This is a genomic window from Asanoa sp. NPDC049573 (assembly GCF_040676615.1).
Taxonomy (GTDB): domain Bacteria; phylum Actinomycetota; class Actinomycetes; order Mycobacteriales; family Micromonosporaceae; genus Asanoa.
On record NZ_JBFAPI010000012.1, the window covers coordinates 171,340 to 226,323 of the forward strand.

A 54,984-nucleotide genomic window follows, 5' to 3' on the forward strand; every position below is an offset into this window, starting at 1 on the left:
GTGACCGCCCACGAGCCGACCGGCAGCGTGCTCATGTAGACGAGCGTTCCCGGCGCCGACGACTGCACCAGCTTCGCCGGCGCCACCGCGGTGCCGTCGGCCTCGCGGGCGGTCAGGGTCGCGTCGACAGCGCCTTCCGCCGGGTGGCCGTCTTCGTAGGTCACGCTGACCCACACCGAGCCCCGACCGTCGGTGTTGACGGTTATCTTCGCGCCGCCGTGCGCGGCGGCCGGCGACGACCACAGCAGCGTGTTGACGAGGGCCAGGGCGGCGGCGAGCAGTAGGCCGGCGGGGCGGCGGAGCGTCGGCTTCACCGCGTCAGTATCGCCGCCCGTCGATCGTTGCGGAAGAGGCCCGGTCCCCGCCGCCCCCGGTGGGCCTGGTCAGGCCGCTGAGCGCGGACGCGGTCCGGCGAGAACCCCGCCGTCGCTGAATCGCAAGCGCTAATCGTGGTCGGAGCGGCGTTTCTGGCGGCGGCGAGCGACCGGCTCCCGCGCCAGCCGGCCGACCAGGCCGAAACGGCTCACCTGCTTCTCCGGTGCGTCGGGATCGCGCAGCAGCATGACCACGCTGGCGCCGCCCAGCTGGGCGCGGTCGATGCTGACCGAGCCGTGTGCGGTCAGGGTGACCCGCTTCGCGATGTCGAGGCCCAGGCCCGTCGAGCCGCGGTCGCTGGCCCCGCGCCGCAGCGCGCGTTCGGGGTTGGCGATGCCCGGGCCGGCGTCGTCGACGCGGACCGCGACGTAACCGTCGCGGCGGGAGATCGCCACCTCGAACGCCGTGCTCTGCGGGGTGTAGCGGAAGACGTTGCCGATCACCGCGTCGAGCGCCGCCGCCAGCTCGGCCCGAGGCACCGGGACCTGGATGCGGGTGTGTGCCCCGACCACGCGGTGTGGGCGGTTCTGGTCGTCGGCCAGCTGCGACCAGAAGACCATCCGCTCGCGGACCACCTCGCTCGCGTCGCAGCTGCCGGGGCCAGCGTCCTGCGAGATGGTTTTGCGGGTGGTCTTGATCAGGACGTCGATCTCGCCCTCCAGGGTCACGATCGCCTGGCGGATGCGGCGGATCGTGCGGCGGCGGTCGAGCTCGGCCTCGGTGAACGAGCCGATGCTGGTGTCGTCGGAGTCGAGGGCGTCGGCGTCCAACCGCAACACCGTCAACGGGGTACGCAAGCGGTGCGAAAGGTCGGCCACCAGCTCGAACTCGTCGGTGCGGGTGACGCTGAGCCGTTCGGCCATCCGGTTGAAGGCCAGGCCCGCCTCGGCCAGTTCCTGCGGGCCGCTGGGCCGGACGCGGGTGGTCAGGTCTCCGTCGCCGAGGCCGACCGCGGCCTTGGCCAACGTGCGGGCCGCGGTGACGGCCCGGCCGGCGATCCGGTCGACGACGATCACGGTGACGATGACCAGGGCCAGGGCGATGCCGAAGAGGATCAGCCAGGTGCGACCGGAACCGCCCCGCAGGGCCGCGTCGGAGACGAACACCTCGATCACGGCGATCCGGTCGCCGACCTTGACCGGTTCGAGGCGCAGCGCGCCGCCGTCGATGTCGACCACGATCGGTTCGTTGCCGGCCGAGGCGCGCTCGATGTCGACGCCGGCGGCGCGCGACTTGGTGCCCGCCTCGATGCCGTGCACGTGGATGTCGCCGCCGGCGGCCTTGATCGCCGCGCCGAGCCTGCTGGTGTCGGTGGTGACCGCGAGGGCGCCGGCCACGATGCCGCTGCTTCGGGCGGCGGCGGCCAGGGCGTCGTCGCGGTTGTCGCGCTGCACGGCGATGCCCAGGGGAATCAGGAACACCAGCGCGACGATCGTCGTCATGCCGGCCGCGAGCGCGGCCAGCGCGGGCCTCAGTCGGGGGCCACCAGCCGGAACCCGACCCCCCGCACGGTGCGCAGGTAGCGGGGTTTCGCCGCGGACTCGCCCAGCTTGCGGCGGAGCCAATAAAGATGAACGTCGATCGTCTGGTCCTCGCCGACTGACGGCTGGCGCCATACCTCCTCCAACAACTCCCGGCGGGAGACTACCCGGCCCGGGCGTGCCGCGAGGTAGGCCAACAGGTCGAACTCTTTGCGGGTCAGCGCGAGCGCCGCGCCGTCGAGGGCGGCGCTGCGCTCGCCCACGTCGACGCGCAGGCCGCCGACCTCGTGCACGGCCGGCGCGACGGTGCGGCTGGCCCGGCCGACCCGGCGCAGCACGGTGGTGATGCGGGCGTCGAGGTGTGCGCCGGTGAACGGCTTGACCATGTAGTCGTCGGCGCCGGCCCGCAGCAGCCGCACGATGCCCTGCTCGTCGTCGCGCGCGGTGGCGATGATGATGGGCACGTCGGTGATGCCGCGCAGCATCCGCAGCGCGTCGGCGCCGTCGAGGTCGGGCAGGCCGAGGTCGAGCACGACCAGGTCGGGCGTCTCGGCCGCGACCCGGCGCAGAGCGTCGAGAGCGGTGCCGACGGCGTGGACGGCGTGCCCGCGGTCGGCGAGGGACCGCAGCATCGCGCCACGCACGACGTGGTCGTCTTCGACCAGAAGGACGGTGGCCACGTGAAGAACCTACTGCCCTTGGCAAGTCGGCGAGCGGCCACACTGTCCGTCATCCGTGCGGCCGTGCCCGAAAAGCCGGACTTGCACCGTCTTATGAGGACATAGTGTTGCGTTGCTCGGGGGCGAACGGCCATTCCTCATATTCCCGACATCGCCCGTCAGGGGCGAACCGCATGACCCACAGGTCGCGGTACTCGTGCGGGCTCGGCTCCGCGTAATGGACCGATACCCGAACGACCGCGGTGTCGCCCTCGACCGCCACGATCGAACTGTTCATCGTGAACGGCTCCGCGGCGCCCTCCCGGGTCGCCTCCCACATCCGCCCGATGGCCGGCAGTCCGAGCACAGGCTCCACGAACGGACCCTGCGAGTAGCGGGCGTCGTCGGTGAAGATCGAAGCAAGAGCATCGGTCCCGGGCGTACGCCACGCCTGCTCATAGGCTTCCATCCAGTCGTCCACCGCGGCCCGGTCGATCCGCACGTCATCCATGTCGGGCACCTTTACCCAAACGGCGACGGGTCATGGGCGAAACCGCCCATGACCCGTCGCATCCCCCGAGAAACGCCTGTTACGCGGGTTCGATGATGACCTCCGGCTCGGGTCGCGGCGCCGGGCGGCGCACCGAGCGGAAGCTCAGCGCCACCACGACCAGCCCGAGCGCGATGATCACGGAGACCACGTTCGCCGCGTTCATGCCGTGCACGAAGCCGGCCGCGTCGGTCGTCCCGGCCGCACCGGCCGGGCCCACCGCCGCACCGAACACGGCGATCAGCACCGCGAGCCCCAGCGTCGCGCCGATCTGCTGCATGGTCTGCAGCACGCCACTGGCCGCACCCGCCTCGCGCGGCTGCACCGAACCCATGATCACCGGGGTCAGCGGCACGAAGGTCAGGCCACCGCCCAGGCCGAGCAGGATCATCGGGCCGAGCAGCGCACCCGCGTACCCGCTGGTGGTGGAAAGTTGGGTCAGCCAGGCCAGACCGGCGATCATCAGCGGCGCGCCGGTCAGGGCGAGTGGCCGTGGGCCGATCTTGGGCAGCAGCCGCGGGACGACCCGGGTCATCGCGAACATCGAACCGGCCATCGGCAGGAACGCCAGCCCCGTCGCCAGCGGCCCGAACCCGAGGACGATCTGGATGAACTGGGTCAGGAAGTAGAACGCCGACATCATCGCCGCCGGGCCCAGGAGGAATCCGACGTAACCCACCGCGCGGTTGCGGTCCTTGAAGAGCGACAGCGGCACCAGCGGCTGGGCGGAGCGCAGTTGGATGAGCAGGAACGAGACCAGCAGGACCACGCCGGCGCCCAGCGAGCCGAGCGTCTCCCCCGCGGTCCAGCCGTGCGTCGAGGCGTGGATGAACCCGTAGACGAGCGCGCCGATGCCGAGCGTGGCGGTCAGCGCGCCGGGCCACTCGAGCCGGCCGGGGTGCCGCTCCGGCTCCCGGACATGCCGGGGCGCGAGCAGCACGGCGGCGACGCCGAACGGCACGTTGATGAACAGCACCCAGCGCCAGGACAGGGCGTCGGTGAGGACGCCGCCGATGATCAGGCCGATCGCGAAGCCGGCGCTGGCCATGGCGGAGAGCAGGGCCAGCGCGCGGATCCGCTGGCGGGGCTCGGTGAAAGTGGTGGAGATCAGCGCGATCGTGTTGGGACCGGCCATCGCGGCGCCGACGCCCTGCGCGACGCGGGCGGCGAGCAGCCAGGTGGCCGAGGTGGCCAGGCCGCCGACCAGCGACGCGATCGTGAACAGCGCGATGCCGACCACGAACATCCGGCGCCGGCCGAGGATGTCACCGGCCCGGCCGCCGAGCAGCAACAGGCCACCGAAGGTCAGCGTGTACGCGTTGATCACCCAGGAGAGGCCGGCGGTGGAGAAGCCCAGGCCCTCCTGGATGTGCGGGAGCGCGACGTTCATGACCGTGCCGTCGACGATCAGCATCAGTTGGGCGCTCACGATGATGAGCAGCGCGAGCCGGCCCGGCGCGCGGGCCCCGGCGCTGGACCGCGTGACGGCCGGCGCGGCAGTTTGGGTGGACAAGGTTTCCCCCGAGAGGAGTGGACTAAGCGGAGATGCTCTCCGGTTCCTACTGAGCTAGCATATGGAGGACGTCTCCGATTTCGCAACACTATCCGGAGACAGTCTCCGTTAATAGTGTGTTGCCCCACAGTGACCCGGGAGGTGGGTGCTGGTGACGACCGAACGGCCGCTGCGCGCCGACGCGCGGCGCAACCGCGAGCGGGTCATGCTGGCCGCCCGCGACGCGTTCAGCGCGAACGGTGAGAAGGCGACGCTCGACGACATCGCCCGCCGCGCCGGGGTCGGCCCGGGCACTCTCTACCGGCACTTCCCCGATCGGGAGACACTGCTCGAGGCTGTCTACCGCGACGAGATCAGCGCGCTCTGCGCGCGCGGCGAGGCCCTGGCCGCGCGGGAAGACCCCAGCGAGGCATTGGCCGAGTGGCTGCGGATGCAGTTCGACTACATCAAGGCCCGGCGCGGAGTGGGTATCGCGGTCAAGCAGATGCTCGGCACCGACTCGCCCACGATGATCGACTGCAAGACCATGATGCGGGTCGCGGTCGGCGACCTGCTGCGGCGCGCCCAGGAGGCGGGCGCCATCCGCAAGGAGGTCGAGCCCGACGACGTGCTGCGCCTGGTGCACGGCGTGGTGATGTCCACCGAGCACTCCCCCGAGTCGGCCGATCGCCTCCTCGGGTTCGTGCTCGACGGCCTCCGTCCGCCGCGCTAGGGCCAATCAGGCCCTAAGCTGGCGTCCCCGGCATCTGCAGCACCCAGCGGTAGGCCTGCACCAGGCCCGTGTCGAATCCTGCCGCCGAGCCCCAGAGGAACAGCCGGAACCGGCGGTAGAGCGGCTCGCCCCAGCGGGCCACGATCTCGTCGCGCCGCTCGTCGAGCCGCTTGGCCCACTCGCGGCAGGTCAGGTAGTAGTTGTGCCGGTCGTCGGCGACGCTGATCAGCTCGAACGGCGACCGGGCCACGTGCCGCAGGTACTGGTGCAGCAGCAGCGGCGCCGAGTTGCCCGGGTAGATGTAGCGCTTCATGAACGTCGAGATGCCGTGCTTGCGACGCATCGCCAGCGCGTCGAGGTAGACCCGGCCGCCCGGCTTGAGCAGCTCGGCGTACTTCGCCAGCGTGGTCTTGTAGTCGGGCAGGTGTTCGGTGACGCCCATGTTGACGATCGCGTCGAACTTCTGGTCGCTGTGATAGGCGAAGATGTGCTGGCGGACCACGTTCACAGGGAGCTTCTCGCGGGCGAACAGGTCCTTGAGATAGCGCTCCGACTCGACGGCCAGCGTGGTGGTGGTGACGTCGATGCCGCGCCGGGCGGCGTGCTCGGAGAACGCGCCCCAGCCGCCGCCGACCTCGAGCACCCGGTCGCCGGGCTTGACCTCGATCGCCTCCAGCGCGAGGTCCATCTTCCGGGTCATCGCGTCTTCCAGCGGCTCGTCGTCGCTGGCGAACACGCCCTCGGTGTAGCAGCGATGCCGGGTGTCCAGGAAGCTCAGGAAGAACTCGCTGTCTTCGTCGTAGTGCGCCGAGATGTTCCGCCGGTCGTTCTCCTTGCGGCCCTGGACCAGGGCGGCCGGGGTGAACCGGGACAGGAACGCGATGGGGTGGAAGTCGTTGAAGAACCTGCGCATCCGCAGCGCCGCGGCGAGGTCGCCGTCGACGTCGAGCCAGCCGTGCAGGTAGGCGACGGCCACGCCGAACTGGTCGAGGCCGGCGAGGGCCTTGGCGCCACGCTGGTCCTTGACGGTGATCGTGAACACCGGTTCTCCGGTGCCGAACACATGCGCCTGCGCCCCCGCGGGGGCGACCGCGAACGGCACGGCAGGCTGGGTCGCGAAAAACGTCTGGTAGCGGCGCTGCAGCGCGGCGATCATGTCCGACGGGCTCACGAGCTGAATGTAACTCCCGGGTCCGGCTGGGCGCAGCGTTGCCAGGGGTGATGACTAGCATTTAACGAAACGTCCGACCGACCGAGGAGACCCGCGTGTCCGCATCCCGCACCCCCGCACTGGCCGACCCCGTCGTCGTCGCCGCGGGGACGACGGCGGCCGACGCGGTGGCCGCGGCCGGCCTGCCGATGAACGGCCCGAAGGCGGTCGTGGTCGTGCGCGACTCCGAGGGCCGGCTGCGCGACCTCGAGTGGGCGCCCGAGTCGGACGCCACGGTGACCCCGGTGGCCATCGACGAGCCTGACGGCCTGAACGTCCTGCGGCACTCCACCGCCCACGTGCTGGCGCAGGCCGTGCAAGACGTGTTTCCCGAGGCCAAGCTGGGCATCGGCCCGCCGATCGAGAACGGCTTCTACTACGACTTCGACGTGGCCAAGCCGTTCCAGCCCGACGACCTCGCCAAGCTCGAGAAGCGGATGCAGGAGATCGTCAAGGCCGGGCAGCGGTTCCGGCGGCGCCGCTTCGCGTCGGTCGACGAGGCCCGCGCCGAGCTGGCCGACGAGCCCTACAAGCTGCAACTGGTCGACATCAAGGGCACCGGCGAGCTCGACTCCGAGGAGACCGTCGAGGTCGGCGGCGGCGAGCTGACCATCTACGACAACGTCGACGCGGAGAGCGGCAAGACCTGCTGGAGCGACCTGTGCCGTGGGCCACACCTGCCCACCACCCGACTGATCGGCGCGTTCAAGCTGATGCGCTCGGCCGCCGCCTACTGGCGCGGTTCCGAGAAGAACCCCCAACTGCAGCGGGTGTACGGGACGGCGTGGCCGACCCGCGACGCCCTCAAGGCGTACCTGAAGCTGCTCGAAGAGGCGGCCAAGCGCGACCACCGCAAGCTCGGCACGGACCTCGACCTCTTCTCGTTCCCCGACGAGATCGGCTCGGGGCTCGTGGTGTTCCACCCCAAGGGCGGGATCATCCGCCGCGAGATGGAGAACTACTCGCGGCAGCAGCACGAGCTCTCCGGCTACGAGTTCGTCAACACCCCGCACATCACCAAGGGGCAGCTGTTCGAGACCTCGGGCCACCTGCCCTACTACAAGGACACGATGTTCCCGCCGATGCAGCTCGAGGGCGCGGAATACTTCCTCAAGCCGATGAACTGCCCGATGCACAACCTGATCTACAAGGCGCGCGGACGGTCCTACCGCGAGCTGCCACTGCGGATGTTCGAGTTCGGCTCGGTCTACCGCTACGAGAAGTCGGGTGTCGTGCACGGGCTGACCCGGGTGCGCGGGCTCACGATGGACGACGCCCACATCTACACCACCAAGGAGCAGATGCCGGGCGAGCTGCGCTTCCTGCTCGCGTTCGTGCTCGACCTGCTGCGCGACTACGGCCTCGAAGACTTCTACCTCGAGCTGTCCACCAAGGACGACTCGCCGAAGTTCATCGGTGACGACGCCGACTGGGCGGAGGCGACCGCCGAGCTCGAGTCGGCGGCCCGCGAGTCCGGCCTGGAGCTGGTGCCCGACCCGGGCGGCGCGGCGTTCTACGGCCCGAAGATCTCGGTGCAGGCCCGCGACGCGATCGGCCGCACCTGGCAGATGTCGACCATCCAGGTCGACTTCAACCAGCCCAAGCGGTTCGGCCTGGAATACCAGGCGGCCGACGGCACCCGGCAGCAGCCGGTCATGATCCACCGGGCGCTGTTCGGCTCGATCGAGCGGTTCTTCGGCATCCTGACCGAGCACTACGCCGGCGCGTTCCCGGCCTGGCTGTCGCCGGTGCAGGTGGTCGGCATCCCGATCCGCGACGACCACGGGCCCTACCTGCAGTCGTTCGTCGACGCGCTCAAGGCCGAGGGGATCCGGGCCGAGGTCGACGGCTCCGACGACCGGATGCAGAAGAAGATCCGCACGGCGCAGCAGCAGAAGATCCCCTTCATGGCGATCGCCGGCGACGACGACGTGTCCGGTTCGACGGTCTCGTTCCGCTACCGCGACGGGTCGCAGCGCAACGGGGTGCCGCTGGCCGAGGCCGTCGCGCACGTGGTCGAGGTGGTCCGCTCGCGCACCAACACCTCACCCTCGGCGGCTTGACCTCACATTCCGGGGAGCTACGTCGTCGGTTGAAGCGATCGGCCAACGACTGGCTCCACGGAAGGAACGTCTGTGTTCGTCGCTTATGTCACTGTCACCATCGTCGCCTCGGTCTTCACCGCCATCGCGGCGGTCACCTACCTGATCGGCCACGACTACCCCCGGGCCCAGCTCGACATGAAGCGGCTGCCGCACTCGTGGATGCCGCGGTTGGGCACCGTGCTGGCGGCGGGCTCGGTCGGGCTGCTGGCCGGGTTCGCGGTGCCGCTGCTGGGCACCCTGGCCAGCGTCGGCCTCGTGCTCTACTTCGCCGGCGCGCTGATCGCCCACCTGCGGGTCGGCTCGCGCAATCTCGTCGGATGGGCCGTGTTCGCGGTGACCGTGGTGGCCGAACTGGCGGTGAGTCTGGCCTACCACGGCGTCTGGTGACCGCCCGCGGGCTGTCTAGGATTTGGTGATGACCATGGGGAACCCGGGCGAGCCCGACGGGCTCGACCGGCTCTGGACGCCGCACCGGCTGGCCTATATCAAGGGCGAGACGAAGGCACCCGGCTGTCCCTTCGACCGGGCGCCGCACCTGCCCGACGACGAGAGCCTGGTGGTGGCCCGCGGCGAGGTGGTCTACGCGGTCCTCAACCTCTACCCCTACAACCCGGGGCACCTGCTGATCTGCCCCTACCGGCACGTCGCCGACTACACCGACCTCACCGACGAGGAGGTCGTCGAGGTGGCCGCGTTCACCCAGGAGGCGATGCGCACGGTCCGCCGGGTCAGCGGCGCCCACGGCTTCAACATCGGCCTCAACCAGGGCCACGTCGCCGGCGCCGGCATCGCCGAGCACCTGCACCAGCACGTGGTCCCCCGCTTCGGCGGCGACGGCAACTTCATGCCGATCGTCGGGCAGACCAAGGTGCTGCCGCAATTGCTCACGGACACCCGCGACCTGCTCTCGGACGCGTGGGCGGGGCACTGACGGCGAGCCTTCCTCTCGTACTCTCTCGCCATGAGGCGTACGAGGGTCGCGATTGTGCTGGTCACAGCGGGTGTGCTGGCCGCCGCGTGCGGCGCGGAGGAGGCGCAGCCGAGGTGGCGGAGCAGCACGCCGGCCGCGGCGCCCTCCTCGTCGGCCCCTCCGGTTCCTGCTGAGCCCGCCACGTTGACGCTGGCGTTCGCCGGCGACGTGCACTTCACGGGCCGCACGCTGGCCCTTTTGGACAAGCCGGACACTGCCTTCGGGTCGATCGCCAAGACGCTCGGCGACGCCGACCTCACGATCGTCAACCTGGAGACCGCGGTGACCGGGCGGGGCACGCCCGAGCCGAAGCGGTTCCACTTCCGGGCCCCGAAGACCGCGTTCACCGCACTGCGGGCGGCCGGCGTCGACGCGGCGTCGGTGGCCAACAACCACGCGCTCGACTACGGCCAGGTGGGCCTGCTCGACACCCTGACCGCGGCGGACGCGGCCGACTATCCGGTCTTCGGGGCCGGCCGCACCGCCGACGACGCCTACGCGCCATGGCTGACCGAGGTCAAGGGCGTGAAGATCGCCGTGCTCGGGATGTCACAGGTCGCCGAGCTGTCGGCGCAGTGGAAGCCGACCGACACCCGCCCCGGCATCGCGATGGCGTTCGACGCGGCCCGGGCATCCGCGGCGGTCAAGGCCGCCCGGGCCCGGGCCGACCTGGTCGTCGTGTTCATGCACTGGGGCGTCGAGGGCAGTTCGTGCCCGAGCGCACAGATGAAGACCTTCGCGCAGCGGATGGCCCGCGACGGCGCCGACATCGTGCTCGGCACCCACGCGCACACCCTGCTCACCGACGGCTGGATCGACGACACCTACGTCCACTTCGGGCTGGGCAACTTCCTCTGGTACGGCGACTCGCACAGCACCGACTCCGGCGTGCTGAAGCTGACCGTCCGCGACCGGTCGGTGATCCGCAACCAGTTCCTGCCCGCCACCGTCTCCGGCACCGGCCAGCCGGTCCTGGTCGCCGGCCCGGCCCAGAAGCGGATAGAGGACAAGCTCAAGGCGGCCAAGCGCTGCACGGGATTGGCGGCCGCACCGGCCTAGAGCCGGTCCAGGTGGAAGACCTCCTCTCGGACGATGGCGCCGTCGGTGACCGTGTAGAGGGAGAACTTGGTCGCGGTGTGCCGGGCGCCGGTCGGGCGGTGGGTCTGGTCGAAGGCGAACCGCACGCCGAAGCCTCCGGGCCCGGCGAACGGGCCGTCGACCGTCACGCCGTGGATCTCCAGGTCGTCGGTGAGCTGCCGGCTGTGGGCCATGATCTCGTCGAGGCCGTGCCGGTCGGCGCCCTCCAGGGGAGCGACGCGGACCAGGTCGGGTGCCGCGAGGCGCAGGGCCTGGTCCATCCGGCCCGCGCGGAACGCACCCACGTAGCGGTCGGCGACCTCGGCCGGCGGCAACGTGCGGAAGTCGTCGGCGTGGTCGGCGGCCCAGGTCCGGAAGTCGCGCGCCGGCCGGCCGAGGATCTCCCGCACCGCGTTGGTCACCGGCTCGGGCCGGTCGACCAGCGACTCCCAATAGTCGAGGGCATGGTCCACGAACGCCGCGTTCCCCCAGGTCAGCATCTCCGCGCGGGCCTCCGCGCGGTGCTGCTCGGCGAACTCCACCGGCCGTCCGAGAACCGCGCCGATGGCGGCGAGTTGGTCGGCCTGGCTCAGCGCCGCCGGTCCGGTGAGCACATAGGACCGGCCCGCATGATCGCCGGTCAGAGCGGCCGCGGCCACCTCGGCGAGGTCGGCCTCGTGCACGAGCGACCGCCGGGCCAGCGGTGACGGGAGGCGGACGGTCTCGCCGCGGCGGATGGCGGGCGCCCAGGTGAGCGTGTTGGTGGCGAAGCCGCCGCCGCGCAGGAACGTGTAGCCGAGGCCGGCATCGATGATCGCCTGCTCCACCTCGCCCCAGACGCCGGCCGTGCGGCGGTTGTCGTCGGTGACGTTGAGCGAGGAGACATAGACCACCAGGCGGACGCCGGCGTCGGCCATCGCCTTGGCGACGCCCTCGATCCCGTCGGAGGTCAGGAACGGCCAGAGTAGGAAGACCCGGTCGACGCCGGCGAGCGCGGTCACCAGGCCGCCGGGGTCGGTGAGGTCGCCGGAGACGACCTCGGTGCCCGGCGGCAGCAGCGCGGCGGCGCCGGGCCGGCGGGCCAGCACCCGGTGGTCGGCGCCCGCGGCGCGCAGGAGGTCGACGAGGTGGCGGCCGATGTTTCCGGTGCCGCCGGTGACGAGGATCGTGTCGGTCATGCGCCCAGCCTCGAACCTCAACAATAGTTGAGGTCAAGCTAGGCTGGCCGGGTGCCACCAGCCCAGGAGCTCACCATCGGCGACCTGTCCGCGCGCAGCGGTGTGCCCCCGTCGGCACTGCGCTTCTACGAGCGACAGGGGCTGATCTCCAGCCGCCGCACGAGCGGCAACCAGCGCCGCTACGACCGCACGACGTTGCGCCGGATCGCGTTCATCCGGGCCTCGCAGCGGGTCGGCATCCCGCTGGCCCAGGTCGGCGAGGTGCTCGGCTTCCTGCCCGAGGGCCAGCCGCCGACGAAGGAGTTCTGGATGCGGGCGTCGGAGTGCTGGCAGGAGGCCCTCGACGAGCGCATCGATCAACTGCAGCGGATGCGCGACCGGTTCACCAGTTGCATCGGCTGCGGCTGCCTGTCGTTCCAGGAATGCGCGCTGGTCAACCCCGACGACACGCTCGGCGAGCGCGGCCCGGGCGCCCACCTGCTCGACGCCCGGGGCCCACGAACGAACTAGGCCGCGTACGCGGTGATCTCGTCCCTGATCCGGGTCTTGTCCCCCGCCGGCAGGAACGAGGCGTCGACCGCGGCGACCGCGAGCCGGGCCACGCCGGCCTGGTCCAGGTCGAGCAGGTCGGCCGCGACGGCGTACTCCTGGTTGAGGTCGGTTCCGAACATCGGCGGGTCGTCGGAGTTGATCGTGACCGGCACGCCGGCCGCGACCAGCGCCGGCAGCGGATGCTCGGCGAGCGACGGGACCGCCCGGGTGCGCACGTTGGAGGTCGGGCAGACCTCCAACGGGATGCCCTCGGCCGCCAGGTAGGCCATCAGCGCCGGGTCCTGGGCCGCCGAGATGCCGTGGCCGATGCGCTCGGCCCCCAGGTCGCGGATCGCGTCCCAGATCGTCTCCGGGCCGGTCGTCTCGCCGGCGTGCGGCACCAGACGCAGGCCGGCCGCCCTGGCCTTCTCGAAGTAGGGCTTGAACTGGGGGCGCGGCACGCCCACCTCGGGGCCGCCCAGGCCGAACGAGACCAGGCCGTCGGGGCGCTCGTCGAGGGCGATCCGCAGCGTCTCCTCCGCCGCCGCGAGGCCGGCCTCGCCGGGGATGTCGAAGCACCAGCGCAGCACGATGCCGAGTTCCTTCTCGGCGGCGAGCCGGGCGTCTTCGATGGCCGCGCAGAACTCCGGCGCCGGCATGCCGCGGCGCACCGACGAGTAGGGCGTGACCGTCAGCTCGGCGTAGCGGACCTGCTGGCGAGCCAGCTCGCGGGCCACCTCGTAGGTCAGGATCCGGACGTCTTCCGGATCGCGGATCAGGTCGACGACCGACAGGTAGATCTCGATGAAGTGCGCGAAGTCGCGGAACTCGAAGTAGGACGCGAGCGCCTCGATGTCGGTCGGCACCGGGGTGCTGCCGGCGTGCCGGGCGGCCAGTTCGGCGACGATCCGGGGCGACGCCGACCCGACGTGGTGCACGTGCAGTTCCACCTTGGGCAGGCCGGCGATGAACTCGTTCAACAGTGGGACTCCTATGCGAGCGCGCCGGTCTGTGCGACCACGAAGATCCGGCGGAAGGGGAAGAACGCACGGTCGTGGCGGATCGGGTAGGCGTCCGCCAGCCGCTCACCCAGCTCGGCCCGGTAGCCGGCCCAGCCGGCCTCGTCGGTGCCGAACGCGGCCCGGATCGGTCGCAGCGCGGTGCCCTCGAGCCAGGCGAGCACGGGGTGGTCGGCGGTGTTGCCGGGGAGCAGGTGCACGTAGCTAGTTTCCCAGGCGTCGACGGCGCAGCCCGCGGCGGTCAGCGCGGTCGCGTATTCAGCGGCCGACGGCACCGCCATCCGGCGGGCGACCCCGGCCAGGGTCTCCTTCCAGCGCGGCGCCGCGGCGAGCTCGTAGACCGCGTCGTGCGCGGGCGAGGAGAAGTTGCCGGGCACCTGGAAGGCCAACCAGCCGCCGTCGGCCAGGGCGCCGACCCAGCGGGTCAGCAGGGCCTCGTGGCCGGGCACCCACTGCAGGGCGGCGTTGGAAACGATCACGTCGACGCCCGGCGACGGCACGAAGTCGCGGAGGTCGCCGAGGGCGAAGTCGACCGGCACGCCGAGCGCCCGGGCGGACTCGATCATCTCGGCCGACGAGTCGATGCCGCGGACCAGGGCGTCCGGCCATCGGGCGGCCAGGGTGCTGGTCAGCGTGCCGGGGCCGCAGCCGAGGTCGACGACCTGGCGGGGTCGTTCGGCCGGGATGCGGGCGACCAGCTCGAAGAACGGCCGGGACCGCTCGTCGCCGAACCGGCCGTAGACGGCGGGGTCCCACATGCGTCCTCACCCTTTCCAAACCGTACGTTCGTCTTGCTTAGATTAGGCCCGGCCCGGTACCGCCGACAAGGCCCTTTAAACGTTCCAGATAGGGTGCCTCCGTGGAGTACCGCCGGTTTGGCCGCATCGGCCGTGACGTGTCCGTCGTGGGCCTGGGTGCCTGGCAGCTCGGAGCCGACTGGGGCGAGGTGAGCACCGACGACGCGCTGGCGACCCTGGGCGCCGCCGTCGACGCCGGCGCCACCTTCATCGACACCGCCGACGTCTACGGCGACGGCCGCAGCGAGCAGGTGATCGGCGAGTTCCTGCGCAAGCAACCGGAACCGATCATGGTGGCCACCAAGATGGGCCGCCGGGTGCCGCAGGAGCACGCCAACTACACCGCCGCCAACTTCAAGGCGTGGACCGACCGGTCCCGGGCCAACCTGGGCGTCGACCGCCTCGACCTGGTGCAACTGCACTGCCCGCCGACCGCGGTGTTCCAGGACGACCAGATCTTCGACGCGCTCGACGCACTGGTCGACAACGGCGCCATCGCGGCGTACGGGGTCAGCGTGGAGACCGTCGAGCAGGCGCTGATCGCGATCGCCCGGCCGCACGTTGCCAGCGTCCAGATCATCTTCAACGCGTTCCGGCTCAAGCCCCTCGACCAGGTGCTGCCCGCGGCCCAGGCGGCCGGCGTCGGCATCATCGCGCGGGTGCCCCTGGCCAGCGGCCTGCTCTCCGGGCGCTACGACGCCAACACCACGTTCGGCGCCGACGACCACCGCAACTACAACCGGCACGGCGAGGCGTTCGACGTCGGCGAGACGTTCTCCGGCGTCGACTTCGCGACCGGGCTGCGGGCCGTGGAGCGACTCCGGGCGTACGTGCCGGCGGGCATGACGATGGCCCAGTTCGCGCTGCGCTGGGTGATCGACCAGCCGGGCGTCACCGTGGTGATCCCCGGTGCCCGCGGCCCGGAGCAGGCCCGCGGCAACCTGGCCACCGCCGAGTTGCCGGCGCTGCCACCGGAGGCGCTGGCCGGCGTGCGGGAGACCTACGACGAGCTCATCCGGCCGGCGGTCCACGACCGGTGGTGACCGCATGAGGGGCTGGTTCCGGCTGACGCTCGGCCTGCTGGCCGTCGTCGTCGGTTTGCTGTGGACCCTCCAGGGCCTCGGCACCCTGCGCGGCAGCGCGATGTCGGGCGACGACGCGTGGACGATCATCGGCCCGATCGTGGCCGGGATCGGCCTGGTCCTGCTGGTGCTCGGGCTGCGGGCCCGCAACCGGGCGAAACGAAGCTGAACAGCGTCGAGCCCCGCATACAGGGCAGGATGCGGGGCTCTCTACCGACCCGTGCGACCGGGTCACTCATTGGCCGGACGAGCCGGCCGCAACGTTTTGGTTCTGGAAACGTCAGATGGGGCGGACCTGCTCAGCCTGCGGGCCCTTCTGGCCCTGAGCGATCTCGAACTCCACCCGCTGGTTCTCCTCCAGCGTGCGGTAGCCGCTGGTCTGGATGGCCGAGAAGTGGACGAACACGTCAGCACCCCCGCCGTCGACGGTGATGAAGCCGAAGCCCTTGTCTGCGTTGAACCACTTCACGGTTCCCTGCGCCATGTGTATCTCCTTGTCGAAACTGGCGGCCGAACGCCGTGCGGCCGGTTGGCCGTTTTCGAGCAGCGGCGCCTGAGTCGGCCTCCATCGAGCGAAGGAGGTCTCTCTCAACCCCTCTGTCTCACAACAGCGGGGACCAGCAAACCACGTACCGAAAAACTCCGCATAGCCTACCCGACGAATTTCTCCGACATGTGATCTGCGGCGTCGAAGTTCGATACCGGAATGGCCACGGCGGGGCCTGGCGTATCGACGTGTCGCCGCTCCAAGGCGAGCGCTACGAGCGCTCCCAGCGCGCACAACACGGCCGTGGCCAGGAAGATCTCGCGGTACTCCTGGCGCAGTGCCGCGCTGACCGCGTCGCGGTAGGCGGCCTGCTGGGCCCGCGCGGTCGCAGCGTCCACACCGAACCCGAGCGGCGGCACGAGGTCGCGGGTGAGTTCCTGGAAACGGTGCAGGCCCCACCCGGTCAGGGCCGCCACTCCGATCAGCATGCCGACCGTGCGCGCGACCACGGCCGCCGCGGAGGCGATTCCATGTTGCGCACTGGGCACTGCCCGTAACACGGCTGACGAAAGGGGCGCGATGACCAATCCCAGGCCCAGCCCGGCAAGCGCGAGGTCGGTGTCCATTCGGGGCAGCGGGCCGAACCGGGCCGCCGCGAGGTCGGCCGGCCAGTTCGCGATCAGCAGGTAGGCGCCGGCCGCGAGCGCGAGACCGGCGACGGTCACCGGGCGCTCCCCCAGCCGCCGGGTCAGCAGCCCGCCGAGCACCGCGCCCACCGGCAGCGCGACGAGGAACCGGGTGAGCACCAGCGCTCCGTCGAGGCCGTCTCGGCCGAGCACGGTCTGTGCGAGCAGTTGCACGTCGACCAGCGTGACCATCAGCGCGGCGCCGGCGAACACATTGGCCAGCAGCGCCGCGCCGAACGGGCGCAGCCGGGCGCCGGCGGGGTCGAGCAGCCGGGTGCGGGCCTTCGCCTCCCACGCGACGAACGCGGCCGCGACGGCGACCGCACCGCCGAGCACGGGCAGGCCCCAACCGGGCAGCACCGCGCGGGCCGGGTCGGGGTTGTAGAGGGCGACCACCAGCAGCCCGAGCGCGACCGCGAGCAGCAGGCCGCCGACCACGTCGACGGGTTGCCGTTCGCGCTTCTCCTCGGATCGGCCGGGCAGGCCAAGCTGCACCGCCAGGGCGACCAGCGCGGCCAGCGGCAGGTTGATCCAGAAGACGCCGCGCCAGCCGGCCAGCGCGGCGATGCCCGCACCGTAGAGCGGGCCGAGCACGCTGCCCAACTCCTGGGCGGCGCCGACCAGGCCGAGGGCCAGCGGGCGCTGCCGGGCGACCAGGTCGGCGGCCAGCGCCATGGTGACCGGCAGCAGCGCCCCGCCGGCGAGGCCCTGCACGGCCCGGCCGGCGGCCAGCGTGTGCAGGCCGGGCGCCAGCGCGGCGACCAGCGAGCCGGCCGCGAAGCCGGCCAGGCAGACCTGGATCACCAGGCGGCGGCCGTAGCGGTCGGAGAGGCGGCCGAGCAGCGGCATGCCGGCGACGTAGCCGAGCAGGTAGCAGGTCACCACCGGGGTGATCCGCTCCAGCCGGTTCACCGGCACGGCCAGGTCTTTCATGATCTCCACGAGGATCGTGACGACCACGTACGCGTCCAGGGCCGCCAGCAGCACCGCCACCCCGCCCGCGGTGAGGGCGAGCCGGCTAGACCTTGGGGACGTCGACATTGACGGGCTTGTCGAAGTCGCCGAACTTGATCAAAACGGTGCCCTTGCCGTCGCCCGGCACCGTGAAGCGCAGCTGGTTGACCAAGGGAGTGTCGACCCCGATCCAGACCGTGCCGGTCACGTCGCCGGTGACGCCCGGGACCAGGCCCGACATCGCGGCGCCGTCGAAGGTGGCGTCGACGACGTAGTGGTCGGTGCCGTCGAGCTTCTCCTTGCGTTTCGTGGTGCCGGTGGCCGAGGCCAGCACGGCGCCGATGCCCTTGGCCGGGTCGAGGATCGCCGTCGGGTCGTAGACCGCCGCCGCCTGGGCCAGCGGCACCTTCTGCCAGCCGGCCGTCAGGCCCTTGACGTAGAGGTAGTCGTCCTTGGCCACGAAGGTGAGCTCGATCGGCATGCCGACCTGCTCCAGCGTCGCGGTGCCCTGTGCCGTGCCCTTGGCGTCGATCGCGCCCTTGGCCGACGTGATCGGCAGCGCGCCGGTGTCGCCGTCGGTGGTGATGTCGAAGGCGGCCGAGGTGACCTGGCGCATCCGCGCGGCCGCGGCCGGCAGCAGCGTCGACGCCGCCGGCAGGTTGGGATCGACCGCGGTGGCGTCGGTGCTGTCGCCGCCGCCACAGGCGCTGACCGAGGTCAGGGCCGCCAACAGGACGGCGATGATGAATGTATGGGGACGGCGCATACCGGGATGCTACTCACCCCGGAGCCCCCGACCCGCTTAGTCGTGGGGCCAATGACCGGTGAACTTTCGGACGCCGGCCGCGCCGGCACGGTCGATCGAGGCACGGATGACGGCGACGATGGCACCCTGCATGGCCGCGGCGAGCAGGATCTCGCCCCAGCCGCGGTCTTCGTCGATCGGGTGCGGCGCCACGTTGTGCGCGGTCATCGCCCACAGCCGCTGGAACACCATGCCGGAGAGCGTGCCGGCCGCGAGCCCGAGCACGATACCGACAGGCTTGTAGTTGGACTTGCTGATTCGCTTGGACACTTCGGTTCCCCCCGTTGAACCCCCGGCCCGCCGCATCTGTCAGCGGCGACGCCTACGCATCACCAGCAGGATGACGGCCACGGCGCTGGCCGCGACGCCGATCAGCGTGGCCACCGGCACCGGGTCGGCGCGCAGCGTGGCCTGGCCGCCGGACCGCCCGCCGTTGTGGTTGCTGTCCCGCATCCGGGCCGCGGTCGTGCTGGCCTTCGCCCGGAACCGGTCGCGGGCCTGGCTGGCCGAACTCTTCATCCGCGCCTTCACGTCGGCCTTGGCCGCCAGCAACTGGACCGTCTCGCCCAGCTCGGCCCGGGTGCGGCGGATCTCCGCACGCAGCACGGCCGGGTCGGACGGCGGGTTGCCGTTGCTCTTGTGGCCGTTGCCTGAAGCCGTCATCGCCCCGCACCCCCTGAGCTGGCCCCGCGGCCATTCTTGTGCCCATTGTTGCGGAAGCCGTCCTTGACGGTCTGCACGTCGGCCTTGAGGCCCTCGGTGACGTCAGGCGGCACCGCCGGCGTCGCGCGCTTGACCTCGAAGCGGCCGGCCAGCGCGAACATCCCGGCCAGGATCAGCAGGAACGCGCCGACGATCAGCGCCGACAGCCAGAGCGGCAGCGCGATGTCGATCGCGATGACGGCGGTCGCGATGAGCACGGAGATGCCGAAGAAGGCCAGGCCGCCGGCGCCGCCGAAGAGCCCGATGCCGATGCCGGCATGCTTGGCCTTGTGCGTCAGCTCGGCCTTGGCCAACGCCAGCTCGTCGCGGACCAACCGGGAAACCTGTTCGGTAGCGCGCTGCACCAGCTCCGCCGTCGTCGGATCGGCATCGGCACGGGGCGGTGCGGCGTTGCGGGCGTCGACCATCGGGCCTCCTCTCACGCTGCTTACGTATGCCCCGGGGCCGCTCCGGTCAATCCTCCTGTCCGGTGCGAGTCACGGTGCATGGCGGATACCTCCCGGAACGGACATACCGCATGATCAGTGTGTCAGACCTTGCGGTACTTCGACTGCAGGAAGCAGAACAGCGCGAAAGCCGCGAAACCGATGGCGACCAGGGTTAGCAGGACAGCCCCGTAGGCCTGACCGCGGAGCGTCTCCAGCGCGGCGTCCAGGCCCCGCGCCTTGGCCGGGTCGTAGCTGGCGGCGGCGACCACGAAGAGCACACCGGCGATGCCGTACGCGATCCCCTTGGCGCTGTAACCGGCCGCTCCGAGCCGCATCGCGACCTTGCGGGTGTGCGGCGGCATCGGCTTGAGGTGCTTGGCGAACGCCTTCTTCAGGCCGTACACGATGAGCCCGATGCCGAGACCGGCCAGCGCCAGGCCGGCGATGATCACCAGCGCCCGGCCACCGCCGCTGCCCAGCAGGTCTTCGGTCTTCTTCTGCTGGGTGTCGGCGGCCGACTGCGGCGCGCCGTTGAAGACCTTCCAGGCGGTGAAGGCGAAGTACGCGTAGACGACGGTGCGGAACGCGGACGCGATCCGTTCGAACACTCTGGACCGGCCCTGCTCGGACCGGTGCCCGACGAGCGCCTCCGAGAGCTGCCAGATCGCCATGGCCAGCAGGCCGACCGCGATCGCGACCACCAGGAACTTGCCCAGCGGCTGCTGCGCGAGCGTCATCAGCGCACCGGACTGGTCGCCTTCCGCGGCCGGCTTGTCGAACGCGATCTGCAGCGCCAACCAGGCGAACAGCAGGTGGACGATCCCGTAGCCGATGAACCCGGCCCGGGTGAGCGCCTCGAGGGCGGTGCTGTTCGCGGCCCGCGAGGCGGTGGACTCGGCACGGCTGACTGCTGACATGGCGGTCAATGTGACCGGCACGCGGGATTTCCAAACCCGCTAGCGGGAGATCTGCACCGACACCTGGTCGTCGGTGATCGACGAGAGGGAGACCTGGAGGCCGCCCACGTCGACCGCCTGGCCGCCGGTGGTGAGCGAGATCTGCTCGCCGGCCACCTCCAGCGTGACGGTGTTGGCGTCGGCCTGCACGAACTTGGCCTCGACGCCCAGGATGCTGGCGTTTCCCTGCACACCCCGGTCGAAGGTGACGGTGCACTGGTCGAGGCCGCAGTTGGTGGAGGCTCCTTCGGAGCTGCAGCCGGCGAGAAGGGCGCCGCCGAGGGCGAGCGCCGCGAGAAGGCTCACGGTCGTTCGTCGCGTATTCACCGGGCCAAGGGTACGGACCGCTGTCCACCCCGCAGGAGGTAGAACTGTAGGGGTGGAACCCGTGGTAATCGACAACCCTGACAAGAACCGGTTCGAGCTCACCGTCGACGGTGCGCTGGCCGGCTTCTCCGCATACCGCCGGCGCGAGGGCGGCATCGTGTTCACGCACACCGAGATCGACCCGAGCTTCGAGGGCAAGGGTCTGGGCAGCCGGCTGGCCCGCGCGGTGCTCGACGAGGCCCGCGCGCGCGGCCTGCGGGTCTACGCGCAGTGCCCGTTCATCGCCGGCTACATCGACAAGCATCCGGAATACCAGGACCTCCTGGCCACCAGCTGACCATGCGGGCGATCCGGGGCGCGCGGCTCTTCGACGGCATCAGCACCACCGGCAACAACCCCATCGTGTACGTCGAAGGCGGCACCGTGGTCGGCGTGGCACACGGCGACCCGCCACCGGACGTCCTCGACCTCGGTGACGTCACGCTGCTCCCCGGGCTGGTCGACGCGCACACCCACCTGGTGTTCGACGCCGGCGCCGACCCGGTCGGCCGGCTGCGGTCGGTCGACGACGACGAACTGCTCCGCGGCGCGCACGAGGCGGCGACCCGGGCGCTGCACGCCGGCATCACGACGGTCCGCGACCTCGGCGACCGCGGCTACGTCGCGCTGCGGTTGCGGGCGGCGTTCGCGGCCGAGCCGCACACCGGGCCGCACGTGCTGGCCGCCGGGCCGCCGCTGACCAGCCCGGGCGGACATTGCTGGTGGCTGGGCGGTGAGGTGTCCGGCGTGACCGGCATCCGGGCGGCGGTCGCCGAGCACGCCGCTTCGGGTGTCGACGTGATCAAGGTGCTGGCCACCGGCGGCGAGATCACCCCGGGCACCCGGCCCTACCTGCCGCAGTTCAGCCCGGCCGAGTTGGCCGCCGCGGCCGACGAGGCGCACCGGCACGGGCTGCCGGCCGCCGCGCACGCGCACAGCGCGGGGGCCATCGCGGCCGCCGCCGACGCGGGTTTCGACACCGTCGAGCACGGCTCGTTCCTGACCGCCGACGGCGCGGCCGCGGATGCCGCCGTGATCGAGAAGCTGGCCGCGAGCGGCACGGTCGTCTCGGCGACGCTGGGCTATCTACCCGGCCAGCCGGTCAACCCGCGCACCGCGGCGCTGTCGGCCACGCTGACCGCGATCTTCCAGGAGCAGCGCCGGGCCGGCGTCCGGATGATCGTCACCAGCGACGCCGGGATCGATCCGTCGAAGCCGCACGACGTGCTCCCGTACGCGGCGGAGATGTTCCTGCTCTTCGGCGACCCGCCGGAAGCGGCGCTGCGGGCGGTGACCGCCGACGCGGCCGCCGCCTGCGGGCTCGGCGCGACGAAGGGCCGGGTGGCGGCCGGCTACGACGCCGACCTGCTCGCGGTGGCCGGTGACCCGACCACCGACATCACCGCCCTACGCGACGTGCGGGCGGTCTTCCGCGCCGGCCGGCGGGTCCGCTAGCGCCGCGCCGCCGTCCGCCTCGGCCTGCGGTTCCGCCAGCACGGCGCCGTAGAGGAGCACGTCGACCAGGTCTTCGACCGGAACGGCGCGCGGGCCGCTGCCGCCACCGACCCGGGCCGGGAAGAGCAGGCCCAGGAAGGCGTTGGCCAGGGTGGCGACCGGCAGGCGCAGGCGCTCCTGGTCAGGCTCGATCAGGTCGGCGACCGCGGTGAACGTGGCGCTGACCGACCGGTCCCGGTCGCCGGGCCCCGGCGCTCGGCGCGGGCCCGTGTGCCCGGTGGCGTGCAGCGACCCGAGCACCGAGCCGATCCGGGCGAAATGGGCGTCGAGCGCGTCGGCCGCGTCGACCAGGCGCACGGCCAGGGGCTGGTCGAGGGCGATGGAGTTGAGTTCCTGCACCACGACCGTCGGGTCGAGTGCGGCCGCCACGCAGGCGTCGAGCACGGCCTGCTTGTCGTCGAACACCCGGAAGATCGTCGCCTCGCCGATGCCGGCGGCGCGGGCGATCTGCGCCGTCGTCACCGCGGCACCGTGCTCGGCGACCAGCGGCAGCGCGGCCCGGACGACGGCCTCGCGGCGCTGCTCCGGGCTCATTCCCGGCGCGCGGCGCCGGGCCTCGGTCTCGGTCATGACCGGAACCATAGCGGAGTGAGTGCTTACTCCGCTAGCCGTTCGGGAGATCCACCCCCGCGAGCACCTCGGCCACCGCGAGCCCGCTCGACCGGGTGGCGCCGTGGGTGGCCAGGTGGGTCGCGCCGACCACCGCGGCCGGCACACCGAGCTCGACCACCACGGCGTCGGGGCGCAGCCGCAGCGCGGCCCGCACGAAGCTCGACATCCAGGCGTGCCGGTGCAGGTCGCGCACCACCAGCACCAGCGGGCGGCCGGCGGCCCCGGCGACCACGGCGGACGCCTCGGCGCCGTCGTCCTCGGTCAGCCGCACCGCGGTCGTGCCGGGCAGCACGGCGGCCAGCGGCGCGGCGACGCCCCACGGCGTGTCGGTGCCGACCGCGATGTTGGCCGGCGGCGACAGCTCGACCACGTGCGGCGGCCCGGCGAGCGGCAGGGCCGGCGCCGTCCCGCCGACCTTGACCGCGCGCCGGGCCGCGGCCAGACCCACCGGCGAACCCCCGACGCCGTGCCAGCGGCCGCCGGCACCGCGCGCGAGGCCCGCGCCGCCGGCACCGTTCGAGACGGCCGCGCCGCCGGCACCGTGCGCGAGGCCCGCGCCGCCGGCACCGAGCGCGAGGCCCGCGCCGCCGGCACCGTGGGCGAGGCCCGCGCCGCCGGCGCCGTGCGAGCGGCCTGGCCCGCCGTGCGACAGGGCCGGTGTCGACGCGGCCCGTGCCATCGCGGCCCAGGCGGCCAGGTGCTGGACCCGCTTCGCGGCCTCGGTCAGGCGTTCCTCGGCCAGCTCGCCGGAGAGCACCGCGCGGGCGATCGCGGTGCGCAGCCGCTCGGCCGTGGCCTCGTCGGCGTGCTCGCCGCCGATGCAGATCGCGTCGGCGCCGGCCGCGAGCGCGGACACCACCGCGCCCTCGAAGCCGAACCGGTTGACGACCGCGCGCATCTCCATGGCGTCGGTGATCACCGCGCCCTGGAAGCCGAGCTCGTCGCGCAACAGTCCGGTGAGGACGGAGCGGCTCAGGGTGGCGGGCAGGTCCGGGTCGACGGCCGGCACCAGGAGGTGCCCGGTCATCACGGCCTGCACGCCGGCCTCGATCGCCGCGCGGAAGGGCAGCAGCTCGACCGCGTCGAGGCCGGCCCGGTCGCGCGGGATGTGCGGCAGGTCGTGGTGCGAGTCGACGGCCGTGTCGCCGTGGCCCGGGAAGTGCTTGGCACAGGCGGCCACGCCGGCGGCCTGCAGGCCGGTCACCCACGCCCCGGTGTGCCGGGCGACGAGGGCCGGGTCGGCGCCGAAGCTGCGTACGCCGATGACCGGGTTGTCGGGGTTGTTGTTGACGTCGGCATCCGGCGCGTAGTCGAGGTTGACGCCCGCCGCGGCCAACTCGCGGCCCAGGTCGCGGGCGACCTCCTCGGTGAGCGCGATGTCGTCGACCGCGCCCAGGGCCAGGTTGCCGGGGCGCGAGCTGCCGGCCCGCGACTCGATGCGGGTGACGTCGCCGGCCTCCTCGTCGATCGCGACCAGCACGTCGGCCCGTTCGGCACGCAGCGCCGCGGTCAGTGCGGCGACCTGCTCGGGATCGCGGACGTTGCGGGCGAACAGCGCGACGCCGCCCAGCCCCTCGCCCAGCCACCGGCGCACCCAGTCGGGTGGCACGGTGCCCACGAACCCGGGCTGCAGAACGGTCGCGGCCAGCCGCAGCAGTTCGCCGCCAGGCTCGGTCATCTGTGCATCCCCCCGATGTGCGACGGAACCGGTCGCTGCCATGGTCACACCTCGACCCAGAAATAGTCAACAAACCTTCCAGTTGTTGGCGGCGCTACAGTGCCGGCATGCGATGGGCCGCCGACAACGTCAGTTGGAACGACATCCCGGGAGTCCAGATCTTCGGCGCGATCCTCGGGATCGCCGTCCTCCTCTACGCCATCCGCCGGATCTTCGGCAAGGGCAAGTAGCGACAGGCATGACCGCCCCGCGCCGGGGTACCGGTCCGGGCATGCGCATCGGATACTTCCTGTCCTCAGAGGAATACTCGCCGGCCGAGCTGCTGGCCCAGGCCAAGGGCGCCCAACGGGCCGGCTTCGAGGCCCTGTGGATCTCCGACCACTACCACCCGTGGGTCGACGCGCAGGGGCAGAGCCCGTTCGTGTGGTCGACGATCGGCGCGCTCAGCCAGGTCTGCACGCTGCCGGTGACCACCGCCGTGACCTGCCCGACGATCCGGATCCACCCGGCCGTGGTCGCGCAGGCGGCGGCGACCAGCGCGGTGCTGCACGAGGGCCGCTTCACCCTCGGCGTGGGCAGCGGCGAGGCCCTCAACGAGCAGATCCTCGGCGACGACTGGCCCGAGGCCGACGTACGCCTGGACATGCTCGAAGAGGCGGTCGCCGTGATGCGCGAGCTGTGGAAGGGCGGCGTGGTCTCGCACCGAGGACCGCACTACACCGTGCGCAACGCCCGGATCTACACCCGCCCGGACACGCCGCCGCCGGTCTACGTGAGCGGCTTCGGTGCGAAGTCGGCCGAGCTCGCCGGGCGGATCGGCGACGGCTATGTCTGCACGATGCCCGACCGTGACCTGGTCACCCGGTTCCGGGAGAGCGGCGGTGGCAGCAAGCCCGCGCAGGCCGGTTTCAAGGCCGCTTTCGCCGGCACCGCCGCCGAGGGCGCCCGGATCGCCTTCGAGAAATGGCCCAACGCCGCCGTGCCCGGGGAGCTGTCGCAGATCCTGCCCACACCGGCCCACTTCGAGCAGGCGTCGCAGCTGGCCACCGAGGAGAAGGTGGCCGAGGCGTTCGTCTGCGGCAACGACGCCGGCGCGCACCTCGAGATGATCGACCGCTACGCACAGGCCGGCTTCGACGAGGTCTACGTCGCCAACACCGGCCCGCACTACCAGGGGCTCTTCGACCTCTACGCGTCCTCGGTGCTGCCGAAGCTGCGCGGATGAGCCATCGGGTTTCGGCCCGGCCGGCACCGGGAAACGTTGCTCGGCGATGAAGTCACCGATCACCTCTCTGCGCCTGCGCAAGGCGGCCCGCACCCTCTTCGGCTGGAAGACCCTGCGCCCCGGTCAGCTCGATGCGATGCGCGCGATCCTGCGCGGCAACGACGTGCTCGCCGTCATGCCCACCGGTGCCGGCAAGTCGGCGCTCTACCAGGTGCCGGCGACCCAGTTGCCGGGCCCGACCGTCGTGGTCTCCCCGCTGCTGGCCCTGCAACAGGACCAGATCGGCGGCCTCGACCGGCGCGGCGCCGCCGCGCTGAAAGCGGTCCGGATCTCCTCCGCCGAGACGCCCAAGCAGCAGGAAGCCGCTCTCGCGGCACTGCGTGAGGGTCGGGCCGAGTTCCTGTTCATCACGCCCGAGCAGCTCGCCGACCCGGACCGGCTGGCCCAGGTCAAGGCGCTGCGGCCGTCGCTGGTCGCGATCGACGAGGCGCACTGCATCTCGGCGTGGGGGCACGACTTCCGGCCCGACTACCTGGCGCTCGGCCACGTCATCAAGGCGCTCGGCCGGCCGCCGGTGATCGCGCTGACCGCGACCGCGTCGCCGCCGGTGCGCGACGACATCGTGGAGCGGCTGGGCCTGACGCGGCCCAAGGTGATGGTGACCGGGCTCGACCGCGCCAACCTGTTCCTGGAGGCGGCGAACTGCCCGACCGAGGACTACCGGTGGCGGCGGCTGCTGGCGCTGGTCTCGACCGATGACGGGCCCGGGATCGTCTACGTGCCGACCCGGCGCGGCGCCGAGGAGTTGGCCGAGCGGTTGCGTGCCGCCGGCTATGAGGCCTCGTCCTACCACGGGGGGATGGCCGCCGGCGCGCGCGAGAAGCTGCACATCGCGTTCCTCGCCGACGAGGTGCCGATCATGGTGGCGACCTCGGCGTTCGGGATGGGCATCGACAAGCCCAACATCCGCTGGGTGGCGCACGTCGCGCTGCCCGACTCGCCGGACAGCTACCTGCAGGAGATCGGGCGCGCCGGCCGCGACGGGCTGCCGGCCCGTACCCTGCTGCTCTGGCGGGCCGAAGACGAGGGGTTGCAGCGCTTCTTCTCCGGGGCTCTGCCGGCGGCCGACGAGCTGCGCGACCTGGCCGCGGTGCTGCGCGCCGAAGGCCCGCTGACCAAGGCGGCGCTGCGCGACCGCACCGGCCTCGGCGCCCGCAAGCTGGGCCAACTCGTCGCGCTGCTGGAACACGTCGGCGGCGCGGTCACCCGTTCGGGCGGCAAGGTCGCCAGCCCGCGATACGCTCCGTCGCCGTCCGACGCCGCCGATCTCGCCGTGGCCGAGGCCGAGCGCCAGCAGAACCTGTCCAAATCCCGGACCGACATGATGCGGGCGTACGCGGAGGCGCGCGGCTGCCGCTCCCAGGCGCTGCTGGCCTACTTCGGCGAGCAGCTGACCCGGGTCTGCGGGCACTGCGACAACTGCTCGGCCGGCCGCGGCGAGCCCGACGACGGCGCCGTAGGCCCGTTCCCGGTGCACAGCACCGTCAGCCACGCGGAGTGGGGCGCCGGGTTGGTGATGGGCTACGAGGAAGACCGGATGACGGTGCTCTTCGAGGACGTGGGATACAAGACCCTGTCGGTTCCGGTCGTGTCCGAGCAGGGCCTGCTGACTACGCTGATGCCATCTGATTCGAAGGGTGCTGTGACGTGACTGACCTTCCCCTGTCCACCGAGTTGGGCTTCACCGACTCCGAGTGGGGCCTGCTCGTCGGGCTTCCCCAGTCCGTGCTGACCGCCGCCAGCGCGGCCGAGCACGACGGCACCCGCCGCACCCTCGCGGAGAACGCCGCCGGCCTCGAGGCCATCGCCGAGGGCCGCGAGTCGCCCAGCCCGCTGGTCACCGCGGTGGCGGGCGAACTGGTCGCCCGGGTCGGCGACCCGGAGAGCGGCGAGGAACTCCCGTCGATCTCGCCGGCCGACCCGGTGGCCTACGCGAAAGACGTCCTCGCCCGTGCCGGCGAGGCGGCCGCGCTGCTGGCCGCGAAGTCCAGCGAGGGCGAGGCCGGCGCCTACAAGCACTGGCTGGTGACGATCGCCGAGCAGGTCGTCACCGCCGCACCGAGCGGCGGCATCCTCGGCATCGGCGGTGACGTGGTCACCGACTCGGAGCGCACCTTCCGCGACCAACTGTCCGCGGTGCTCAACGACTGACGTGCTGGCCCACGAGGTTTCCGGCCCGGCCGGCGCGCCGGTGGTGGTGCTGGGCGGGTCGCTCGGCACCACCGGCGCGATGTGGGCGCCGCAGGTGGCGGCGCTGCGCGACGAGTGCCAGGTGGTCGTGTTCGACCACCGCGGCCACGGTGGTTCGGCTTCGCCTCCCGGGCCCTATGCGATCGAAGACCTCGGCAAAGACGTGCTCGCGCTGCTCGACCACCTCGGCGTCGACCGGGTGCGCTACGCCGGGCTGTCGCTGGGTGGCATGGTCGGGATGTGGCTCGCCGCGCACGCGCCGGAGCGGGTCGACCGGTTGGCGCTGCTGTGCACGGCCGCGCACCTGCCGCCCGCGTCGGGGTGGCGGCAGCGGGCGGCGACGGTTCGCACCGCCGGGATGGGCGCGGTGGTCGACGCCGTCGTGGCGCGCTGGTTCACGCCCGGCTTCCCGCCCGAGGTGGTCGCCGAGTTCGCCGCCGCGTTCCTGACGATCGACCCCGAGGGCTACGCCGGGTGTTGCGAGGCGATCGCCGGGATGGACCTGCGACCGGTGCTCGGCTCGGTCGCCGCGCCGACCCTGGTCGTCGCCGGCGCCGACGACCCGGCCACTCCGCCGCGGCTCGCGGAGACCATTGTGGAGGGTGTGCGCGGCGCCGAGCTGGTGGTGCTGCCCGACGCCGCCCATCTGGCCAGTGTGGAGCGGTCCGGCGCCGTGACCGCGCTGCTGCACCGGCATTTCACCGCCGCGTGAGGCGCACCGCGTCGGCGACGACGTAGCCGGTGCCGCTGGTCCAGCGGCTCACGCCGACCTTGTTGCCGGCGCCGGCCGGAAGCGTGTAGACACCCAGCGAGACCCATTGCCCGCCGCCCGCGCGCTGATTGACCATGACGGTCTGGTTGCCGGTCGTGGTGGCGACGACGAACGGCGCCAGGTTGTTGTAGCCGGGGTCGGCCGGATACCAGACCTCGACCGAGTAGGAACCGGTGGCCGGCGTGCTCGCGGCATACCAGGCGACGTCGCTGGACGGGACCGGCCCGGCGAACCGGTAGTCGGCGCCGAACCGCTGCGCCGAGAAGGCCGACGTACCCCAGTTGGCGCTCGCGGTGAAGCCCGCCCCGCTGTTGTCGACGGTCGCGGTCCACTCCCCCTCCGGCGGCGGGCCCGGCTCGGTGCTGACGTCGAGATAGTCGCGGTCGATCCGGATCGTCACGCCGCCCCAGGTCTCGGTCACGTCGCCGGCGTACTGGTGCGACCGTTGGTGGTCGACATAGCGGTCGTCGGCGCAGTAGCCGCCGCCGTCGGTGTCGGCGACGCCGTTCCACCAGGCGATCCAGATCTGGTCGAGCCGGGTGTAGGCGGGGTCGTTGTAGGTGTCGCAGACGTCGCGGATGCCGGACGAGCCACTGGAATACATGCCGGCGAGGTAGCCCCGGGTGTGCAGCCGCAGCGTCCAGCCGGACAGGAACGACAGCACCGCGGCCCGGCAGGAGGCGTTGGACGGGTAGGCCTCGATGTCGTTGTAGATGGTGCTGCCGGCCCCGATCCCGAGCGCCTGCGCGGCGCTGACGGCGCTGTCGGCGGCCGTGCTGCCCTGGGTGCGCGCGGTGGCCGGGTTGGCCGACATCGTCGGCGTACGCGTGCCGCACGGCGCCTGGTAGCCCAACTCGATCGGGATCAGCCGCCACCCGTTGGCGACCTGGTTGCCGACCCAGGTCGCGGTCAGGTTGGGCTGCGCACACGACCGGCTGCCGCCGCTGATGTAGATCCCGACGGCGCGGTAGGGCGAGTTGGCCCGCCACGCGTTCATCGCCGACTGCGACGGCGCGGCGCAGGTGTCGAACCCACGCCCGACGAACGTCCCCGGCTGCGGCGGCGTGGCGACCACCGCCGCACCCGGTGCCGGAACCACCAGCCAGGCCGCCGCCGCGACAATGATCCCCGCCAGCCGGGCGACGGTCCTCGTCATCGGTCCTCCCGGAGAATTCTTCCGGACACATAGACGCACATGAAGCTTTCTACCACGCATAGATGGACGTCGGCGTATCCGCGACCGACTAACCTGACCCTCGTGGTCGATGCCCTCTTCGCGGACCCGCGCCTGGCGCCGCTCTACGACGCCTTGGACGCGGACCGCCGCGACCTGTCCGCCTACGTGGCGCTGGCCGCCGAATTCGGGGCAGCGACGGTGCTCGACATCGGTTGCGGCACCGGCACACTGGCCTGCCTGCTGGCCGACCGCGGCCTGTCCGTGACGGCCCTCGACCCGGCGGCGGCGTCGCTGGCGGTGGCCCGGTCGAAGCCCGGCGCCGAGCGGGTGCGCTGGCTGCACGGCTACCCGGCCGACCTGCCCCCGCTGGCGGTCGACCTGGCCACCATGACCGGCAACGTGGCCCAGGTCTTCCTGACCGACGAGGAATGGACGGCCACGTTGCGGTCGGTCCGCGAAGCGCTACGCCCCGGCGGCCGCCTGATCTTCGAGACCCGCGACCCGGCGGCCCAGGCCTGGCTCGACTGGACGCCGGAGAAGTCTCACCGCCGCGCCGCCGGCGTCCGGCAATGGCACGAGATCACCGGCGTCGGCGACGGCCTGGTCTCGTTCGAGAGCACGATCGTCTTCGAGGCCGAGGGCACCCGCGTCACCTCGACCTCCACGCTCCGGTTCCGCACCCGCGCGGAGATCGCCGACTCGCTCGCCCGGGCGGGTTATCGGGTCGAGGAGGTGCGCGAGGCGCCGGACCGGCCGGGCCTGGAGATGGTCTTCATCGCGACGACACCCGGCTGAGCCGACACCACCGCTACGCGACGGCGCCGCTCGGGCGGGTGCGTAGGCCGGACAGCGCCGAGTAGGCGGCGGTCAGCTGGGCGGCCACGCGCTTCCAGGAGTAGACCTGCCGGGCCCGGTCGATCGCCGCCGTGGCGTAGGCCAGGTGGCGGACCGGGTCGCCCAGCAGGCGGCGGATCGCCGTGCCCAGGGCGCGCGGGTCGCGCGGCGCGACCAGATCACCGGTCAGGCCCTCGACCACCGTCTCGGCGATGCCGCCCACGGCCGTGCCGATCACCGGAACCCCGCACGCCATCGCCTCGAGCGGGCTGAGGCCGAACGGCTCGTACCAGGGCGCGGCGACCAGCAGGTCCGCCGACCGGTACCAGAGCGGCATCTCCAGCCGCGGCACGCGGCCGACCAGGTGCACGCGGTCGCCCACGTCGTAGCGGTCGGCCAGCGCGCGCAACTCGCGGGCGCCGGGGTCGTCGCCCAACGACTCCGCCGGCGGGCCGCCGACCACCACGCACTCGGCGTCGGGGACCAGGCGCAGGGCGGAGATCAGGTCCTGGTGGCCCTTGCGCGCGGTCAGCGCGCCGACCGAGAGCAGCCGCCGCCGGGCGCCGCGTTCGCGAGCGGGCCCCTCGGGCTGGAACAGGTCGTCGTCGACACCGCCGGGGATCAGCACCAACCGCGCCCGCGGCACGCCCATCCGGACCAGCTCGCGCAACTCGTCCTGGCTCTGGGCCACGACCCGGTCGACGGCGCGGCCCAGCACCCGCTCGTAGCCGATCCGTTGCGGCGGGCCGGCGAAGACGTCGTTGCGGCGCGCGGCCGAAGCCAGCTCGTGATAGCTCTGCACGACCGGGACGCCGGTCTGCCGGCCGGCCGTGACGGCGGCCAGCCCGCTGGTCCAGAAATGTGCGTGGGCCACCTCGGGGGTCCAGCCGTCACCACGCCAGCGGTCGACGAGCCAGCGGGAGAAATCCTTCGTGTACGGGAGGAGCTCCTCGTCGGGCAACTGGCGGGCGGGGCCGGCCGGCACCCGGATGACGTCGACGCCCGGCCGCTCCCGGGTCACCTCGGCGCCGTCGTCGCCGACCCGGCGGGTGTAGACGCGCACCTCGTGGCCGGCTGCCGCCAGCGCGGCGGACAGGTCGCCGACGAACGCACCGCGGCCGCCGGTCGCCGCGCCGTCGGACGGGTCGGCGTGCTCGGAGATCATCGCGATGCGCATGCGTTCATCCTCCCGCGCCAGAACTTCGTACCCGCTGAAATCCGGCTTTCCCGACGATCCCGACCGGCCGTGTCGCCTCATTCGGTGCAACACCTCCCCACCAGGGCTGAGAGCTTCCCGCGCAGCGCGGCGCTAAACATCACCGGCACCGCCGGCACCATCGTCACCGGTAGATGGTGCGGTGCGCGGCCCCGACGACGGCCGCGTAGGCCGCGCCGGCGCGACCGGCCCTGACCAGGGCCGCCCGGGCCGCGTTGTGGCCGGGAGCGCCGTGCACGCCGCCGCCCGGGTGTGCCGAGGAGCTGGCCAGGAACAACCGGTCGATCGGGGTGTCGGGGCGGCCCAGGCCGGGGACCGGGCGCAGGAAGAGCTGCTGGTAGGCGGCCGCCGTGCCGCCGCCGAGCGCGCCACCGACCAGGCTGGCGTTGACGCCCTGCAGCTCGGCGGGCCCGGCCACGTGGCGGCCGATCACCAGCGCGCGAAAACCAGGGGCATGCTCCTCGAGTACGCCTTCCATCTTCTCGACGTGGGCCGCGATCTCCTCGCCGTGCCACTCGGTGCGGAACGGCAGGTGGGTGTAGGCCCAGAGCGACTCGGTGCCGGCCGGCGAGCGGGACGGGTCGCTGGTGGTCATCTGTCCGACCAGGAGGAAGGGCCGCGCCGGGAGGTCGCCCGAAGCGAGGTCGGCGGCGTAGTGGCTCAGACCGCGCAGGTCGGCGTCGAGGTGGACGGTGCCGGCGCCGGCCGCCGCCGGGTTGCGCCACGGCATCCGGCCCGACAGCGCCCAATCGACCTTGACCGTCGAGCCGTCCCAGCGGAAGTGTTCGAGGTCTTCGACCAGTCGGGGCGGCAGGTGTGCGGCGCCGACCAGATCGAGGTAGAGCGCGGGCGCCGCCACGTCGGCCAGCACCGCCCGGTGCGCCCGGTAGAGGTCGCCGCCGGCGCGCACGCCCATCGCCCGGCCGCGGGCGATCAGCACCCGGTCGGCGGGCGCGCCGTAGACGATCCGGCCGCCGCGCTGCTCGAGGCGCGACACCAGCGCGTCGGTGATCCGCTGTGCGCCGCCCTCCGGCACCGGCCAGCCGACCTGCTGCCCGAGCATCGCCAGCAACCAGCCGAAGAAGCCGCCCCCGGCGTCGTCGGGGGACAGATCGGTGTGCAGGGCGCAGCCGGCCATCAGCAGCGGACCGCCCTCGCCGGTGAACATCTCGCGGCCGAGCGCGCGGGCCGGCACGACCAGCCGCCGGGCCAGCCGCAGCACTTCCGCCACGCCCTGGTCACGCAGCAGCGTCGCGGTCGCGCGTACCGGCGGGAACGGGGTCAGCAACGCCCGCAGGAGCGGGTCGGCGATCTGCTGCCACGCGGCGTAGGCGGCCTCCCACCGGTCGCCGTCGCCGGGTGCGAACTCGTCGAGACTGGCCGCGGTGATCGCGACGTCGCGGTGGAGCCGGGCGACCCGGCCGTCGGGGAAGACATGGGCCAGCACGTCCGGGGCGTGCCGCCAGCGCAGCCCGTGCTCGCCGAGGTCGAGCGCCGACAGCGCCGGCGACGCGAAGCCGAGGGGGTAGAACGAGCTGAAGAGGTCGTTGCGGAAACCGGGCGCGGTCACCTCGGCGCTGCGCACGGCACCGCCCGGCACCCCGCTGGCCTCGACGACCACGACGCTCCAGCCGGCGTCGACGAGGTTGTTGGCGGCGACGAGCCCGTTGTGCCCCGCGCCGATGACGATCGCATCCGCTGCCTGCGTGCCCACGTCAGGACCCTATGCCCGCCGTTTGCCAAACCGTTGCCCTGGGTACGGAGATGCCCGCTCGTAGTGATGCCCCATCGGGCAGATCGCCGGGGGCCGGCGTGAAGGGCGGACGCATGGCGACCACGGCCGGTCTCGACTTCGATCCCGCGGCACTGCCGCGACGGATCCGGCAGCTCAACTGGCGCACCTGGCGGGGCGTGCTGGCCCGCGCCGGCAAGGGCTTCGTGAAGGACAACTGCTCGGACTGGGCGGCCAGCCTGACCTACTACTCGGTGCTGGCGCTGTTTCCGTCGGCGATCGTGGTGGTCGCGCTGGTCAACCTGGTGTCGTCGGGCGACAAGACGGTCGACACGGTGGTCGGCCTGCTGCGTGACATGGGCGCTAAGTCGCTGGTCGAGAAGGACGGCGTGGTCGAAGCGATCGGCCAGGTGGTCGGGCAGAAGAGCGCGGCCGGAGTGCTGCTGAGCTTCGGTCTGCTGACCGCGATCTGGTCGGCGTCCGGCTATGTGGGCGGGTTCACCCGGGCGTCCAACGCGATCTACGGCGTCGAGGAGGGCCGGCCGTTCTGGAAGCTGCGGCCGCTGCAGATCGCGCTGACCGTCGTGGGCCTGCTGCTGCTGGCCGTGGTCGTGGTGATGCTGATCGTGAGCGGGCCGGTGACCACCGCGATCGGCGACCGGTTGCACCTCGGCGACGCACCCCGGTTGGCCTGGTCGGTCGCCAAGTGGCCGGTGCTCGTGGCGATCTCGATGCTGCTGCTCGCGATGCTGTTCTGGATCGCGCCCAACGTGCGGCAGCCACGGTTCCGCTGGCTGACCGTTGGCGGCTTCGTGGCGCTCCTGGCGACCGGCCTGGCCTCGTTCGGCTTCGGGCTCTACGTGGCCAATTTCGGCTCCTACGACAAGACGTACGGCAGCCTCGGTGCGGTCATCGCCTTCCTGGTCTGGGTCTACCTGGTCAACTCGGCGGTCATGTTCGGCGTCGAGGTCAACGCGGAGGTGCAGCGCGGGCGGGAGTTGCAGGCGGGTGCGGAGAAGGTCGCCGACCCGGTGCTGCCGCCGCGGACTCCGGCTGACTGAGGCGGTTGGGGCGGATGGGCCGGTTTAGCTCCCGGAGCCGGGGGTAGGCCAAAACGCATGGAACGGGGCAACGCAAAACACAGTCCACGAGTCGACGACGAAATGGCCCACGAGGTCGACGGCATCGTCAAGGGCACCGCGGGTAGCCGGTCAGAGGAATTCCGGGAAGCGGAACCGGCCGGCGACGACCAGCTCGAGGCGAGCGTGGTGCCGGAGGGCGATGACCGCTCCGGGACGCCGAAGGGCATGACCCCGGAAGACGTCGAGTCGCGCAGCCGGTTGGGGCGGTTCATCAACCGTTCCGTGTTGCCGGCCGACCGGGACGCGCTGCGTCGGGTCGCCGAGGAGAACGAGGCGCCCGACGACGTGCTCGCCGAGATCGACCGGCTCCCGGCCGGAGTCCAGTTCCAGACGGTGTCCGAGGCGTGGGCCGCGCTCGGCCATCGCAACGAAACACAACGCTGGTAGAGCCCAGCAGACAGAGGAGGTATCAGCCACATGGGTGGCGTGACCAAGTCCGTCGATGTCGCGGTGCCGGTACGCACCGCTTACAACCAATGGACCCAGTTCGAAGAGTTCCCCCGCTTCATGGAAGGGGTCCAGGAGGTCCGGCAACTCGACGACCGCACCACGCACTGGCGCACCGAGATCGCCGGCGTGCAGCGCGAGTTCGAGGCCCGGATCACCGAACAACTCCCCGACGAGCGGGTCGCCTGGACGTCGACGGGCGGCACGAAGCAGTCCGGCGTGGTGACCTTCCACCGGTTGGACGCCGAACACACGCGGGTGACCGCGCAGATGGAGTACGAGCCCGACGGCATGCTGGAAAAGGCCGGCGACAAGCTGAACCTCGTCGACCGGCAGGTCGAGGGCGACCTCAAGCGGTTCAAGGAGTTCATCGAAAGCCGCAGCGCGGAGACCGGCGGCTGGCGGGGCGAGGTGGACCGCCCGGTGCCGTGATCCGCACCTGATCGGATGGGGAGCCCGCGCGCGCGGGCTCCCCATTCCTATGTGGATGGCAGGCGGGCGGCCGCGAACGCGGGGTCGAAGCCGAACGGCAGCTCGAGGCGGTGGCCGCGCATCAGCTCGGCGTCGGAGAGCAGGTCGCCGGTCTTGCCGTCGGCCACGATCCGGCCGCCGTCGAGGATCACCGCGCGGTGGCACAGCTCCAGGGCGTAGGGCAGGTCGTGGGTGACCATCAGCACGGTGACCGGCAGCGACCGCAGGATGTCGGCGAGCTCGCGCCGGCTCGCCGGGTCGAGGTTGGACGACGGCTCGTCGAGCACCAGGATCTCGGGGCGCATCGCCAGCACGGTGGCGACCGCGACCCGGCGGCGCTGGCCGAACGAGAGGTGGTGCGGCACCTGGTCGCGCTGGGCGGTCATGTCGACGGCGGCCAGCGCCTCGTCGACCCGGTCGCGCAACTCGGCGCCGCGCAGGCCGAGGTTGGCCGGCCCGAATCCGACGTCTTCGGCGACGGTGGGCATGAAGAGTTGGTCGTCGGGGTCCTGGAAGACGATGCCGACCCGGCGGCGGATCTCCGCGAGGCCGGCCCGGTCGGCCGGGTCGACGGTGAGCCCGGCGACGTCGACGGCACCCGACCCCGAGCCGGAGCCGGCGTGCAGGATGCCGTTGAGGTGCAGCACCAGCGTGGTCTTGCCGGCGCCGTTGGGGCCGAGCAGCGCGACCCGCTCCCCCGCCCCGACGGTCAGGTCGACGCCGTGCAGCACCTCGCGCCCGTCGGGGTAGGCGAAGTGCAGGTCGGCCACGGTCAACGAGGCGGTCATGCCTTCGCCCCGCTTCGCGAGGCGGGGCATGCCCGCCGGCGACTGAGCCATCCGCGCTCGCTTCGCTCACTCATGCCTTCGCCCCGCTTCGCGAGGCCGGGCATGGCCGCCGGCGACTGAGCCATCCGCGCTCGCTTCGCTCGCTCATGCCTTCGCCCCGCTTCGCGAGGCCGGGCATGCCCGCCGGCGACTGAGCCATCCGCGCTCGCTTCGCTCACTCATGCCAGCACCGCCACGAGGGCGATGGCGCCTGCGGCGATCGGGAGGGTCGCGGAGCGTACCCAGTCGGCATTGGTCGCGGCCGTGCCCTCGGGGCGCGGCAGGCTGCCGGTGTAGCCACGGGAGACCATGGCCAGGTAGACCCGCTCGCCGCGCTCGTAGGAGCGGATGAACAGCGCGCCGACGCCCACCGCGAACGCCTTGACCTGCCACAGGAAGCGCGGGTCGTAGCCGCGGGACAGGCGCGCCACGCGCATCCGGCGGGCGTCGTCGGCGAGGATGTCGAGGTATCGGAGCATGAAGGTCGCGATCTGGGTGAAGACCTGCGGGCAGCGCAACCGGTCGAGGCCGACGAGCAGGTCACGGGCGGTGGTGCTGGCGGCCAGCAGCAGCGAGGCGAGCACGCCCAGGGTGCCCTTGGCGAAGATGTTCCAGGCGCCGTGCAGGCCGTCGACCGACAGCGACATGCCGAGCCAGTGCACCCGTTCGCCGTGCCCGGCGAACGGCAGCGCGACGGCCAGCACGATGAACGGCAGTTCGATGGTGGCCCGCTTGAGCAGCCACAACGGGCGCACGCGGGCAAGAGCCATCACGCCCACGAGAAGCAGGGCGTAGCCGGCGAAGGCGGCGAACTTCTCGCGAGGCGTGATGACGACGACGATCGTGAACAGCAGGGTCGCGACGATCTTCACCTCGGCCGGCAGCCGGTGGACCCGGCTGTCGTGGTCGAGGTGCAGCGGGTGCGCGTGGCCGGCCCCCATCAGGTGCCCGCGCTCTGTGCGTGCCGATTCTTGCGCCGGACCAGCCAGAACACCCCGCCGCCGAGGCCGAACGTGACCAGCACGCCCAGGACGCCGGACACACCGGTCGACAGGTAGGGGTTGTCGATGCCCTTGATGCCGTACCCGGCCAGCGGGCTGTCTTTCAACTGGTGGTCCTGCTCCCGCTGGGCCATGCAGGTGCCGCCGGTGATGTGGTCGTTGGCGTCGAACGTGCAGCCCTGGCGGGCGGCCGCGTCGAGGCCGTCGGGGCTCGACGAGGCGAAACTCGACACCACGCCGGCGAGCAGGGCGGCCACCAGCAGGCCGCCGGCCAGGAACCAACCGAGTCGCTTGGTCATGCGACGCCCTCCACGGTCTTGGCCGGCGCGACCGCGGGCCGCGCTGTCGAACGGAACCGGCGCAGCGCGTACACCAGGTCGGGCCGGACCCGGGCGACCGTCGCGACGGTGACCGCCGCGATCAGGCCCTCGCCGATGCCGATCAGGACATGGGCGCCGGCCATCGTGCCGGCGATCGTGGTCAGCGACAGCGGCGTCGTGCCGCCCAGCCAGTATTCGAGGACGAAGCCCTGCGACGCGACCACCACGCTGACCACCGACGCGACGAACGCGGTCACCGCGACACCGCGCGGCGTCTTCGGCAGCACCCGCAGCAGCCCGGCGACCAGCAGGTAGCCGGCTGCGGTGCCGATCAGGGCCATGTTGGTGATGTTGAGGCCGAGCGCGGTCAGGCCGCCGTCGGCGAACAGCAGGCACTGGATGATCAGCACGGTCGACACGCAGAGCGCGCCGACCCACGGGCCGACCAGCACCACCGCCAGCGTGCCGCCGAGCAGGTGACCGGAGACGCCCGGCAGCACCTGGAAGTTGAGCATCTGCACCGCGAAGATGAAGGCCGCGACGAGGCCGGCCATCGGGGCCAGCCGGTCGTCGAGGTCGGCGCGCCCGCGCCACACGCAGATCGCCAGCGCCGCGCCCGCGACGACGGCGAAGACCGCCGACACCTGCGAGTTCACGATGCCGTTGGCGATGTGCATCGCCACACCGTTCATGGGCCCCTCCCGACTCGCCGGTAGCATATTGCGCTCGTGCGGCAGTTGCATAGTCTTGGCAACAAGCTCCGGCCGACGTAGTTCACCACGCCCGCGCGACCAAGGTCAACACGGTTGGGCCGCTGTTCACCAGCCCGTTCCCCGCGCGTCCGGCGGTGCCCGGCTAGGATCGGCGGCCGTGGATACCACGGGGGTGGTGCGGCGGCGGTGGACCGCGCCCGCATTGGTGATGGTGGCGGTGGCCTGGGTCGCCGCCCTGGTGATCATCCAGCAGGTCGGTTACCTGCTCCGGGTCGACAGGATCAACAACGGGCAACCGCTGTCGGACGAGGGGATGCGGGCGACCTACCACCGGGCTCAGTTGTTCGCCGTCGTGCTGGTCGCGGGGCCCGGCCTGGCCTGGGCGATCGCGCTGGCGGGCGGGCGCCGGCTGCTGGCCTACGTCACCGGCGGCCTGCTCCTGCTGTCGATCCCGGTGGCGCTGCTCATCCAACGGGAGGCCGACCAGCGGTGGAACCCGCCACCGCCGCCGCCCCCGGGCACCTGCGTGGAGTACAGCGGCGGCGCCAACAGCTGCCCAGGAGGCTGACCGCCTGTCCCATCGAGGGTCGGTGCGGCTCCGCCGCAACCGTCCGATGAGGACGGCGGACGGTGGCATAGCGGACCAACGGCGAACCGTCGACCACCCGGGTTTCGAGATGTTCCGGAAATCTTAGGGGTCACTGGCCGCCGCGAGGGGCATCGAAACGGGCCGCTGTACGGCATTGACGAACGCCGCTGTTACTCGTAGCGTGTGGGAAATCTTCCGGAAGAGTTTCGATATGTATCGGGCTCTTCTCGATTCAGGCCGACCTTCGCCGGGGGCGCCAGCAGCGCGGTGACCTCGGGCGATGGCGGCTGTCCACGCGGGGAGGTGTCGGTGCAACCGCTGCCGGGCGCGGTCGACGAGCGGACACCGTCCCCACCACCGGAGCCGCCGCGGGTCAGGCGGGACCGCTTCCTGCTGCTCGCCATGCTGCCCGGCCTGGCGCTGCTGCTGACGTTCCACTACCTGCCGCTGCTCGGCAACGTCATCGCGTTCAAGGACTTTCAGCCCTACCTCGGCCTGGTCGACAGCCCGTGGACTGGCCTCGACAACTTCCGGGTCATCGTCGAGGGCGACCCGCTCTTCCTGACGGCCCTGACCAACACCCTGCTGATCATGTTGCTGCAGATCGGCGTCGTCTTCACGTTGCCGATCGTGCTGGCCCTGCTGCTCGACAGCCTGCTGTCGGAGCGGCTCAAGCGGGTCGTGCAGACGATCCTCTACCTGCCGCACTTCCTGTCCTGGGTGATCGTCATCTCGATCTTCAACGAGCTGCTCGGCGGTAGCGGACCGATCAACACGTTCCTGCGCCGGCACGACCTCGGGACCATCGACATCATCGGCAACTCGGCCGTGTTCAAGGAGTTGATCACCGGACAGGTGCTCTGGAAAGAGGCCGGCTGGGCGATGATCCTGTTCCTCGCCGCACTGTCGCGGATCGACCCGGAGCTCTACGAGGCGTCGGCGGTCGACGGCGCCGGGCGGTTGCGGCAGATCTGGCACGTCACGCTGCCGGGGCTGCGGAGCGTCATCGTCCTGCTGCTGATCCTGCGGCTCGGCGACGCGCTCACCGTCGGCTTCGAGCAGATCCTGCTGCAGCAACAGGCCGTCGGCATCGACGCCAGCGAGGTGCTCGACACCTACGTCTACAACAACGGCATCGTGCAGAGCGACTGGGGTGTCAGCGCCGCCGTCGGGCTGGTCAAGGGCCTGGTCGGGGTCGCCCTCGTGCTCGGCGCCAACCGCCTCGCGCACGCCTTCGGCGAAGCCGGCCTCTACCGGCGGGAGGCCCGATGAGAGGGGCGGTCAGCGCGACCAAAGGCCTGCTGCTGACGATCTGCTGCGCGCTGGTCGTCGTGCCCTTCGTCGGTATCGTCTCGACCAGCCTGGCCACCCGCGAGCAGATCGTCCGCTCCGGCGGCTTCGTCATCATCCCCGACGAGGTCACCTTCGCCGCCTACCGCGCGCTGTTCACCGGCGGCGTCGTGCCCCGCGCGGTCGCGGTCAGCGTGTTCATCACGCTGGTCGGCACCGCGCTGAGCCTGGCGAGCACGACCCTGCTGGCGTACGGGCTGAGCTGCCCGCGAGAGAACCCGCACCGGCCCGTGCTGATGCTCGTCGTCGGCGCGCTGCTGTTCACCCCCGGGATCATCCCGGGTTATCTGACCATCGACCTACTCGGCCTGATCAACTCCTACTGGGCGGTGATCCTGCCGGTCGTGGTCAGCGCCTTCAACGTGGTCATCCTGCGGGCGTTCTTCATGGAGATCCCGGCCGAGCTGGTGGAGAGCGCCCGCATCGACGGCGCGTCCGACCGGCAGATCTTCAGCCGGATCGTGCTTCCGCTGTCGAAGGCCGTGCTGAGCGTGATCGGCCTGTTCTACGCGGTCGGCTACTGGAACGCGTTCTTCGGGGCGCTGCTCTACCTGAACGACTCGGCCAAGTGGCCGATCCAGCTCGTGCTGCGCACCTATGTGGTCAACCAGCAGCAGCTCGGCGTCGACCAGGTCGGCACCGCGGAACTGCCGCCGCAGGAAGCGCTGCAGATGGCGATCCTGGTCATCTCCATCGTGCCGATCCTGCTCGTCTACCCGTTCATCCAACGCCATTTCACGAAGGGAGTACTGGTCGGGGCGGTCAAAGGATGACCGTCCGCCTCCGCGCTACCGCACACAGCAAGGAGATCAGGATGAGCTATCTGCACCAACCCATCAACCGCCGCACGCTGCTCTCCGGTGCCGCCGCGGTCGCCGCCGGCTCGATGCTCGCGGGTTGCGGCGACGGCAGCGGCGCCGGCAACGACAACAGCAGCAAGGCCAACAAAGACGTCAAACTCCCGGCGTACGTGCCGTCGACGGTCGTCAAACCCGACCTGCCGCCCGCCGCCAGCGGCCTGCTGGCCGCCTTCCTGGCCTATCCGAGCCCACCGGTGCGGCAGTTCACCGGCCCGCCGCTGAAGGGCGGCACGGTTTCGGCGTTCGTGTTGACCGGCTCGCCGGTGCCGCCGCCGAAGAGCAACAACACGTTCTGGCAGGAGCTCGACCGCCGGCTCGGGGTGGATCTGCAGCTCACCATCACGCCCAGTGCGGAGATGGCCACCAAGTTCTCCACCCTGATCACCGGCGACGACCTGCCGGACCTGATCGTGCCCGCGCTGTTCCTGCCCAACGGGGTGCCCGCCGGCATCGGCAACCTGCCGCAGTGGATGGCCACCAAGTGCACCGACCTGACGCCCCACCTGAGCGGCGACGCCGTCAAGGAATACCCCAACCTGGCCAACATCCCGTCGGCGGCGTGGCGGCAGTGCGTCTACAACGGCGGCATCTACGGCCTGCCGGTGCACCGAGGCGTCGCCGGCACGCTGATGTTCCGCCGCGACGACCTGGTGGCCAAGCTCGGCGTCGACCCCGACCCGAAAAGCTTCGCCGAGTTCCGCGACTTCTGCCGCAAGGTGACCGACGCGAAGGCCAACCGGTGGGCGATCGTCAACGCCGGCGGGCTGATGCACCTGATCCAGCAGATGGTCGGCGCGCCCAACGGGTGGCGCTGGGACGGCACCAAGCTGACCAACGTGGTCGAGACGGAGGAGTTCCGCCGGGCCCTGTCCGACGTGGTGGGCCTCTACAAGGACGGCGTCGTACACCCGGACAGCTTCGCCAACAACGCGCCCGTGAAGCGCTGGTTCAACGCCGGCGAGGCGATCCTGGCCGCCGACCGCTACACCGCCTGGCCGCAGTACTACGCCGAGAACATCGCCGGCCCCGAGTTCGCCATCAGCGGGATGCGACCGCCGAAGTACGACGGCGGCGGCTGGGCGCCGACCTGGCAGTCCAACGCCGGCTCGATCAACAACTTCACCGTGCTGAAGAAGGCCGACGAGGGCCGGATCAAGGACCTGCTCAAGCTATGCGACTACCTGGCGGCGCCGTTCGGGACGGAGGAATGGCTCTTCCGGCGGTACGGGCAGGAGGGCACGCACTACACGATGCGCAACGGCGGCCCGGTCTACACGCAGGCCGGCGTCAGCCAGACCGCGCTCGGCATCCGCTACATCGTCGACGCGCCCGACACGATCTTCATCCCCGGTCGTCCGCAGGCCAGCCAGGCGTCCTACGACTACCAGAAGTCGATCATCGACACCGCGGTGGCGGACCCGACGGTGGCCAACGGGCTCTTCTCCGACGAGTGGTCGCGCAAGCAACCGGTGCTGGGGCAACTCGTGCTCAACGGGCAGAACGACATCATCGCCGGCCGGCAGCCGCTGAGCAATCTGGACGAGGTGATCAAGAACTGGCGGGCACAGGGCGGCGACAAGGTCCGCGACGAGTTCACCGAGCAGTTGCAGACGCTGCGATGAACGCGCCGGTGCGGGTCGCGCTCGTCGGCACCGGCACAATCGCCCGGATCCACGCCGAGGCCCTGCGCGGTCTCGGCGGCCGGGTGGACCTAGTCGCCGGCATCGACGTCGACGGCGCCCAGGCCCGGTCGTTCTGCCGCACGCACGGGATACCGCACGCCGGCACGGATCTGGCCCGGTCGCTCGCGGCGACCCGGCCCGACCTCGTGCATGTCTGCACGCCGCCGGGCGCCCACCTGGACGCGACCCGCACCGCGCTGGCCTACGGCGCGCACGTGCTGGTCGAGAAGCCGCCGACGCTGACCCTGCGCCAGTTCGCCGAGCTGGAGGCGGCTGCCGCACACAGTGGACGGCACGTGGCGACGGTGTTCCAGCACCGGTTCGGTTCGGGGGCGCGGCGGCTGCGGACGCTGCACGAGGCGGGCGTGCTCGGCCGGCCGCTGCTGGCGCTCTGCCACACCACCTGGTTCCGTCCGCAGGAGTATTTCGACGTGCCCTGGCGGGGCCGCTGGGACACCGAGGGCGGTGGTCCCACGATGGGACACGGCATCCACCAGATGGACCTGCTGCTCGCGATCCTCGGCGAGTGGAACCAGGTCAGCGCGCTGGTTCGGCGGCAGGCCCGGGACGTCGACACCGAAGACCTGTCGCTGGCCCACGTCAGCTTCGCCGACGGCGCGGTGGCCAGCGTGGTCAACAGCGTGCTGTCCCCGCGCGAGGAGAGCTACCTGCGGTTCGACTTCGCGCGGGCGACGGTCGAGCTCACCCACCTCTACGGGTACGGCGAGGACGCCTGGCGGGTCACCCCCGTGGCCGGGCACGAGGAAGCGGTGCTCGGCGCCTGGCACGGCGGCGAACGCGGCGAGCCGAGCGGGCACCGGGCCCAGTTCGCCGCGGTGCTCGACGCGCTCGAGGCCGGCGAACGGCCCCCGGTCACGCTGGCCGAGGCGCGCCGCACGATGCGGCTGGTGGCAGCGATCTACGCGTCGGCGTTCACCGGGCGGCCGGTCGGGCCGGGCGACCTGGGGCCGGGATCGCCGTTCCACGAACGGATGCAGGGCGGCGGGCCGCCCTGGCGACTCGTACCGCGACAGGAGGTGGCATGAGCGACGAGCCTTGCCGGCCCGGGTTGGGGCTGACCCACGAGCATCACCGGTCGCTGCGGGTGAGCTGGCGCGACCGGGAGCTGTTCCGCTACGTCTACCGGCCGTGGGACGACCGGCTCGAGTCACCTCGGCCCTACCTTCATCCGATGTGGACGCTCGGCGGACGGCCGGTCAGCCTCTACCGGCCGCACGACCATGTCTGGCACAAGGGGTTGTCGGTGGCCCTGGCCAACGCCGGGGCCCACAACTTCTGGGGCGGGCCGACCTATCTGGGCGGCTACGGCGGCTACACCCAACTGGGCAACAACGGCGAGCAGCGGCACGAGGGGTTCACCAGGCTGGACGCCGGCGACGAGACCGTGGGCGTGACCGAGGAGCTGACCTGGGTGGCGCAGGACGGGCGGGCCGTGTTCGCCGAGCAGCGCACGCTCGACGTGGCCGTGCTGCCCGGCGACGAAGCCTGGCGGCTCGACCTGACCACGTCGTTGCGCAATACCGGCAACGCGGAGATCGCGATCGGCAGCCCGGAGACCGAAGGGCGCGCCGGTGCCGCGTACAGCGGGCTGTTCTGGCGTGGCCCGCGCAGCTTCAGCGGCGGCACGGTCCGGATCCCCGACGCGGAGGGCACCGACGAGCTCAACGGCGCGCGGGCGCCGTGGATGGCGTTCACCGGGCGGCACGACGGCGACGGCGAGCGAGCCACGCTGCTGATGGCCGACCGCGACGGACCGACACCGTGGTTCGTCCGCAGCGAGGTCTACGCCGTGCTGTGTCCGGCCGCCTTCGCCGCGGTCCGCCGGATCGGCCCGGGCGAGACGCTGACGCTGCGCTACCGGGTGGTCGTGGCCGACGGCGATCTCGACCACAAGGCCTGCGCGAGGTTGGCGACGTGACGCTGTTCCCGGGCGGCACCGGCGTCACCCACCTGACCGTCTACGACTGGGCCGGCCCCGACGGGCTGCCCGGCGGGTCGGCGCACGTGCACCTGGTCTGCACCGAGGGGTACGTCGTGCTCGACGGCCGCGGCCGGCTGCAGACGCTGGCCGCCGACGGCTTCGCCGAGACACCGCTGGAGCCGCTGACCGTCGCGTGGTTCGCGCCGGGCGTGATCCATCGGCTGGTCAACGACGGCGGGCTGCGGATCCTGGTGGTCATGCAGAACGCCGGCCTGCCCGAGACCGGCGACGCGGTGCTGACCTTCCCGCCGGAGCACCTGGCCGACCCGGCGCGCTACCGGGCGGCCGCGGCACTGCCGCCCGAGGACCCGGCCGGCGGCGCGCGGCGGCGCAAGGACCTGGCCGTGGACGGCTTCCTGCGGCTGCGCGAGCAGGTCGAGCGCGATGGGGCCGGCGCGCTGGCCGCGTTCTACGAACGGGCGACCGCGCTGGTGCACGACGAGTTGCCGGCGTGGCGGAGCCGCTGGGCACGCGGCCCGGGCGCCGCCGCGGTCGCCACCGGCGAGCAGATCGAGCGGCTCACCGAGGGCGGCTTCCAGCACCTGCACGACGGCCGGCTGACGGTGCTCGGCCCGCCGCCGGAGCGCGGCTACGGCATGTGCGGGAGGCTGGTCACGTACCCCTGACGGCGTTTCCTGCGTCATATGTCCGGTTAGCAGCAACTACGCTGACCGCGATGCGATTCGGAAACGTGTTGCGCGCCCTCGCGGCGGTGACCGCCGTCGCCGCCCTGGCCGCGACGCCGGCCTCGGCCGTCGTCGCACCGCCCGACGCGCCGGGACCGCCGACGGTGACCGGTGCCGACATCCGCTTCGCCCGGCCGCCGCTGGCGCTGCGTTACGGCACGGCCCGCGAGGCCGGCCTCAACCCGCGCTACGTCGACCGGATCCAGGACACGATCGCGTCGTTCCTCGAGCCCTCCCCCACCCACCCGATGTATCCGGGCGCGGTCGCCCTGGCCGGGCACGACGGCGTGCTGGTCGCGCACGACGCGGCCGGCTTCGCGCTGCGGTACGCCGACGCCGCCGGCACGGACCTGCCGCGCGACCGGTGGATCCCGATGCGCCGCGACACCATCTTCGACATCGCGTCGATGACCAAGCTGTTCACCGCCGTCGTCGCGGTGCGACTGATCGAGGCCGGCCGGATCGGGCTGGACGCGCCGGTGGTGCGCTATCTGCCGGCGTTCGCCGCCGAGGGCAAGTCCGACATCACCATCCGCAACCTGCTGACGCACACCTCCGGCCTGCCGGCGGACCCGACGCCCTCGCTGTGCACCTACGACTCCGACGCCGAGCGCTGGGCCGCGGTGCTCGGCATCAAGCCGACGAGCCCACCCGACACCGTGTTCCTGTACGCGGACACGAACATGATGGTGCTCGGCAAGGTGATCGAGACGGTCACCCGGCAGCGCCTCGACCGGGTGATCGCGGAGCGGATCACCGGCCCGCTGGGCATGCGGGAGACGATGTTCAACCCGCCGGCCCGGCTCCGGCCCCGGATCGCCGCCGAGGAGTTCGAGCCCGGCCGCGGCCTGGTGTGGGGCAGCGTGCACGACGAGAACGCGTACTGCCTCGGCGGGATCGCCGGCCACGCCGGGCTCTTCGCGACCGCGCGCGACCTGGCGACCCTGGCGCAGGCGCTGCTGAACGGCGGCGTCTACGGCCGGGCCCGGATCCTCTCCGCGGAGTCGACGCGCTCGCTGTTCACGAACGTCAACCAGGCGTACCCGACGCATGATCATGGTCTGGGTTTCGAGTTGGACCAGCGGCGCTACATGGGCGCGCTCAGTTCCCCGGTGACCGCCGGGCACACCGGCTTCACCGGCACCTCGATCGTGATCGACCCGCTGGCCCACTCGTTCGCGATCCTGCTCACCAACCGGGTGCACCCGACCCGGGAGTGGGGCAACAACAACCCGTCGCGCGCCGCCGTCGGCAGCGACCTGGCGATGGCCCTGCCGGTGCGCCCGACCCAGGGCCGCACGGCCTGGTTCGCCGGCACCGCCGACGACACGACCGCGACGCTGACCATCCCGCTGCGCGTGCCCCGCGGCGGCGCCCGGCTCTCGTTCGACCTCTGGTACGACACGGCGTCCACCGACCTCGGCGCGGTCGAGTCGTCCTCCGACGGCGGCCGCACCTGGCGGCTGTTGCCGCTCGGCCTGCGGGCGCCCGGCCACCGGTGGAGCACCGACGGCACGTTCACCGGCTTCGAGGGCCGCCAGTGGCTGACGGCGGACGCGTCGGTGCCGGCCGGCACCACCAACCTGCGCTGGCGGGCGACCACCGCGGCGGCGCCGCACGGTCGGGGGATCTATGTGGACGGTGTGCGGGTGACCGCCGGCACCGCCGGCCCGATCTTCGACGACCGCCGCCCGCGGGACGCCGCCCGCTTCCGCGCCAACGGCTGGACGGCCAGCGCCTCCTGAGCGCGGCCGGTAGTGTGGCGCGAATGGCGATCACAGTCCGCCCGGCCAACGAGGCGAGTGAGGCCGACCTGACCGCGGTGTTCGGGAGCCGCGGCGATCCCGCCAACTGCCAGTGCCAGTGGTTCAAGGCCCGCGACGTCTGGTCGCTGCCCAAGCAGGAACGGGTCGACCGGTTGCGGGCACAGACCCGTTGCGGCGATGCCGGAGCCGCCGAGACCAGCGGCCTGATCGCCTATCTCGACGGCGAGCCGGCCGGTTGGTGCGCGGTCGAGCCGCGGATCGCCTACGAGCGGTTGCTGCGGGCCCGCATCCCGTGGACCGGGCGGAAGGAAGAAGACAGGACCGACCCGGGCGTCTGGGCGGTGACCTGTTTCGTGACCCGGACCGGCTACCGGCGGCAGGGCATCAGCCGGGCGCTGGCCGGGGCGGCGGTGTCGTTCGCGCGCGAGCGGGGCGCCCGGGCGGTCGAGGGCTACCCGATCGTCGTCGAGCCCGGCCAGGTCGCCGGCGGGGAATTGTTCGTCGGCAGCGCCAGCGTGTTCGCGGCGGCCGGCTTCACCGAGGTCACCCGCCCGACGGCCAGACGGGCCGTCATGCGGATCGACCTCTGACTCAGACCCGGGCGACCATCTTGATCTCGACGAGCTGACCCGGGATGGCCAGGCGGGTCGCGCCGACCAGGGTGCTGGCCACCTGAGGGTCCGCACGGCCGTAGGCGGCCTTGCGGACCGGACCGGCGGCCTGGAAGGCCGCGTCGATGTCGAGGGTGTAGATGACCTCCTCCGCGACGTCGTCCAGGGACGCGCCGAACCGGCGCAGCAGGACGTCGGCGTTGCGGTAGGCCTGGCGCATCTGGTCGGCCATATTGCCGGCATCGGCGATCTGGCCCTCGTCGTCGAGCGGCGCCATCGCCACCAGGTCGGCGCCGTCGTTGGCGAGTTGGCCCGACACATAGATCGAGTCGCCGCGTTTGATCGCTTGCACGTAGCCGTAGGACTCTTCCCAGGGCACGCCGAAGTTCTCGGTGCGGGCGTCGTTCGGTGACATGGCAATCCCTCCGCTGGCGTCATTGCCGGTATTGACGCCGCGGCGGAATTCAAACGCGGGTGCGGGTGGCGGCGGCGTAGAAGATGATCAACAGCACCGACAGGACCAGCAGGCAGGTGCCCAGGGCGCCGGCACCGTAGTGGCCCAGGAGCAGGCCGATGCCCGACGGGATGAGGGAGCCGCCGAGGCCCGCGCCGCCGATCTGCATGCCGATCGTGCGGTCGGCGTGTGCCTGGCCGACCCGGTCGACCGTGGTCAGGGTGAGCAGTGGGAAGACCGGGGCCGCCGCGAAGCCGATCACGGCCAGGCCGAAGATCGTCACACCGGCGTGCAGCGGCAGCGCCACCAGCAGCGCGCCGGCCGCCATCCCGAACAGGCTGCCGACCAGGATCTTCGTCGGGTTGATCCGCTCGGACGCCACGCCCTGCACGACCCGGCCGACGAACAGCATGCCCCAGTAGAGCGAGACGCACAGGCCGGCGATCGTCGCGCTGACCCCGCGCGCCTCGGTGAGCAGGAGGAACGCCCACAACCCGGCGCCGGCCTCGACCGCGACGTACACCGCGAACGCCAGCACGCCCAGCCAGACGGCGGGGATGGCCAGGGTGTCGCGGGTGCGTACCTTCTCGACGGTCCTGGTCGCCACCGCCGTGGCCACCGCGTCGCCGGACGACGTGGGGCCCGACGCCGCCACCGCGACCGGGGCCACCGAGCCGTGCCGGACCCAGCGCCGGACGGTCGCGAAGAACGCGAGCGCCAGGCAGGCCTGCGCGGACGCGACGATGCCGTAACCCCAGCGCCAACTCAGGCCACCGCTGATCACCGCGGTCATGATGAGCGGGCCGATCGCGACGCCGAGCCCGAAGAAGGCGTGCAGCCAGTTCATGTGCTTGGCGCCGAACGCACCCGCCGCGTAGGCGTTCAGGCCCGAGTCGATCGCGCCGCCACCGAAACCGGCGAGAAGGGCGAACGGGACCATCACCGCGTACGCCGGGGAGATGGCATAGCCGGCCAGCGCGGCGCTGGCCGCGGCGGTGCTGAACGCGAGGAGCCAGCCGACGCCCACCCGCGCGATGGTGAAGCCGGCCGCGACGCTGGAGATGAAGTAGCCGGTCGTCGACGCGATCAGCAGCAGGCCGACGGCCGAGGTGGCGACCCCGAAGTCACCGGCGATCGACGGCCAGGCCACGCCGAGCAGGCCGTCGGGTAGGCCGAGGCTGATGAACGCGAAATACGCGAGGACCAGCAGGGATGCGCGGATCGGGCGCGCCGAGGGGGACGTCACCGGGCGATGATAGTGACGAGAGCGCTCTCTACGCGCATTCAGGCCCGGGCCAGCACCAGGCTCGACACCCCGGCCGCCGCGTCGATGTCGTAACGGTCGCGGGCGGACGACCAACCCGTGCCCTCGACGACCGTGCCGCCCGGTATGCCGCTGCGGGCGACACCGTCGATCACCAGGCTGCCGGCACCGCCGCCGACCCGCACCCGGGCGGGCGCGTCGCCGGTCAGCCGCACCTGGAAGTCGCCGGCGCCGCCGGTCATCCGCACCGGGACCGTGCCGCGCGGTTCGGGCAGCGTCAACGAGATGCGGGCGACGCCGGCCACGAACTCGACCGTGGAGACGTCGCCGCCGCTCAGGTCGACCTGCTCGTCTTCGGCGCCGCCGCCGAGGCGCAGGTGCCAGCGGACGGCCCGGTGCAGCGCGACGTCGACGGTGGCCGGGCCCGCCTGACCGGTGTCCTCGACCAGCAGTCGCACATCGCCGCCGTCGGCGTTGACCCGCGGTGCGATCCGCGATCCGTCGGGTGTGCGTACGACATAAAGGTCATCGCCCAGGTCGTCGACCCGGAGGATCAGCGTCGTCACGCCGCTGACCAGCGAGAACGTGGCCTCGTCGAGGCCGTCACGCGAGCCGTGCACGGTGTGGCCGAGCGGCGCGGCGCCGCGGGCGGGCTCGGCGGCCCAGTGTGGCCGCGGCCGCGCCGGTCCGGGCGCGGTGCAGGCCGCCAGGAGCAGAACAGCCAGCAGGGGTACGGCCAGCCGCCGCATAGCTGCCACCTTCCTTCAGCCGTCCAATCCGGACAGGTCAGTCAAAGTCGGCCGAACGGCCGACTGGTGCCCGCGAGGTCGGCGGGCAGACTTGCGTGAATGCGCGAGACGACCCCAAGCATTCTCACGGTCAGCCAGCGCCGCTACGCCTGGCTCGCCTTCCTCGCGATCGCCGTGCAGGCGCCGATCGCGGCCCGCCTCCTGCATGACGACTCCTGGCTGCTCAGCATCCTGGTCGGGATGATGCTCGGGACGCTCATCCTCGTCGATGACGCCCAGCGTCACCAGCCCGCCGCCGACAGCATCGAATAGCGGCGGGCCGGTCCCACCCGGTTAGCCGTCCCGGCCGTCGCGCGGCCGGATCACCTGGGTCTGTTCCGCCGTCGGGTCCTCGTCAGCCGCCGGCTCCTCGACCGCCGGCATTTCCCGCGTGGATGTCGTGGTGGGTTTTCCGCGGCCGCGGCGGGGCCGCGGCGCCGGCTCGGGCTCGACCGGGGCCGGTTCCATGCCAGGCACGATGTGGGTGTCCTCGGGACGCGGGATCACCTGGGTCTGCTCCGCCTCGGTGCTGATCACCGTGGTCTGGGCCCGGTCGATCTCGGCCCGCGCGGCCGCTTCCCGCTCAGCCGCCTCGGCTTGCGCCCGGGCCGCCTCGGCCCGCTCGGCTTCCGCCCGGGCCGCCTCGGCCCGTTCCGCTTCCACCCGGGCCGCCTCGACCCGTTCCGCTTCGGCCCGAGCCGCCGCCTCGGCCGCCTCGCGTTCGGCCGCCACCCGGGCGGCTTCCTCGCGGGCCGCGCGGGCCTGCTCCTCGGCCTGCCGCTCCTCCTCGATCCGGCGCCGCTCGGCGTCGGCCTTCTCCGTCTGGTAGGCCTGCGCCCGCTCGCGGATCACCGCGGACTCCGTGGCCATCCGGTCGAGCCAGCGGTCCCAGCGGCCCTGCATCGGCCGGACCAGGCCGCCGCCGACCCCGACGATCAGGATGCCGGCGATCGTCGCCAGCACCGCGATCAGCACCGGTGTGGTCACGGTGGTGGCGATGCCGACCTGGTTGAGCGCCGCGATCACGCCCAGACCGACGATGAACACCCAGACCACGGTCGCGATCAGCTTGCCGTACGAGAGTCCGCCGAGCGCGCCGTTGATCAGGTCCCGGACCGCGCTGGCGATGGCGGTGGCCACCACGACGATCACGATCGCGACGAAAGCCCGGGGCAGCCAGCCGACCACCGCCGAGATCAGGTCGCTGATCGGGTTCGGGCCCCAGACCCCGAAGGCCAACTGCAGGGCGAACAGCAGGATCGCGTAGTACGCGAGCCGGGCCAGGATGTCGCTGGCGTCGTAGCGCGTCGTGGCCAGCCGCCGGCCGATCCCGGACCGCTGGACCGCCCGGTCGAAACCGACCCGGGTCAGCAACGTGTCGACCAGGCGGCGGACGACCCGCGCGATCAGATAGCCGACCAGCAGGATCGCCAGGAACGCCAGCGCTTTCGGCACGAAGAGCAGCACTGACCGCCACATGTCGGTGAGGGCGTCACCGATGTCCATGTCAGACCTTCCGTCGGGGGGTGGGTGTTCAGCCGACGGCATTACCCGAAGGCGGCTCGCGGCAATCCCGGTAGCGGTCCCGTCCCGCGCCGCCGTCGGCGCGCCGCTCCGCCACGCGGCGGTTACGCTGCTGGCATGTCTGGGTCCGGCGCGTCGCACACCCCGCCCGTCGGGGTGTCCGCGTCCGACGGCTGGGACCCGGGCCTGCTGGCCGTCGTCGACCTGGTGCTCGGTTCGCCGGTCGCGATGGCGTTCCTGCACGGTGACCGGCTGCGCCTGATCTACAACGAGGCGTACGGGCAGCTCCTCGGCGAGCGCCACCCCGATGCCTACGGTGCGCCGGCGGCCGAGGCGTTCGGCCCGGCCTGGGACGGCCCGGCCGGCGAGGCGGTCCGCGAGACCCTGCACACCGGGTTCGCGCCCCGTGCCAGCGAGTGGCCGTTGATCAGCGACGACGAGCCCGACCCGGCGCTGCCCACCCGCGGCCTGTCCGCGGTCCGCGACAGCGCCGGGCGGATCGCCGGCGTGCTGGTCGTCGCGGTCGAGCCGGTGCCGGTCGCGCACCGCCTGCAGGGGCTCAGTGAGTTGGCCGAGGCGCTGGCCGGCACGCTCACCCTCGACGAGGTGGCCCGGGTCGCGCTGCGTTACGGCCTGTCCTCCCCCGACGTGCAACAGGTGGCGTTCGGCGTCGACGACGGCGACGACTGGCGGGTGGTCCGCCGGGTGCGCGGCGAGGTGCTCGACGACGCTGACGAGCGGCTGCCGCCGGTCTGGCGGCGGATCCCGGCCGACTCGGTCGCGCCGCTGGCCGTCGCCGCGGGCGCCGGGCTCGCGCGGTTCACCGCCGACGGCCACCCGCTGCGCGAGGCGGCCCAGGATCGACACGACGAGAAGGTCCGTGCGCTCGCGGCGCTCCCCTTGCGTACACCCTCGTTGCGGGGTGCGTTGACCGTCGGCCGGCACGACCAGCACCCCTGGTCGGCGGCCGAGCGGGCGCTGTTGACCGCGGCCGGCAAGCTGGTCGCGCAGGCGGCCGAGCGGGCCCGCCGCTTCGAGAACCAGCACGGCACCGCGCAGTTGCTGCAACGCAGCATGTTGCCGGAGAACCTGCCCGACGACCCGCGGTTCCGGCTCGCGGCCCGCTACGACCCGGGCGTCGACGGCAACGCGGCCGGCGGTGACTTCTACGACGCGTTCCTGCTGCCCGGCGGTCGGCTCGCGGCCGTGCTCGGCGACGTGGCCGGGCACGACGTGCGGGCGGCGGCCCTGATGGGTCAGGTGCGGGCGGCGCTGCGGGCGCTGGCGCTGACCGACCCGACGCCGACCACGGTGCTGACCGGCCTCGACCGCCTGGTCGCCAGCCTGGGCACCGAGGCCGGCACCGACGAACTGTTCGTCACGGTGGCCTACGCGGTGATCCAACGCGACGGCCGGCTGACCGTGGCCACGGCCGGGCACCCGCCGCCGCTGGTTCGGCACGCCGACGGGAGCGCCGGCTATCTCGACGTGCCGCCGGGCACGCCGCTCGGGCTGGGCGGCGCCCGCCGGGCGGCGGTCGCCACCCTCGCTCCCGGCGACACGTTGCTGTTGTTCAGCGACGGCGTGGTCGAGCGGCGCGGGCTCGACCTGGGCGCGGGGCTGGAGAAGCTGGCGGCGACCGTGGCCGGAGCGGCCGGCGGGGACCCTCGTACGCTGTGCGCCCTTGCCTCTGCCGCCGTCGGCGGCACCACGGACGACGACGTGGCGGTGCTGGCCGTCGAGCACGCGACCGCGCCGAGCCGGTCGGCGGGCATGGAGATCCCAGCCGAACCGACCGCGCCGGGCCGGGTCCGGCACTGGATGTCGGCGCAACTCGCCGCCTGGCACGTGCCCGAGCAGGTGATCGGCGCGGCGGTGCTGTGCGCGAGCGAACTGACCACCAACGCGCTGCTGCACGCCGGCACGGCCGCGCGTGTGCAGGTCGACCTGAGCGCCGAGCGGCTCCTGGTCGCGGTCTCCGACAGCGGCACCCGCGGCGCGGTCAGCCGCGCCCACGCCGAGACACTCAGCAGCCGCGGGCGCGGCCTCGGGCTGATCGAAGAGCTGAGTGACGCCTGGGGCACCGATCCCGCCGTGCGCGGCTCGACCGTCTGGTTCGAGATCGGCATCCGGGGTATCGGAGTCTCATGACTCCACCCGCGGGCGTCCTCTTCGATGTCGACGGCACGCTGATCGACAGCACCTACCTGCACGCCGTCACGTGGTGGGAGGGCTTCCGGGCCGGCGGCCACGACGTGCCGATCGCCCAGATCCACCGGGCCGTCGGGATGGGTTCCGACCGCTTGCTCGACCATCTGCTCGGCAGCGAGCGCGACCGGTCCAACGACGATCTGGTGCGGGCGGTGCACGAAGAGCGCTACGCGCCGTACCTGGCGCGGTTGCGGCCGTTGCCCGGCGCGGCCAACCTGTTGCGGGCCTGCCACGAGCGCGGGCAACGGGTGGCGCTGGCGTCCTCGGCGACGCCGCAGGAGTTGGCCGCGATGCGGGCCGCGCTCGACGCCGACACCTGGATCGACGGCGCGACCTCGTCGGGGGACGCCGAGCGCTCCAAGCCTGAGCCGGACATCATCGAGGCGGCCCTGCGGTTGCTCTCGCTCGACACCGCGCGGGCCGTCTACGTCGGAGACTCCGTCTGGGACGTGGCCGCCTGCGCCAAGCTCGGTCTGCCGTGCGTCGCGCTCACCTGCGGCGGCACCGCGCGGGCCGAACTCGCCGGTGCCGGCGCGGTCGCGGTGTACGAGGACCCGGCCGACCTGCTGGCCCACCTGGACGAGTCTCCGCTGTCGTTGGC

At 72.2% G+C, this 54,984-nt stretch carries 60 protein-coding genes and 1 pseudogene (2 of these 61 cut by a window edge); 31 read left to right on the forward strand and 30 right to left on the reverse strand.

The window, feature by feature from the left end:
* The 5 genes from AB0J74_RS25455 to AB0J74_RS25475 form a co-directional block, all read right to left on the reverse strand.
* On the reverse strand, positions 1-314 hold the 5' portion of the coding sequence (locus AB0J74_RS25455) for a hypothetical protein (protein WP_363452061.1). The gene continues 292 nt to the left of window position 1, outside the view; the window shows 314 of its 606 coding nt (coding positions 1-314); it begins with the start codon at positions 312-314; its stop codon lies beyond the left edge, outside the window.
* A gap of 129 nt (positions 315-443) precedes the next feature.
* Positions 444-1,817: a HAMP domain-containing sensor histidine kinase gene (locus AB0J74_RS25460; protein WP_363452063.1), complete on the reverse strand. Its 1,374-nt coding sequence runs from the start codon at positions 1,815-1,817 to the stop codon at positions 444-446.
* Between the two features lie 29 nt (positions 1,818-1,846).
* Positions 1,847-2,536, reverse strand: coding sequence for a response regulator transcription factor (locus tag AB0J74_RS25465; RefSeq protein WP_116069923.1), 690 nt, complete (start codon positions 2,534-2,536; stop codon positions 1,847-1,849).
* A gap of 91 nt (positions 2,537-2,627) precedes the next feature.
* Positions 2,628-3,026, reverse strand: a complete 399-nt coding sequence (locus AB0J74_RS25470; RefSeq protein WP_363452066.1) for a nuclear transport factor 2 family protein — start codon at positions 3,024-3,026, stop codon at positions 2,628-2,630.
* A 79-nt stretch (positions 3,027-3,105) separates the two neighbouring features.
* Entirely contained in the window at positions 3,106-4,578 is a 1,473-nt protein-coding gene (locus tag AB0J74_RS25475; protein WP_363452068.1) for an MFS transporter, read from the reverse strand.
* 151 nt (positions 4,579-4,729) lie between these two features.
* Here AB0J74_RS25475 and AB0J74_RS25480 point away from each other — a divergent pair, with 151 nt between their 5' ends.
* Positions 4,730-5,290, forward strand: coding sequence for a TetR/AcrR family transcriptional regulator (locus AB0J74_RS25480; protein ID WP_363452070.1), 561 nt, complete (start codon positions 4,730-4,732; stop codon positions 5,288-5,290).
* A gap of 13 nt (positions 5,291-5,303) precedes the next feature.
* On the opposite strand, the gene AB0J74_RS25485 is transcribed toward AB0J74_RS25480, so the two are convergent.
* Complete coding sequence (locus AB0J74_RS25485; protein WP_363452072.1) at positions 5,304-6,461, reverse strand: class I SAM-dependent methyltransferase; 1,158 nt, start codon at positions 6,459-6,461, stop codon at positions 5,304-5,306.
* 95 nt (positions 6,462-6,556) lie between these two features.
* Between AB0J74_RS25485 and thrS the strand changes: the two genes are divergently transcribed.
* The 4 genes from thrS to AB0J74_RS25505 all read left to right on the forward strand — a co-directional run bounded on the left by thrS (position 6,557) and on the right by AB0J74_RS25505 (position 10,634).
* Positions 6,557-8,563, forward strand: coding sequence for a threonine--tRNA ligase (thrS, locus tag AB0J74_RS25490; protein WP_363452074.1), 2,007 nt, complete (start codon positions 6,557-6,559; stop codon positions 8,561-8,563).
* Positions 8,564-8,635: 72 nt separating this feature from the next.
* Complete coding sequence (locus AB0J74_RS25495; RefSeq protein WP_363452076.1) at positions 8,636-8,992, forward strand: DoxX family protein; 357 nt, start codon at positions 8,636-8,638, stop codon at positions 8,990-8,992.
* A gap of 34 nt (positions 8,993-9,026) precedes the next feature.
* Positions 9,027-9,536 (forward strand): HIT domain-containing protein, encoded by a 510-nt coding sequence (locus AB0J74_RS25500; RefSeq protein WP_363452238.1) that lies wholly within the window; start codon positions 9,027-9,029, stop codon positions 9,534-9,536.
* A 30-nt stretch (positions 9,537-9,566) separates the two neighbouring features.
* Complete coding sequence (locus tag AB0J74_RS25505) at positions 9,567-10,634, forward strand: CapA family protein (protein ID WP_363452078.1); 1,068 nt, start codon at positions 9,567-9,569, stop codon at positions 10,632-10,634.
* Here AB0J74_RS25505 and AB0J74_RS25510 read toward each other — a convergent pair.
* Positions 10,631-11,830 (reverse strand): NAD(P)H-binding protein, encoded by a 1,200-nt coding sequence (locus AB0J74_RS25510; RefSeq protein WP_363452080.1) that lies wholly within the window; start codon positions 11,828-11,830, stop codon positions 10,631-10,633. The two genes, AB0J74_RS25505 and AB0J74_RS25510, sit on opposite strands and share 4 nt — an antisense overlap.
* 51 nt (positions 11,831-11,881) lie before the next feature.
* Here AB0J74_RS25510 and soxR point away from each other — a divergent pair, with 51 nt between their 5' ends.
* On the forward strand, positions 11,882-12,340 hold the full coding sequence (soxR, locus tag AB0J74_RS25515; protein WP_363452082.1) for a redox-sensitive transcriptional activator SoxR: 459 nt from the start codon (positions 11,882-11,884) through the stop codon (positions 12,338-12,340).
* Here the strand turns inward: soxR and AB0J74_RS25520 are convergent.
* Entirely contained in the window at positions 12,337-13,341 is a 1,005-nt protein-coding gene (locus tag AB0J74_RS25520) for an adenosine deaminase (RefSeq protein WP_363452084.1), read from the reverse strand. The two genes, soxR and AB0J74_RS25520, sit on opposite strands and share 4 nt — an antisense overlap.
* Before the next feature lie 11 nt (positions 13,342-13,352).
* Positions 13,353-14,138, reverse strand: a complete 786-nt coding sequence (locus tag AB0J74_RS25525; RefSeq protein ID WP_363452086.1) for a trans-aconitate 2-methyltransferase — start codon at positions 14,136-14,138, stop codon at positions 13,353-13,355.
* Between the two features lie 101 nt (positions 14,139-14,239).
* Here AB0J74_RS25525 and AB0J74_RS25530 point away from each other — a divergent pair, with 101 nt between their 5' ends.
* Together AB0J74_RS25530 and AB0J74_RS25535 are read left to right on the forward strand one after the other, a co-directional pair.
* Positions 14,240-15,220, forward strand: coding sequence for an aldo/keto reductase (locus AB0J74_RS25530; RefSeq protein ID WP_363452088.1), 981 nt, complete (start codon positions 14,240-14,242; stop codon positions 15,218-15,220).
* 4 nt (positions 15,221-15,224) lie between these two features.
* Positions 15,225-15,428: a hypothetical protein gene (locus tag AB0J74_RS25535; RefSeq protein WP_363452090.1), complete on the forward strand. Its 204-nt coding sequence runs from the start codon at positions 15,225-15,227 to the stop codon at positions 15,426-15,428.
* Positions 15,429-15,539: 111 nt separating this feature from the next.
* Here AB0J74_RS25535 and AB0J74_RS25540 read toward each other — a convergent pair whose 3' ends face one another.
* From AB0J74_RS25540 to AB0J74_RS25575, 8 genes are all read right to left on the reverse strand, one after another.
* The gene (locus tag AB0J74_RS25540; RefSeq protein WP_007075740.1) at positions 15,540-15,743 is read right to left on the reverse strand and encodes a cold-shock protein; all 204 of its coding nucleotides are present in this window, start codon (positions 15,741-15,743) and stop codon (positions 15,540-15,542) included.
* A 167-nt stretch (positions 15,744-15,910) separates the two neighbouring features.
* Entirely contained in the window at positions 15,911-17,473 is a 1,563-nt protein-coding gene (locus tag AB0J74_RS25545; protein ID WP_363452092.1) for an MFS transporter, read from the reverse strand.
* Positions 17,451-18,152: an LppX_LprAFG lipoprotein gene (locus tag AB0J74_RS25550; protein ID WP_363452094.1), complete on the reverse strand. Its 702-nt coding sequence runs from the start codon at positions 18,150-18,152 to the stop codon at positions 17,451-17,453. The genes AB0J74_RS25545 and AB0J74_RS25550 overlap by 23 nt, the downstream gene beginning before the upstream one ends.
* Positions 18,153-18,188: 36 nt before the next feature.
* The gene (locus tag AB0J74_RS25555) at positions 18,189-18,461 is read right to left on the reverse strand and encodes a DUF4235 domain-containing protein (RefSeq protein ID WP_363452096.1); all 273 of its coding nucleotides are present in this window, start codon (positions 18,459-18,461) and stop codon (positions 18,189-18,191) included.
* Between the two features lie 39 nt (positions 18,462-18,500).
* Positions 18,501-18,854 carry a DUF3618 domain-containing protein gene (locus AB0J74_RS25560; protein WP_363452098.1) on the reverse strand — a complete coding sequence of 118 codons (354 nt, stop codon included), beginning with the start codon at positions 18,852-18,854 and terminating at the stop codon, positions 18,501-18,503.
* A complete protein-coding gene (locus AB0J74_RS25565) occupies positions 18,851-19,321 on the reverse strand; it encodes a phage holin family protein (protein ID WP_363452099.1) in 471 nt (156 codons plus the stop codon). The genes AB0J74_RS25560 and AB0J74_RS25565 overlap by 4 nt, the downstream gene beginning before the upstream one ends.
* A gap of 122 nt (positions 19,322-19,443) precedes the next feature.
* Entirely contained in the window at positions 19,444-20,259 is an 816-nt protein-coding gene (locus AB0J74_RS25570) for a DUF1206 domain-containing protein (protein ID WP_363452101.1), read from the reverse strand.
* A gap of 39 nt (positions 20,260-20,298) precedes the next feature.
* The gene (locus AB0J74_RS25575) at positions 20,299-20,625 is read right to left on the reverse strand and encodes a hypothetical protein (protein ID WP_363452103.1); all 327 of its coding nucleotides are present in this window, start codon (positions 20,623-20,625) and stop codon (positions 20,299-20,301) included.
* Positions 20,626-20,677: 52 nt separating this feature from the next.
* On the opposite strand from AB0J74_RS25575, the gene AB0J74_RS25580 reads away from it, so the two are divergent.
* Positions 20,678-20,962 (forward strand): GNAT family N-acetyltransferase, encoded by a 285-nt coding sequence (locus tag AB0J74_RS25580; protein ID WP_363452105.1) that lies wholly within the window; start codon positions 20,678-20,680, stop codon positions 20,960-20,962.
* 2 nt (positions 20,963-20,964) lie between these two features.
* Positions 20,965-22,119 carry an amidohydrolase family protein gene (locus AB0J74_RS25585; protein WP_363452107.1) on the forward strand — a complete coding sequence of 385 codons (1,155 nt, stop codon included), beginning with the start codon at positions 20,965-20,967 and terminating at the stop codon, positions 22,117-22,119.
* Here the strand turns inward: AB0J74_RS25585 and AB0J74_RS25590 are convergent.
* Both AB0J74_RS25590 and AB0J74_RS25595 read right to left on the reverse strand, forming a co-directional pair.
* Positions 22,072-22,749 (reverse strand): TetR/AcrR family transcriptional regulator, encoded by a 678-nt coding sequence (locus AB0J74_RS25590; RefSeq protein WP_363452109.1) that lies wholly within the window; start codon positions 22,747-22,749, stop codon positions 22,072-22,074. The genes AB0J74_RS25585 and AB0J74_RS25590 overlap by 48 nt on opposite strands.
* A gap of 34 nt (positions 22,750-22,783) precedes the next feature.
* The gene (locus tag AB0J74_RS25595) at positions 22,784-24,469 is read right to left on the reverse strand and encodes a glycoside hydrolase family 3 protein (RefSeq protein ID WP_363452111.1); all 1,686 of its coding nucleotides are present in this window, start codon (positions 24,467-24,469) and stop codon (positions 22,784-22,786) included.
* Positions 24,470-24,576: 107 nt separating this feature from the next.
* Here AB0J74_RS25595 and AB0J74_RS25600 point away from each other — a divergent pair, with 107 nt between their 5' ends.
* From AB0J74_RS25600 to pcaD, 5 genes are read left to right on the forward strand one after another with little or no spacing between them, the layout of a single operon-like run.
* On the forward strand, positions 24,577-24,699 hold the full coding sequence (locus AB0J74_RS25600) for a hypothetical protein (RefSeq protein WP_363452113.1): 123 nt from the start codon (positions 24,577-24,579) through the stop codon (positions 24,697-24,699).
* Between the two features lie 41 nt (positions 24,700-24,740).
* A complete protein-coding gene (locus AB0J74_RS25605) occupies positions 24,741-25,694 on the forward strand; it encodes a TIGR03557 family F420-dependent LLM class oxidoreductase (protein ID WP_363452115.1) in 954 nt (317 codons plus the stop codon).
* 46 nt (positions 25,695-25,740) lie between these two features.
* A complete protein-coding gene (locus AB0J74_RS25610) occupies positions 25,741-27,405 on the forward strand; it encodes an ATP-dependent DNA helicase RecQ (protein WP_363452117.1) in 1,665 nt (554 codons plus the stop codon).
* Positions 27,402-27,905 (forward strand): hypothetical protein, encoded by a 504-nt coding sequence (locus AB0J74_RS25615; RefSeq protein WP_363452119.1) that lies wholly within the window; start codon positions 27,402-27,404, stop codon positions 27,903-27,905. Before AB0J74_RS25610 ends, AB0J74_RS25615 begins: the two co-directional genes overlap by 4 nt.
* A gap of 1 nt (position 27,906) precedes the next feature.
* A complete protein-coding gene (pcaD, locus tag AB0J74_RS25620) occupies positions 27,907-28,656 on the forward strand; it encodes a 3-oxoadipate enol-lactonase (RefSeq protein WP_363452121.1) in 750 nt (249 codons plus the stop codon).
* On the opposite strand, the gene AB0J74_RS25625 is transcribed toward pcaD, so the two are convergent.
* Positions 28,643-29,872, reverse strand: a complete 1,230-nt coding sequence (locus AB0J74_RS25625; protein ID WP_363452123.1) for a glycoside hydrolase domain-containing protein — start codon at positions 29,870-29,872, stop codon at positions 28,643-28,645. The genes pcaD and AB0J74_RS25625 overlap by 14 nt on opposite strands.
* A gap of 102 nt (positions 29,873-29,974) precedes the next feature.
* Between AB0J74_RS25625 and AB0J74_RS25630 the strand changes: the two genes are divergently transcribed.
* On the forward strand, positions 29,975-30,688 hold the full coding sequence (locus AB0J74_RS25630; protein WP_363452125.1) for a class I SAM-dependent methyltransferase: 714 nt from the start codon (positions 29,975-29,977) through the stop codon (positions 30,686-30,688).
* A gap of 13 nt (positions 30,689-30,701) precedes the next feature.
* Here AB0J74_RS25630 and AB0J74_RS25635 read toward each other — a convergent pair whose 3' ends face one another.
* Together AB0J74_RS25635 and AB0J74_RS25640 are read right to left on the reverse strand one after the other, a co-directional pair.
* Entirely contained in the window at positions 30,702-31,904 is a 1,203-nt protein-coding gene (locus tag AB0J74_RS25635) for a glycosyltransferase (RefSeq protein ID WP_363452127.1), read from the reverse strand.
* Between the two features lie 163 nt (positions 31,905-32,067).
* Positions 32,068-33,657 carry an NAD(P)/FAD-dependent oxidoreductase gene (locus AB0J74_RS25640; RefSeq protein ID WP_363452129.1) on the reverse strand — a complete coding sequence of 530 codons (1,590 nt, stop codon included), beginning with the start codon at positions 33,655-33,657 and terminating at the stop codon, positions 32,068-32,070.
* Positions 33,658-33,770: 113 nt separating this feature from the next.
* Between AB0J74_RS25640 and AB0J74_RS25645 the strand changes: the two genes are divergently transcribed.
* Genes AB0J74_RS25645 through AB0J74_RS25655 form a run of 3 tightly spaced genes read left to right on the forward strand, consistent with a single transcriptional unit; the run spans position 33,771 to position 35,696 of the window.
* Positions 33,771-34,736 carry a YihY/virulence factor BrkB family protein gene (locus tag AB0J74_RS25645; RefSeq protein WP_363452131.1) on the forward strand — a complete coding sequence of 322 codons (966 nt, stop codon included), beginning with the start codon at positions 33,771-33,773 and terminating at the stop codon, positions 34,734-34,736.
* Positions 34,737-34,793: 57 nt separating this feature from the next.
* The gene (locus AB0J74_RS25650; RefSeq protein WP_363452133.1) at positions 34,794-35,204 is read left to right on the forward strand and encodes a DUF2795 domain-containing protein; all 411 of its coding nucleotides are present in this window, start codon (positions 34,794-34,796) and stop codon (positions 35,202-35,204) included.
* Between the two features lie 30 nt (positions 35,205-35,234).
* Positions 35,235-35,696 carry an SRPBCC family protein gene (locus tag AB0J74_RS25655; protein ID WP_363452135.1) on the forward strand — a complete coding sequence of 154 codons (462 nt, stop codon included), beginning with the start codon at positions 35,235-35,237 and terminating at the stop codon, positions 35,694-35,696.
* Between the two features lie 47 nt (positions 35,697-35,743).
* Here the strand turns inward: AB0J74_RS25655 and AB0J74_RS25660 are convergent, their stop codons facing one another.
* The 4 genes from AB0J74_RS25660 to AB0J74_RS25675 form a co-directional block, all read right to left on the reverse strand.
* Positions 35,744-36,523 carry an ABC transporter ATP-binding protein gene (locus tag AB0J74_RS25660; RefSeq protein ID WP_363452240.1) on the reverse strand — a complete coding sequence of 260 codons (780 nt, stop codon included), beginning with the start codon at positions 36,521-36,523 and terminating at the stop codon, positions 35,744-35,746.
* 218 nt (positions 36,524-36,741) lie between these two features.
* On the reverse strand, positions 36,742-37,503 hold the full coding sequence (cbiQ, locus tag AB0J74_RS25665; protein ID WP_363452137.1) for a cobalt ECF transporter T component CbiQ: 762 nt from the start codon (positions 37,501-37,503) through the stop codon (positions 36,742-36,744).
* On the reverse strand, positions 37,503-37,862 hold the full coding sequence (locus AB0J74_RS25670; RefSeq protein ID WP_363452139.1) for a PDGLE domain-containing protein: 360 nt from the start codon (positions 37,860-37,862) through the stop codon (positions 37,503-37,505). Before AB0J74_RS25670 ends, cbiQ begins: the two co-directional genes overlap by 1 nt.
* Positions 37,859-38,575: an energy-coupling factor ABC transporter permease gene (locus tag AB0J74_RS25675; protein ID WP_363452142.1), complete on the reverse strand. Its 717-nt coding sequence runs from the start codon at positions 38,573-38,575 to the stop codon at positions 37,859-37,861. Before AB0J74_RS25675 ends, AB0J74_RS25670 begins: the two co-directional genes overlap by 4 nt.
* Positions 38,576-38,753: 178 nt before the next feature.
* Between AB0J74_RS25675 and AB0J74_RS25680 the strand changes: the two genes are divergently transcribed.
* The 9 genes from AB0J74_RS25680 to AB0J74_RS25720 all read left to right on the forward strand — a co-directional run bounded on the left by AB0J74_RS25680 (position 38,754) and on the right by AB0J74_RS25720 (position 48,121).
* Complete coding sequence (locus AB0J74_RS25680) at positions 38,754-39,164, forward strand: hypothetical protein (protein WP_363452144.1); 411 nt, start codon at positions 38,754-38,756, stop codon at positions 39,162-39,164.
* A 330-nt stretch (positions 39,165-39,494) separates the two neighbouring features.
* A complete protein-coding gene (locus tag AB0J74_RS25685; RefSeq protein WP_363452146.1) occupies positions 39,495-40,457 on the forward strand; it encodes an ABC transporter permease subunit in 963 nt (320 codons plus the stop codon).
* Complete coding sequence (locus AB0J74_RS25690) at positions 40,454-41,308, forward strand: carbohydrate ABC transporter permease (protein WP_363452148.1); 855 nt, start codon at positions 40,454-40,456, stop codon at positions 41,306-41,308. Before AB0J74_RS25685 ends, AB0J74_RS25690 begins: the two co-directional genes overlap by 4 nt.
* Before the next feature lie 41 nt (positions 41,309-41,349).
* A complete protein-coding gene (locus AB0J74_RS25695; protein ID WP_363452150.1) occupies positions 41,350-43,017 on the forward strand; it encodes a hypothetical protein in 1,668 nt (555 codons plus the stop codon).
* Entirely contained in the window at positions 43,014-44,123 is a 1,110-nt protein-coding gene (locus AB0J74_RS25700; RefSeq protein ID WP_363452152.1) for a Gfo/Idh/MocA family oxidoreductase, read from the forward strand. Before AB0J74_RS25695 ends, AB0J74_RS25700 begins: the two co-directional genes overlap by 4 nt.
* A complete protein-coding gene (locus AB0J74_RS25705) occupies positions 44,120-45,016 on the forward strand; it encodes a PmoA family protein (RefSeq protein WP_363452154.1) in 897 nt (298 codons plus the stop codon). Before AB0J74_RS25700 ends, AB0J74_RS25705 begins: the two co-directional genes overlap by 4 nt.
* Positions 45,013-45,705 (forward strand): cupin, encoded by a 693-nt coding sequence (locus AB0J74_RS25710; protein ID WP_363452156.1) that lies wholly within the window; start codon positions 45,013-45,015, stop codon positions 45,703-45,705. The genes AB0J74_RS25705 and AB0J74_RS25710 overlap by 4 nt, the downstream gene beginning before the upstream one ends.
* A 50-nt stretch (positions 45,706-45,755) precedes the next feature.
* Positions 45,756-47,510: a serine hydrolase domain-containing protein gene (locus tag AB0J74_RS25715; RefSeq protein WP_363452158.1), complete on the forward strand. Its 1,755-nt coding sequence runs from the start codon at positions 45,756-45,758 to the stop codon at positions 47,508-47,510.
* 23 nt (positions 47,511-47,533) lie between these two features.
* The gene (locus tag AB0J74_RS25720; RefSeq protein WP_363452160.1) at positions 47,534-48,121 is read left to right on the forward strand and encodes a GNAT family N-acetyltransferase; all 588 of its coding nucleotides are present in this window, start codon (positions 47,534-47,536) and stop codon (positions 48,119-48,121) included.
* Position 48,122: 1 nt separating this feature from the next.
* Here AB0J74_RS25720 and AB0J74_RS25725 read toward each other — a convergent pair whose 3' ends face one another.
* From AB0J74_RS25725 to AB0J74_RS25735, 3 genes are read right to left on the reverse strand one after another with little or no spacing between them, the layout of a single operon-like run.
* Positions 48,123-48,557, reverse strand: a complete 435-nt coding sequence (locus AB0J74_RS25725; RefSeq protein WP_363452162.1) for a Rid family hydrolase — start codon at positions 48,555-48,557, stop codon at positions 48,123-48,125.
* Positions 48,558-48,606: 49 nt separating this feature from the next.
* Positions 48,607-49,842, reverse strand: a complete 1,236-nt coding sequence (locus AB0J74_RS25730; protein ID WP_363452164.1) for an MFS transporter — start codon at positions 49,840-49,842, stop codon at positions 48,607-48,609.
* 38 nt (positions 49,843-49,880) lie between these two features.
* A complete protein-coding gene (locus AB0J74_RS25735) occupies positions 49,881-50,609 on the reverse strand; it encodes a hypothetical protein (RefSeq protein ID WP_363452166.1) in 729 nt (242 codons plus the stop codon).
* A gap of 99 nt (positions 50,610-50,708) precedes the next feature.
* On the opposite strand from AB0J74_RS25735, the gene AB0J74_RS25740 reads away from it, so the two are divergent.
* Positions 50,709-50,921, forward strand: a complete 213-nt coding sequence (locus tag AB0J74_RS25740; RefSeq protein WP_363452168.1) for a hypothetical protein — start codon at positions 50,709-50,711, stop codon at positions 50,919-50,921.
* A 522-nt stretch (positions 50,922-51,443) separates the two neighbouring features.
* On the opposite strand, the pseudogene AB0J74_RS25745 reads toward AB0J74_RS25740, so the two are convergent.
* Positions 51,444-52,154: pseudogene (locus AB0J74_RS25745) on the reverse strand (hypothetical protein); the annotation flags it as partial.
* Positions 52,155-52,289: 135 nt separating this feature from the next.
* Here AB0J74_RS25745 and AB0J74_RS25750 point away from each other — a divergent pair.
* Together AB0J74_RS25750 and AB0J74_RS25755 are read left to right on the forward strand one after the other, a co-directional pair.
* Positions 52,290-54,323 carry a SpoIIE family protein phosphatase gene (locus tag AB0J74_RS25750; protein ID WP_363452170.1) on the forward strand — a complete coding sequence of 678 codons (2,034 nt, stop codon included), beginning with the start codon at positions 52,290-52,292 and terminating at the stop codon, positions 54,321-54,323.
* Positions 54,320-54,984, forward strand: partial view of an HAD family hydrolase gene (locus AB0J74_RS25755; RefSeq protein ID WP_363452172.1) — the 5' portion only. The gene runs 4 nt beyond the window's last position; 665 of the gene's 669 nt are visible here — the first part of the coding sequence; it begins with the start codon at positions 54,320-54,322; its stop codon lies off the right edge, out of view. Before AB0J74_RS25750 ends, AB0J74_RS25755 begins: the two co-directional genes overlap by 4 nt.

Coding starts and splice junctions, on each gene's coding strand:
- AB0J74_RS25460 (WP_363452063.1), bottom strand. CDS start 1,817: ATGACGACGATCGTCGCGCTGGTGTTCCTGATTCCCCTGGGCATCGCC.
- AB0J74_RS25470 (WP_363452066.1), bottom strand. CDS start 3,026: ATGGATGACGTGCGGATCGACCGGGCCGCGGTGGACGACTGGATGGAA.
- AB0J74_RS25500 (WP_363452238.1), top strand. CDS start 9,027: ATGGGGAACCCGGGCGAGCCCGACGGGCTCGACCGGCTCTGGACGCCG.
- AB0J74_RS25505 (WP_363452078.1), top strand. CDS start 9,567: ATGAGGCGTACGAGGGTCGCGATTGTGCTGGTCACAGCGGGTGTGCTG.
- AB0J74_RS25510 (WP_363452080.1), bottom strand. CDS start 11,830: ATGACCGACACGATCCTCGTCACCGGCGGCACCGGAAACATCGGCCGC.
- AB0J74_RS25525 (WP_363452086.1), bottom strand. CDS start 14,138: ATGTGGGACCCCGCCGTCTACGGCCGGTTCGGCGACGAGCGGTCCCGG.
- AB0J74_RS25535 (WP_363452090.1), top strand. CDS start 15,225: ATGAGGGGCTGGTTCCGGCTGACGCTCGGCCTGCTGGCCGTCGTCGTC.
- AB0J74_RS25540 (WP_007075740.1), bottom strand. CDS start 15,743: ATGGCGCAGGGAACCGTGAAGTGGTTCAACGCAGACAAGGGCTTCGGC.
- AB0J74_RS25545 (WP_363452092.1), bottom strand. CDS start 17,473: ATGTCGACGTCCCCAAGGTCTAGCCGGCTCGCCCTCACCGCGGGCGGG.
- AB0J74_RS25550 (WP_363452094.1), bottom strand. CDS start 18,152: ATGCGCCGTCCCCATACATTCATCATCGCCGTCCTGTTGGCGGCCCTG.
- AB0J74_RS25560 (WP_363452098.1), bottom strand. CDS start 18,854: ATGACGGCTTCAGGCAACGGCCACAAGAGCAACGGCAACCCGCCGTCC.
- AB0J74_RS25565 (WP_363452099.1), bottom strand. CDS start 19,321: ATGGTCGACGCCCGCAACGCCGCACCGCCCCGTGCCGATGCCGATCCG.
- AB0J74_RS25570 (WP_363452101.1), bottom strand. CDS start 20,259: ATGTCAGCAGTCAGCCGTGCCGAGTCCACCGCCTCGCGGGCCGCGAAC.
- AB0J74_RS25585 (WP_363452107.1), top strand. CDS start 20,965: ATGCGGGCGATCCGGGGCGCGCGGCTCTTCGACGGCATCAGCACCACC.
- AB0J74_RS25590 (WP_363452109.1), bottom strand. CDS start 22,749: ATGACCGAGACCGAGGCCCGGCGCCGCGCGCCGGGAATGAGCCCGGAG.
- AB0J74_RS25595 (WP_363452111.1), bottom strand. CDS start 24,469: ATGACCGAGCCTGGCGGCGAACTGCTGCGGCTGGCCGCGACCGTTCTG.
- AB0J74_RS25600 (WP_363452113.1), top strand. CDS start 24,577: ATGCGATGGGCCGCCGACAACGTCAGTTGGAACGACATCCCGGGAGTC.
- AB0J74_RS25605 (WP_363452115.1), top strand. CDS start 24,741: ATGCGCATCGGATACTTCCTGTCCTCAGAGGAATACTCGCCGGCCGAG.
- AB0J74_RS25610 (WP_363452117.1), top strand. CDS start 25,741: ATGAAGTCACCGATCACCTCTCTGCGCCTGCGCAAGGCGGCCCGCACC.
- AB0J74_RS25625 (WP_363452123.1), bottom strand. CDS start 29,872: ATGACGAGGACCGTCGCCCGGCTGGCGGGGATCATTGTCGCGGCGGCG.
- AB0J74_RS25635 (WP_363452127.1), bottom strand. CDS start 31,904: ATGCGCATCGCGATGATCTCCGAGCACGCCGACCCGTCCGACGGCGCG.
- AB0J74_RS25645 (WP_363452131.1), top strand. CDS start 33,771: ATGGCGACCACGGCCGGTCTCGACTTCGATCCCGCGGCACTGCCGCGA.
- AB0J74_RS25650 (WP_363452133.1), top strand. CDS start 34,794: ATGGAACGGGGCAACGCAAAACACAGTCCACGAGTCGACGACGAAATG.
- AB0J74_RS25655 (WP_363452135.1), top strand. CDS start 35,235: ATGGGTGGCGTGACCAAGTCCGTCGATGTCGCGGTGCCGGTACGCACC.
- AB0J74_RS25660 (WP_363452240.1), bottom strand. CDS start 36,523: ATGACCGCCTCGTTGACCGTGGCCGACCTGCACTTCGCCTACCCCGAC.
- cbiQ (WP_363452137.1), bottom strand. CDS start 37,503: ATGGGGGCCGGCCACGCGCACCCGCTGCACCTCGACCACGACAGCCGG.
- AB0J74_RS25670 (WP_363452139.1), bottom strand. CDS start 37,862: ATGACCAAGCGACTCGGTTGGTTCCTGGCCGGCGGCCTGCTGGTGGCC.
- AB0J74_RS25675 (WP_363452142.1), bottom strand. CDS start 38,575: ATGAACGGTGTGGCGATGCACATCGCCAACGGCATCGTGAACTCGCAG.
- AB0J74_RS25690 (WP_363452148.1), top strand. CDS start 40,454: ATGAGAGGGGCGGTCAGCGCGACCAAAGGCCTGCTGCTGACGATCTGC.
- AB0J74_RS25695 (WP_363452150.1), top strand. CDS start 41,350: ATGAGCTATCTGCACCAACCCATCAACCGCCGCACGCTGCTCTCCGGT.
- AB0J74_RS25700 (WP_363452152.1), top strand. CDS start 43,014: ATGAACGCGCCGGTGCGGGTCGCGCTCGTCGGCACCGGCACAATCGCC.
- AB0J74_RS25705 (WP_363452154.1), top strand. CDS start 44,120: ATGAGCGACGAGCCTTGCCGGCCCGGGTTGGGGCTGACCCACGAGCAT.
- AB0J74_RS25715 (WP_363452158.1), top strand. CDS start 45,756: ATGCGATTCGGAAACGTGTTGCGCGCCCTCGCGGCGGTGACCGCCGTC.
- AB0J74_RS25720 (WP_363452160.1), top strand. CDS start 47,534: ATGGCGATCACAGTCCGCCCGGCCAACGAGGCGAGTGAGGCCGACCTG.
- AB0J74_RS25725 (WP_363452162.1), bottom strand. CDS start 48,557: ATGTCACCGAACGACGCCCGCACCGAGAACTTCGGCGTGCCCTGGGAA.
- AB0J74_RS25735 (WP_363452166.1), bottom strand. CDS start 50,609: ATGCGGCGGCTGGCCGTACCCCTGCTGGCTGTTCTGCTCCTGGCGGCC.
- AB0J74_RS25740 (WP_363452168.1), top strand. CDS start 50,709: ATGCGCGAGACGACCCCAAGCATTCTCACGGTCAGCCAGCGCCGCTAC.
- AB0J74_RS25750 (WP_363452170.1), top strand. CDS start 52,290: ATGTCTGGGTCCGGCGCGTCGCACACCCCGCCCGTCGGGGTGTCCGCG.